We start from the raw sequence: 55266 nt of genomic DNA, 5'->3' as shown, positions 1-55266 counted from the left end.
TTGGCGGGGGACCCAAACGAGGGGGGCAACCACCCCCCCCCTCTCCTCCTTGAAGAATGACCTCCCCCCCTTGCCCCTGCAGGTGGGCCCCGAATCCCCGCCCCCACCCCGGCCCCGGTTCCCGGCGCGGGAACCGGACGACCTCAGGAGAGCAGACACCCCATGCAGTTCGGCATCTTCACCGTCGGGGACGTGACCCCCGACCCCGTCAACGGCCGCACTCCGACCGAACACGAGCGCATCAAGGCGATGGTCGCCCTCGCGCTCAAGGCCGAGGAGGTCGGTCTGGACGTCTTCGCGACCGGCGAGCACCACAACCCGCCGTTCGTCCCCTCGTCGCCGACCACCCTGCTCGGCCACATCGCGGCCCGCACCGAGAAACTGATCCTGTCCACGTCCACGACGCTGATCACCACCAACGACCCGGTGAAGATCGCCGAGGACTACGCGACGCTCCAGCACCTGGCCGACGGCCGGGTCGACCTCATGCTGGGGCGCGGCAACACCGGCCCCGTCTACCCGTGGTTCGGGCAGGACATCCGCCAGGGCATCCACCTCGCCAAGGAGAACTACGCCCTGCTGCGCCGGCTGTGGCGCGAGGACGTCGTGGACTGGGAGGGCACGTTCCGTACGCCGCTCCAGGCCTTCACCTCGACACCGCGGCCCCTGGACGGCGTCGCGCCCTTCGTCTGGCACGGATCGATCAGGTCCCCCGAGATCGCGGAGCAGGCCGCCTTCTACGGCGACGGCTTCTTCCACAACAACATCTTCTGGCCGGCGGACCACACCAGGCGGATGGTGCAGCTCTACCGGCGCCGGTTCGCGCACCACGGCCACGGCCGCCCGGAGGACGCGATCGTCGGCCTGGGCGGACAGGTCTTCATGCGGAAGAACTCCCAGGACGCCGTACGGGAGTTCCGTCCCTACTTCGACAACGCGCCGGTGTACGGCCACGGCCCGTCGCTGGAGGACTTCACCGAGCAGACCCCGCTGACGGTGGGCTCTCCCCAGCAGGTCATCGAGCGGACTCTGTCCTTCCGGGAGACCGTCGGCGATTACCAGCGCCAGCTCTTCCTGATGGACCACGCAGGCCTGCCCCTGAAGACCGTCCTCGAACAGCTCGACCTCCTCGGCGAAGAGGTCGTGCCCGTGCTGCGGAGGGAATTCGCCAAGGGGCGTCCGGCCGACGTGCCGGCAGCCCCCACGCACGCGTCCCTCCGTGCCGTCCCGGAGGTGTCCGCCGCATGAAGCTGAGCGTCGTCTCCGCAGGGCTGAGCACTCCCTCCTCCACCCGTCTGCTCGCCGACCGGCTGGCCGAGTCGGCCCGCGACGAACTCGCCGCCCGGGGGCACACGGCGTCGGCCGAGACCGTGGAACTGCGCGCACTCGCCGGCGACATCGCCAACCACCTCGTGACCGGCTTTCCGCCGCCGGGATCGAGCGCCGCGATCGACGCGGTGACGGCCGCCGACGGCCTGATCGTCGTGACTCCCGTGTTCGCGGCTTCCTACAGCGGTCTCTTCAAGTCCTTCTTCGACGTGATCGACCCGGACGCCCTCACCGGGAAGCCGGTCCTGATCGCGGCGACCGGCGGCACCGCCCGCCACTCGCTGGTCCTGGAGCACGCCCTACGGCCGCTCTTCGCCCATCTCCGCGCCGTCGTCGTCCCCACCGCCGTGTACGCGGCCTCCGAGGACTGGGGCTCGGGGGGAGACGGGCACACCGACGGCCTGCCCGGCCGCGTCCGCCGGGCGGGCGCCGAACTCGCCGCGCTCATGGCGGCGCGCCCGGTCGGTGAAGAGGCCGGTGAAGAGACCGAGGACGACGTCACGGTCCTCGAACGGCAACTCGCCGACCTGCGCTTCGACTGAGACGGGCCGTGGGCCGGGCGGTGGAGGGGCGATGCACGTGGTTCGTACTGTTGCGCCGTATGAGCGTGAACCGAGTGACGACCAGGACCGTGCCCGAGGAGCTCGACGGCATACCGGCGCCCCTGCGCGGCAGGGACGCCGAACTGGCCTTCATCGAGGCGCGGCTCGACGCGCTCGACCGGGGCGAAGGCGGGATCGTCCGCGTCGGGGGCCCCGCCGGCATCGGCAGGTCCAGGATCCTCGCGGAGGCATCGGCGGCCGCACGGCGGCGCGGGACGAGGGTCTTCGAGGGGGCGGCGGACCCCGAGGAGCACGTCGTGCCGCTCGGCCCGTTCCTCGACGGAGTGCTCGCCGGCAAGGGGCCGCTGTCGGGCGTCGTCCGTCTCCGGGACCTCGCCACCACACCCGGCCAGCGGTTCTGGCTGCTCCAGGAACTGGGCGACCGCCTGCGGGAGACCGTGCGCAACGGCCCCCTGCTCGTCGTCCTCGACGACCTCCAGTGGTGCGACGACCTGACCCTCCTCACCTTTCACACCCTCGCGGCCGGACTCTCGTCGCACGCCATCCTGTGGCTGGCCGCCGTACGCGGCGGCAGTGTGCCGCCGGGAGTGCGTACGACTCTGGACAGGATCCGGCAGGCGGGCGCACACGAGCTGGTACTGGGACCGCTGGGGGACCGGGCGACCGCACAGCTCACCGAGGACGTCCTGGGTGCCGCGCCCGACCCGGACGTCCTGAGCGTCGCCCGGCGCGCCGAGGGGGTGCCACAGCTGCTGGTCGAACTGCTCGGCTCACTGCGGGAGGACGGAGCGGTGACGATCGAGAACGGCAAGGCCGGACTGTCCGCCAGGCCTCCGGCCCCACGGGTGCTTCCCTCCGTTGTGCGCCGCCTCGGCCAGCTGTCGGACGAAGCCCGGGAACTGGTGCGGACGGCGGCCGGCGTGGGCGGTCCGGTCACCGTCGGACAACTCGCCGGACTGCTCGGCAGGCCCCCGGCGGCGCTCATCACGACAGTGCAGGAATCCCTCGACGCCGATCTGCTCGCCGAGAGCGGCGATCGCCTCGCCTTCCGCCACGAGCTGGTCCGCGAGGCGGTGGGAGGCGGTCTCCCCCTGCCGCTTCACACCGCCGAGCCGCCCCCGGGGAGCGTGGCCTCCTTCGTCGAGCGGCCCGGGCACGCGGCGGGAACAACGGGCCGGGACGCCGCCGAGGCCGACCGGCTGCGCACCGAAGCCGCGGAACTCGCGTCCACCGCCCCCGCACTTGCAGCGGAGCGCAGCCTCAAGGCGCTGGAGCTCACCTCCGCGGACGCTCCGGAGCGGCCCCGGGTCGTCGCCGAGACGATTTCGCTGCTCTGGCAGACGGGCCGTGCCGCCCCAGCGCGTGAGCTGGGGGCCGCCGCCCTGGCGGCCGGTGGTCTCGCACCCGAGGACGAGGCCCTCGTACGCCTTGCCCTGGCACGCCTCGCCGTACAGTTCGACTTCTCCGAGGCGGTCCGCCAGGCCCGCGCCGGGGCGGAACTGCCCGGGACGTCCGCCACCGTGAGGGGGCGGCTGCTCGCCATGCTCGCCGTCGGCCTGTCGATGTCGGGCGAGCACGCCGCGGCCGAGCAGGTCGCCGCGGAGGCGTGGGAGACCGCGGCGGAAGCCGGGGACCGCACCGCCGAAGCCACGCTGACGACGGTCCGCTCGGCCGTCGGCTTCCACCGCATGGACCTGACCGAGGCGTTCCGGCAGGCCGAGCGGTCCGCCGCGCTGGCCGACGCCCTGGGCGTCAGTACCTCGCTGTGGGTGCCGGAGGCCCTGTGGCACGTACTCCTGTCGAACACCACCGGACGCACCGCGGAGGCACTCGCCACCGCGGACGAGGGCATCCGGATCACCAGGGAGCAGGGCCGCACGGCCGCCACCCGCATGTGGCTCATGACCCGCACCCGCGTCCTGCTGGAAACCGGACGGCTGTCGGACGCGCGGGCCGACGCCGAAGCCGCGTCCCCGGTGACCGGCGATCTTGGCCCGGGCAACCTCGCCGACGTCACGCTCCGGTACGCGATGCTGCGCGTCGCCCTCCACACCGACGACCGGCGGACCGCGGAAGCGTACGCGGCGGAGGCCAGGCGCATGCGCAGCGACGGCGCACCCGTCGTCCGGCACTTCGGTTCCTGGATGCTGGCCCTGCTGGCCGACTTCGAAGGCCGGCCCGACCGCGCCATGGCCGAACTCGACCAGGTGATGATGTCGCCCGCCGCGGACAGGCCCGCCTACGCCGGCCTGATCGACCCCGCCGACGCCCCGGTGCTCGTCCGCATGGCGTTGCGCGCGGGCAGGCACGAACGGGCCGCGCAGGCGGTCGCCCTGGCCGAGAAGCGAGCCGTGCTCAATCCAGGCCTCACGTTCTTCGCCGCCACCGCCGCGCACGCCCGGGGGCTCCTCGACAACGACCTCGGCCATCTCGTACGTGCCGTCCGGCTGTACGAGGGCTGCCCGCGGGTGCTGGCCCGGGCGTCGGCGCTGGAGGACGCCGGACGCAAACTCGCGGCCACCCGCAGGTCCGAGGCGGTGCCGTACCTCGAGGCGGCCCTCGCGCTCTACACGCGGTCCGGTGCCGAGCGGGACGTCGCACGCGTCCGCCGGCGCCTGCGGGCCGCAGGCGTCCGCCGCCGGCCCTCTGCGGCCGGACTCTCCGACGCGTGGCCCGAGTTGACGGCCGCGGAGCTACGGGTGGTACGGCTCGTCGCCCGGGGGCTGACCAACCAGCAGGTGGCCGACTGCCTCTCCCGCTCACCGCACACGGTGAGTTCGCAGCTGCGCCGGGCCTTCACCAAGCTGGACGTCACCTCGCGCCCCGAGCTGACCCGGCTGGTCAAGCACCGTGACATCGGAGAGTAGTTGCTTCGTATCGCATGCGGGTGTCGCGGCAATGGACGATTCATGCGATGTGCCGACGTCGTCGTTTCCTCAGACTGATCAAGAACCGCGGAATGCAGAGATCCGCGGGGAACAGTTGATCGAGAGAGGAACCGCGCATGACCGTAAGGCTCCAGCGAGCCCGCCCCGGCAGCCCCGAGCTCCAGGCACTCGTCGACGAGCTCGCGGAGGGGCTCGGACGGTCCGTCGCCGTCGACGACCCGCTGGTCCGCATGGTCTGCACGAGCCGCCACTTCGGGGACGAGGACCCGGTGCGCATCGGCACCCTGTTGCAGGGCCGCGCCGACAACGCGGCCATCCGCTACGTCCTCGCCCAGGGCGTCACCCAGTGGTCCAGGCCCGGATTCATCGACGGCCGTGACGATCTCGGACTGCTTTCCCGTTACGTCGTGCCGCTGCGCGAGCGCGGGCATCTCCTCGGGCTGCTCATGGTGGTCGTGCCCGAGAAGACGCTGGGGGAGGAGGAGACCGCTGCCATCGCCCGGGCCGCGGACGCCATGGCCTCCCAGATGTACGCGGAGCGCCTCGCGGCCGACACCCGGACGACCGACGAGCAGGACCTGGCCCTCGCGCTCGTCGGCGCCGACGCCGCCGCACGCGGTACCGCGCGCCGGCGCGGCAAGGAACTCGGACTGCTCGGGGCGGCGGAGCACGTCCTGGTCACCGTCGTCCAGCTGAGCTGCGCCACGGAGCTCGTACGGCAGTCCGGGGCCGCCCTGTGGGCGGCGCTGGAGGGGCTCCGGCAGACGCGCTCCGCCCAGGGCCTCATCGCTGTCGACAAGGAGCGGGCGATGCTGCTCCAGCTACGCGACCGGCCGCCGGGCCCGGACGAGGTCGCCGTCCAGTCCGCTCGCATCCTCGACGAACTCCGCACCTTCCTGGACCTCTCCGCGAACCCCGTGATCGGCGTCGGCGGCCGGCACGTCGGCCTGGACGACGCGCGGACGTCGTACGAGCAGGCGCTCGTGGCGGCCCGCGCGGCACGCCGACTGCCCTCCCTGAAGGGCATCGGTGACTGGGAGCTGCTCGGGGAACTCGCCGTGCTGCTCCAGCTTCCCGAGCACGCCCTGAACGCGTACCTGGTCCCCAAGCCGCTCCGGACCCTGAGCGAGGCCCATGGCGGCGACCGTCTGCGGGACACCCTGCGCCGCTTCCTCGAACACGGGGGATCGATTCCCAGGACCGCGGACACGCTGGGCATCCACCGCACCTCGCTCTACTACCGCCTGCGCCAGATCCAGGAGATCACCGGGCTCGACCTCGACGACGGCGCCCACCGGCTCACTCTGCACCTCGGCCTCAGGATCGGCGAACTGCTCGCCCCGGGCGGCGACGGGGCTGCCTGAGCGCCGACTCGCTTCGACAAAGCGAGGAGGATCCACGGCCCGATTCCTACAGCTCGCGGTGGTGCGGGCCGCGGGCCCCATTCGATGATGTCCGGGACGGCGGGATCGATGTACCGCCTCCGACCAGGGGAGAGGTCATGAAGGAACTGATCACGACGGACGGCGCACGTCTCGCGTACCAGGACACCGGCGGCGAGGGCGTCCCGTTGGTGATGCTGCACGGCTGGGGGCAGACACAGGCGATGTTCCGCCACCAGATCGAAGGGCTGGCGCCCGGTCGCCGCGTCGTCACCGTCGACCTCCGCGGCCACGGGAAGTCCGGCAAACCGCGTCACGGCTACCGCATCGCCCGGCTCTCCCACGACGTGCTCGAACTCGTCGACCATCTCGGGCTGGCCCGTTTCGACGCACTGGGCTGGTCCATGGGCGTGTCGGTGTGGTGGAGCTTCATCGACCGGTACGGGACCGGACGGATCCGGCGCTTCGTCGCCGTGGACCAGCCCGCGGCGGTCGCCGCCGTGCCGTGGATGACCGAGCGGGAACAGCGCGAATCCGGCGCCATCTTCGATGTGTCGGGGCTGTTGTACCTGGGCGCGGCACTCGCGGGGCCGGAGGGCGACACGGTCCTCGCCGACTTCGTGCGCGGCATGTTCTCCGGCGACCCCGACCCCGAGATGCTCGCCTTCGTCGCCGGGGAGATCACGTCGACACCCGCCTACGCGGGCGTACCGCTGCTCTTCGACCACTGCGCGCAGGACTGGCGCGACGTACTTCCCCGGATCGATGTGCCGACCCTGGTGATCGGCTGTGAGGGAAGCCATGTGCACCCCGATTCGCAGCGCTTCGTCGCCGAGCGGATACCCGGCGCACGCCTGCACGTCTTCGCCTCCGAGGTGGCGAGCTCGCACTTCCCCTTCCTGGAGAACCCGTCGGCCTTCAACGCCGTGGTGGAGAAGTTCCTGGCCGAGGAGCCGGCGAACAGGGCGTGAATCCGCCCTCCGCCCGCACGCACCTACGGTTAGGAATCCCCATGACTCTCACCTTGATGTCACGTGCGCCCGAACGCGCGCCCCGGCAGGCGTCCGATCCGACCCCGCATCCCTCCCGCCCGGGGTGGCTGGTCCAGATGCTTTCCGGGATGCCGGACACGAACGACCGGAACCACGTCTACCTCGGCGTCCATGTCCGTGGGCCCGTCACCGTCGTCCACGAGCGCGCCACGACCCTGCTGGAGCCGAACGACCTGGTCTTCTGCGACCCGGCACGGCAGGACCAGCTGAGGTTCGGCGAAGACTGCGAGATGATCTTCTTCCGGGTGCCCCGCTGCTATCTGGGCGTCACGGAACCGGAACTGGACCGGGTGCTCGGCGTACCCGTACGTGGCGGGGAGGGGCTCGGGGCGCTGGCGTCCGACTTCCTGACCGCGCTCGCCGCCAAGGCGGAGTTCCGCCGGTCCACCATCGGGGACCGGCGTGCCCGGACAGCCGTGCACCTCCTCTCCGTCCTGGTCATGGAGCTCCTCGCGACGGACACGACGGACGCGGCCGACGACGCGTCCGGGGCCGGCAACGAGATGCTGTCCCGTATCCACGCCCACATCGAGGAACATCTGAGGGACCCGGACCTCTCACCGGAGTCGATCGCACGAGCCCACCACATCTCCGTCCGGTATCTGCAGAAGCTCTTCCAGAACGACGGCAGCACGGTGAGCCAGTGGGTGCGGCAGCGCAGGCTCGAATCCTGCCGGTTCGAGCTGGGCCGCCCCACCCGGAGGATCACCATGTCCGCGGTGGCACACCGCTGGGGCTTCAGCAGCCCCTCGCACTTCAGCCGCACGTTCCGCGGGGCCTACGGCATGAGCCCCAGCGAATGGCAGACGCTGGCGGCCTCGGCCTTCGCCCCGATGACCGACGACGCCGCCCAGGACGAGCGAAGGCGGGGAGAACTCGCATGACCCACCCCACCGTCGTCCTCGTGCACGGTGCCTTCGCCGATGCGACAGGCTGGATTGGCGTCATCTCGGAACTGCGGCGCAGCGGTATCCCGGTGCTCGCTCCGTCGAACCCGCTCCGGGGGCTGACGTCGGATGCCGCCTACCTCGTCTCCGTCCTGGCGCAGGTCGAGGGTCCGGCCGTACTGGTCGGCCACTCGTACGGCGGTGCGCTGATCACCGTGGCCGGCGCCGCGGAGAACGTCGTGGGGCTCGTCTACGTGGCCGCCTACGTGCCCCACGAGGGCGAGAGCCTCGGCCAGCTCCACGGGCGCTTCCCCGGGTCCCCGCCGACGGGCAACCTGAAGGAGTGGACGTACCCGCTCCTCGACGGCGACTTCGCGGTCGAGGTCACCATCGAGGAGGCCGCCTATCCCTCCCTCTTCGCCGCGGACCTGCCCGAGGATGTCGCCGGCGTCCTGGCGGCGGCCCAACGCCCGCTCGCCACAGCCGCGTTCACCGATTGCGCGGCCGCGGCGGCATGGCGGACGAAACCGTCCTGGGCGCTGGTGGCCGGGGCGGACCGCATGCTCAGCCCCGAGGTCCAGCGCTTCGGCGCCGCACGGGCCGGAGCCGTCGTCGTCGAGCTCCCGGACGCCTCCCACGCCGTCGTCCTGTCCGAGCCGGCCCGGGTCGCCGACCTGATCAGAGACGCCGTACGGGCGGCGAGCCGGCCGGAGCCGGCCGGGAAGGGCGGCCCGGCCCGCGCGTCGGGTGATCCCCGCCCCCAGGGGCGACGGCGTGGTCCGCTCGGCTAGGGTGTGGCGCCGTACTCGGCGGATCACCCGCCCGACGAGAGGGGACCGGGGCTCATGGACGCGGATCACGTGAGGCTGGTCGAAGCGGCGCAGCGGGGGGACCGGCGGGCGCGCGAAGAGCTCTTCTCCGCGTATCTGCCGTTGTTGTACAACATCGTCGGACGGTCGCTGAACGGGCATGCCGACGTGGACGACGTCGTCCAGGAGACGCTGCTGCGTGCGGTACGCGACCTGCCCGCGCTGCGGGCCCCGGAGAGCTTCCGGTCGTGGCTGGTGTCGATCACGCTGCGGCAGATCAACACGTACTGGCAGCGGCAGCGCACACTCGCCGGCCGGACCACGGTCGTCGACGAGGCGCTTCTGGTGCCGGACGCCGCCGCCCCGCTGGAGGAGACGACGATCCTGCGGCTGCGCATGTCGGACGAGCGCGGCCAGGCGGTCGAAGCCGGCCGTTGGCTCGACGCGGAACACCGGGTGCTCCTTTCGCTGTGGTGGCAGGAGTGCGCCGGGCTGCTCAGCCGTCAGGACATCGCCGACGCGACAGGGGCCGGCGTCTCCCACACCGGGGTCCGCCTGCAGCGCATGCGCGAGCAGCTGGAACTGTGCCGCACTCTCGTCGCCGCGCTGGCGGCCGAACCGCGCTGTCCGGGGCTGGATGCGACCGTTTCCGGGTGGGACGGTGCGCGAACCTCCGTGTGGCGCAAGCGGATCGCCCGGCACACGCGTGACTGCGCGATATGTACGGCAACGGCCGTCGAGCGGGTTCCGGCCGAGTTGCTGCTGGCCGGCCTCACGCCGCTGGCCGTGCCGGCGGCACTCGTCGGGGCGCTGATCGCCAAGGGCCTGCTGTCGGGTACGACGGTGACGACGGCGGTGACCGCGAGCGCCACGGGCGCGACAGCAGGGGGTGGCGCTGTGCTGGGCAAGTTCTCCGCGCTGACCGCCCATCCGGTCGCGGCCCTCGCCACCGGTGCGGTGCTCGTCACCGGGACCGCCACGTACGTCGCCTGGCCCGAACCGGAGCACCGGGTGCCCCGCGCCGTCGCCGCGCCGACGGCCGGTGCGGCCTCCCCGGCCCGGCCGGCCACCCCCGCCGCGTCGGCCACGCCGTCGCCGTCGGGTCCGGCCGTGGTTCCGCTGGGCGCGCGGTCCCTCGAATCCGTGGACCGGCCCGGCCAGTTCCTCACGTACGACGGCGACTTCGCGACGCTCAGCAGCGTCGCGGCCACCTTCACCGTCCGCAAAGGGCTCGCGGACAGCCGGTGCGTCACCTTCCGGACGGCCGACGGCCGGTATCTGCGCCACCACTACCTGCGGCTGCGACTGAGCCCCGACGACGGCAGCCGGCTGTTCCGGGAGGACGCCACCTTCTGCCCGCGCTCCGGGACGGTCGACGGATCGGTGACCCTGCACGCGCACAACTACCCGGGCTCCGTGCTGCGCCCCCGCGACGGATCGATCCGCCTCGACGGCTCCAACGGCAGGCGCACCTTCACCGGCCAGGCCTCTTTCGTCGTCCGCGCGCCGCTGACGTGACGGCAGAGATCCGCTGACTTCGCAACCCGGCCCCGCATTACGGTTTTCTGCCGCGAGATTCGTCACCGCGCGGGCGCGCACATTTTTCGTTACGCCGGCCCGCCTTCCCCAGCCTCCTCTTCAGGGGTGCCCCTTCACGGGCGTCCCCCGCTGATCTGTCCCCTGAAGAAGGCCACTCCCCATGACCAGACACACCGCAGAACCCCGCAAGGGCCTGCACCGGCTCCGTCGGCCCCGCAGGACGCTGATGATCGGCCTGACAGCCTCGGCGCTGGTGGCCGGTGTCGCGACGCTGCTCCCCAGCTCCGCCGGGGCCGTGGGCCTGGAGGCCGAGGCGTCCTCGTCGGGCCGGTACTTCGGCACGGCGATAGCCGCGGGGCGGCTGGGCGACTCGGCGTACACGTCGATCGCCGACCGGGAGTTCAACATGATCACCCCGGAGAACGAGATGAAGTGGGACGCGGTCGAGCCGTCCCGCGGCACCTTCCGGTTCGCGGCCGCCGACAAGATCGTCGACCGGGCCGTGGAGCGCGGCCAGCGGCTGCGCGGCCACACCACGGTGTGGCACTCGCAGCTGCCGGCTTGGGTGGAAGCGATCAGCGACCCGAACACGCTGCGCAGCGTCACGAACCACCACATCAAGACCACGATGGGCCGCTACAAGGGCAAGATCTACGCCTGGGACGTCGTCAACGAGGCCTTCCAGGACGGCGGCAGCGGTGCGCTGCGCGAGTCGGTGTTCAAGAAGGTGCTCGGCAGCGGCTTCATCGAGGAGGCGTTCCGTACCGCCCGCGCGGCCGACCCGGCCGCGAAGCTCTGCTACAACGACTACAACATCGAGGACTGGTCCGCCGCCAAGACCCAGGGCGTGTACCGCCTGGTCAAGGACTTCACGGCGCGCGGCGTCCCCATCGACTGCGTCGGCTTCCAGAGCCACTTCGGGGCGGGCGGCCCGCCGGCCAGCTTCAAGCAGACCCTCGACAGCTTCGCCGCCCTCGGCGTCGACGTGCAGATCACCGAGCTGGACATCGCCCAGGCGTCTCCCACGCACTACGCGAGCGCGGTCAACGCCTGTCTCGGTGTGAAGCGCTGCACCGGCATCACGGTGTGGGGCGTCCGCGACAGCGACTCGTGGCGCGCGGACGAGAAACCGCTGCTCTTCGACGCGGCCGGCAGGCCGAAGCCCGCGTACGAGGCCGTCAAGAAGGCGTTCGGCGCAGGGTCGGGCGCGACCCCGGCCGGTCCGGGCACCACCCCGGCCGGCCCGGGCACGACCCCGGCCGGCCCGGGCGACCGCACCGGACAGATCAAGGGCGTGGCCTCCGGCCGCTGCCTCGACGTCCCCGGCTCCTCGACGGCCAACGGCACCCAAGTACAGCTGAAGGACTGCGACGGGCAGCCCCGCCAGAGCTGGACGCGCACCGCCGCCAAGCAGTTGAAGGTGTTCGGCAACAAGTGCCTGGACGGTAAGGCGAAGGGCACGGCGAACGGCACCGAGGCGGTCATCTGGGACTGCAACGGCGGCACGAACCAGCAGTGGAACGTCAACGCCAACGGTTCGATCTCCGGCGTCCGCTCAGGCAAGTGCCTGGACGCGATCGGCGCGGGCACCGCCAACGGCACCAGGATCCAGCTGCACACCTGCGCCGGCGTCGACAACCAGAAGTGGACCGCCCCCTCCGTGTCGGCCGGTGGCACGTGCGCCCTGCCGTCCACGTACAAGTGGAGCTCGACCGGCGCCCTCGCGCAGCCCGCGAACGGCTGGGCCTCGCTGAAGGACTTCACCCACGTCACGTACAACGGCAAGCACCTCGTCTACGGGTCGATGTCGACGGGCAATTCGTACGGCTCGATGGCGTTCGCTCCGTTCGGTGACTGGTCCGGGATGGGGAGGGCCCCGCAGACGAAGATGAACCAGAACGCGGTCGCGCCCACCCTCTTCTACTTCGCGCCGAAGAAGATCTGGGTGCTGACCTACCAGTGGGGGGCCTCGCCCTTCAGCTACCGGACCTCGGCCGACCCGACGAACCCCAACGGCTGGTCCGCGCCGCAGCCCCTGTTCACCGGCAAGCTGCCCGCCCCCGGGACCGGTCCGATCGACCAGACGCTGATCGGCGACGACACGCACATGCACCTCTTCTTCGCCGGCGACAACGGCAAGATCTACCGGGCGTCCATGCCGATCGGGAACTTCCCCGGCAACTTCGGCTCGTCGTACACGACGGTCATGAGCGACACGGTCAAGAACCTCTTCGAGGCACCGCAGGTCTACAAGGTCCAGGGCCAGAACCAGTACCTGATGATCGTCGAGGCGCGGGGCGCCGGCGAGAAGCGGTACTTCCGCTCCTTCACCGCGACCAGCCTGACGGGTACGTGGACCCCGCAGGCCGCCACCGAGTCCAACCCCTTCGCGGGCAAGGCCAACAGCGGTGCGACCTGGACCGACGACATCAGCCACGGTGACCTGATCCGCGCCAACCCGGACCAGACCATGACCGTCGACCCGTGCAACCTCCAGCTGCTTTACCAGGGCAAGGACCCGAAGTCGGACGCCCCCTACGACGCGCTGCCGTACCGGCCGGGCGTGCTGACCCTGCAGCGCTGAGCCGTTCCGCAGGCAGCCATTCCGCAGACAGCTTTTTCGCAGACAGCTATTCGCAAGGAGCACAACCCCCATGAACACCCCTCCCCCCACCCCCGCGGTCTCCCGGCGGCGCGGTCAGCACCGTCGCCGCCGGGGCGCCTTCGCCCTGCTGCTCGCGGTGCCCGCCGCGGCCGTGCCGTACCTGCTCCTCACGCAGGACGACTCCGAGGCCGCCAAGGCCCCCACTTCCGCGGCAACACCGTACAAGTGGAAGAACGCGCAGACCGTCGGCGGCGGTTACGTCCCGGGCCTCGTCTTCAACCAGAGCGAGCGGGGTCTGCTGTACGCCCGCACCGACATGGGCGGCGCGTACCGCTGGGACGCCCGCGCCGAGAAGTGGATCCCGCTGACCGACTGGCTCGGCGAGAAGGACTGGAACCTGCTCGGTATCGACTCCCTCGCCACCGACCCCGTCGACCCCGACCGGCTTTACCTCGGCGCGGGCACGTACACCAACGACTGGGCGGGCAACGGCGCGATCCTCCGCTCCACCGACCGCGGCCGCACCTTCCAGCGCACCGAGCTGCCCTTCAAGATCGGCGGCAACGAGGACGGCCGCGGCGCCGGCGAACGCCTCGTCGTCGACCCGTCGAATCACTCGAACCTGCTTCTCGGCTCCCGCAAGAACGGGCTGTGGCGGTCCACCGACCACGGTGCGACCTGGCATCGGGTCGAGTCCTTCCCGGTCAAGGACGGGGCGGGCAGCGGCGGGGGCATCTCGTTCGTGACGTACGGGCCCAAGGGCAGCAACACCGTGTACGTCGGGGTCGCCGACAGGTCCACGTCCCTGTACCGGTCGGCCGACGGCGGTGCCACGTGGCAGCCGGTGGCCGGGCAGCCGACCGGCCAACTGCCGCAGCACGGTGTCGTCACGGCCGACGGCACGCTGTATGTGACGTACACCGACAACCTCGGGCCCAACGGCGTCACCGGCGGCTCGGTCCGCAAGTACACGCCGAGCGGCGGGGGTTGGAAGGACGTGTCCCCGTCGCGGGGCTCGTACGGCTTCTCGGGGCTCGCGGTCGACCCGCGCAGGCCGTCCACGGTGATGGTCACGACGCTGGGCCGCTGGTACCCCGAGGACGAGATCTACCGCACCACGGACGGCGGTTCGACCTGGAAGACCCTCGCGGACAAGTCCGTACGGAACGCCTCCGGAGCGCCGTACGTCGGCACCCACACCGGTCACTGGATGACGGCCCTCGCGATCGACCCGTTCGACTCCGGGCACGTGCTGTACGGCACCGGCAACGGGATCTGGCGGAGCAAGGACGCCGACGCGGCCAAGAGCCACTGGACCGCAGGGGCCAGGGGACTTGAGGAGACGGCGATCCTCGACGCCATCGCTCCGCCCGGCGGCGCCGCCGTCCTGACCGCCATGGGTGACCAGGGCGGATTCCGCCACACGGACCTGACGCGGGTGCCGTCCGGGCGGATGAAGAACCCGCTGATGAGCAACAGCACCGACATCGACTACGCCGCGTCGAAGCCGTCGGTGATGGCCCGGGTCGGTACGGGCGGAAAGCAGGACGGCGCCTACTCCACCGACGGCGGCGCCACCTGGCGGGGCTTCGCCTCCGAACCGGTGGCCGGCGCCCACAGCGGCCGTATCGCCCTCGCGGCGGACGGCTCCACACTGGTGTGGACCCAGACCGGGCAGTCCCCCCACCGCTCGACGGACAAGGGGGCGACCTGGTCGAAGGTGAAGGGGCTCGGCACGGGGGCAGAGGTCGTCGCCGACCGCTCCTCCGCCCGCACCTTCTACTCCCTGACCGGCGGCACCCTCTACGCGAGCACCGACGGCGGCGCGACCTTCACCGCCCGCGCGAGTGGCCTGCCCGCCGACGGCCGCCTCAAGGCCGTACCGGGCCGAGCCGGCGATCTGTGGATCGCGGGCGGCGGCAAGGGGCTGTTCCACTCCACGGACGGCGGCCGCAGGTTCACCGGGCTCACCTCGGTGACGTCCGCCTCGGCGGTCGGCTTCGGCAAGGCGGCGCCGCGCGCCTCGTACCAGTCGCTGTACCTCATCGGCACGGTCAAGGGCGTCACCGGAGTCTTCCGCTCCACCGACAAGGGCGCCACCTGGACCCGCGTCAACGACAAGGCCCACCAGTGGGGCGCCATCGGAAGCCAGGGCGTCATCACCGGCGACCCCGACACCTACGGCCGCGTCTACGTGGGCACCAACGGCCGCGGCCTCCAGTACGGCGACCCGTCCTGACCCCCGTACACCACCCGTGACAGCGGGCCGCACTCCTGGCCGGGGCGACAACACGGCCAGGAGGGCGGCCCGCTGTGGCCGTAGGGGCTACTGGGAGAACGAGAAGTACAGGGTGCGGCCGTAGTCGCCCTTCGCCGTGGTGGGGGCGCCGCTGGGGCCGAGGTCGGCCGGCGGGTCGAACTTGGTGCCGATCGCCGGTATGGCGTCGAGGAAGGAGAGGTCTCCCTTCGGGAAGGGCGGCGCGGTGTGGCGGGGGTCGGGTCCGAAGCGCGGTGTGAAGAGACGCAGGTAGAGGCCCTCGTTCTCGGAGACGACCGTGATGCGTCCGGCGGCGCTGTGCACGGATGCCCAGCGGACGTCCGCGTGGTAGCCCTTGAACTCCGGGTACTCCCAGCCGTCGGCACCGGTCGCGGTGTCGTTGTACTGCTTCGTCCAGACGTCCGGCGCGGTACCGAGCAGCCGGTTCTTCCACACCCTGTGCGGTCCGTGGCCGAGCCATGTCACGCCGCTCACCTGCGATTCGGGGTGGTCGAAGCCGACGCCGAAGAAGTCGTGCTCGCCGGTGAGGTGATAGCGGTAGTCCAACTGAAGCCACCCGCTGGGGTGCAGGCGCCACCGGACGTGGCGCAGGACGCCGGAGTACTCGGCCCGCACCGTGTAGCCGTTGCCGTCACGCCCGTGCGTCAGACGGACCAGGTCGGCCGTTCCGGTGGTGGGCAGCGGGCCGCGGGACAGCGCGAAGTCCTTCCCCCGGTGGGTGACGCCGGCCAGCATGCCCGTCGTGGCGTCGATCCTGACCGTGGTGTCGCGGGAGGCGAGGGTGAGCGTGCCGTCCGCGAGGGATCCGCGTACGGCTGGTCCGGGGCCCGTCCGTACCAGTCGTCGGGCCTGGTCGGCGGCCGAGGTGATGGTCCAGGTCCAGCGGCGGATCTCGCGCCCGTCGGCGTCCTTGATGGTGAGCGCGAGGGCGTCGGCGCGTCGCCAGCCGTACGGCAGGGGCAGCCGCAGCACTCCTCGCGCGCCGGGTCCGATGTCCGGGGCGGCAGCGGTGCCTTGGGCGCGGACCGTATGGCCGTCCCGTCGCTGCGCCGGGGTGTGGAAGTCCAACAGCTGCCAAGTGAAGCGGCAGGTACGGGCGTTGGTGAAGGCGTAGTGGTTGGTAAGGCCGATCCGCCCGTCGAAGTCCTGCGGCAGGCCGGAGGCGAACCGCTGCGGCTCGGTGAGTTGTACGGGAGACCAGATGTCCTTGATCGTGTAGAAGCTGGCCTCCTTCTCGCGGAAGGGGCCGAGGATGCCGTCGGGTGCGGCATTGCCCGCCACGTCGATGGCGCCGCCGAGGTCGTCGCGCACGATGCCCTCGTCGAGCAGTGCCCACAGGAAACCTCCGGCGGAGAGCTTTTCACGGCCCATCAGCTTCCAGTAGTCGTCGAGCCCCGCGCCGGCGCCGCCGTCGTAGAGGCCGTGGAGGAACTCGGTGGGCATGAAGACGTCGCGCCGCTCCTGGAGGATGCGGCGCGTGCTCTCGTACGTCTCGTAATGGTCGGTGTCGATGCCGCCGAAGTTCGCCCAAGGGTGGAGAACGGTGCGCCGCTGGGGGTCGTGGCGGGCGTAGTCGCCGTCGAGGGCGGTGTTCCAGCCGCCTTCGTTGCCGTTGCACCAGAACAGGATCGAAGGGTGGTTGACGTCACGGGTGACCATGGAGGCGACGAGGGGTCTGCCCGCCTCCTCGTCGTAGGACTTCTGCCAGCCGGCCAGTTCGTCGAGGACGTACATCCCGAGTTCGTCGGCGAGGTCGAGGAAGTGCGTGTCCGGCGGGTAGTGGGACATCCGGACCGCGTTCATGTTCATCTCCTGCATCAGGAGGATGTCCTTGCGGCTGATGCGCGCGCTGGTCGCCCGGCCGGAGGTGGGCCAGATGGTGTGCCGGTTGGCTCCCTTGAGGAGGATCTTGACGCCGTTGACGTACACGCCGTCGCCGGGGCGGACCTCGACGGTGCGGAAGCCGAATCTCTCGTCGACGCGGTGGACGATGCGCTCGTCGCCCGTGCGGAGCGCGACCTCGACGCGGTAGAGATGCGGGGTTTCCGCCGTCCACCGGCGGGGCGATTCGACGGCGGTCCCGAGGGTCACCGTCGTGTCGCCGGGAGCGACGGCCGCGGTGAACGGGGCGCCGACCGGGCGCCCGGAGAGGTCGGTGACCCGGGCGGTGAGACGGTCGGCCGAGCCGGGACCCGACAGATGGGCGTCGATCCGCAGCGTGCCGTCGGCGCGGGCGTCGACGGCGATGCGCTCGATGTGCTGGAGCGGGAACGCCTCCAGGTGGACGGGGCGGTAGATGCCGCCGAAGTTCCAGTAGTCCCCGAGGCGTTCGGCCCGGTTGACGGAGTCGTCGGAGGACTCCTTGCTGACGGTCACCTCCAGGAGGTTGTCCTGGCCCGGGCGCAGTTTTCCGGTCACTTCGTGCCGGAACCGGTAGAAGCCGCCGCGGTGGGCGGGGCCGGCCGGCTTTCCGTTGATCCACGCCTCGGTGTCGGTCATCGCCCCTTCGAAGACGAGGAAGACGCGTCTGTCATCCCAGTTGGCGGGCGGCGTGAAGGTGTGCCGGTAGCGGCCCTTCTCCTCCGGGCGCAGATTCCACCCGTAGTTGTACGTGCCGTATCCGTGGAACTCCCAGTTGGACGGCACCGGGATGCTGCCCCAACTGCCGCTGCGGCGCCCGCTGGTGCACAGGAATTCCCAGTCGACCGGGTGGTCGGCGTCCTCTCCGGACAGATACAGGCGCTCGGTGCGCGCGGAAGCGTCCGCTGCGTCGGCCGCCCCGGCCTCGGCGGCCCGGGCCGAGCCCGCGGTAACACCTCCGGCGGCAGCCGCGCCCAAGGCGCCCAGGACCAGAACACCACGACGTGACAGTTGCATGACATCTCCAACCTTGAGGGGACCAGCAGGGAGGCTCCACCCGGCCCCGGGCGGGCGGTCGTATCAGCCGAGGCGCCACCGCTGGTTGCTGCCGCCGTTGCAGTCCCACAGCTGGACCAGGGTGCCACGGGCGGTGGAGCCACCGGTCACATCCAGGCACAGGCCTGACCGGACGTTGGTGAGGGTGCCGTTGGAGTTGACGTTCCACTGCTGGTGGGTGCCGCCGTTGCAGTCCCACAGCGAGACCTTGGCGCCGGCCGTGGTGCCGGTCGCGTCGAGGCACTTCGTGCCGCCGTAGACGGTGAGCTGCCTCGTTGATGTCCCGGTCCAGGTCTGGTTGGCGCCGCCGTTGCAGTCCCAGATCTGCGTCTGGACTCCGTTGGCCCCCGAAGAGCCGGGCACGTCAAGGCACTTGCCCGAACCCGTGGCAAGGACCGGACCCGTGGTGGCCTGGCCGGAGCCGTCGAGTCCGAAGAAGGCGATGGCCCGGGCCGCCATGCCGCTTTCGGGCAGGGAGTGCCCGACACCCTGGAAGCTGTTCGCCTCGACTGGTGCCTGCGTGTCGGCGGAGCCGTAGCGGGTGCGGGTCCAGTTGGACTGCGGGGAGTCGGTGAAGACCGGGGTCTGGCTCAACCCGAGCACATGGGTCCATTGCTTGATCGATTCACCGAAGTTCGCGTAGTACAGCGCGTCGTCCTCGGTGCCGTGCCACAGCTGCATCCGCGGCCGGGCTCCGGTGTAGCCCGGGTAGGCGTTCCGGACGAGGTCGCCCCACTCCTGCGGGGTCTTGCTGATCTTTCCGGTGGCGCATTCGCTGTTCCAGCCGGAGCCGTCGGTGGTGGCGAAGCAGCCGAACGGTACGCCCGAGAACGCCGCACCGGCCTTGAACAGGTCGGGGTAGGCGCCGAGCATGACATTGGTCGTCATCGCGCCGGACGAGGCGCCGGTGACGTAGACCCGGCCGGCGTCGGCGTTCATGTTCCGCACGGTGTACCGGACCATCTGGGCGATGCTCGTGGGGTCACTGCCCCCGTCATGCTTGAGGGCCTGGGGCGAGGAGACGTCGAAGCACTGCCCGCTGACGTTCGCGTCCGGGTAGACGACGATGAATCCGTGCTGGTCGGCCAGGCGGGCGAATTCCGTGTGGGAGTAGAAGGTGGGACCCGTGCCGGTGCAGTAGTGCACGGCCACCACCACCGCCGGGCGGGCCGGAGCGCTGTCGGGCTTGTAGACGTACATCCGCAGGTTTCCGGGGTTGCTGCCGAAGCCGGTCACCTCGGTCAGTGATGCGGCCGACGCGGTGGTGGCCGAGGCGCCGGTCAGTACGAGCGCCACGATCAGCGACGAGATCGCCGTCAGCTGGGCTGCCAGTACATCCGTGACGCTTCTCTTTCTGGGCTTCCGGGACATGACGGTGTCCTACCTTTCAAGGCTGTCGGCCAGGGTCTGCGGTGACGGTGCCGCCGGCTCCGCGAAGTCCAGGGGCGGGGTGCCGCCGAAGGGCGGCTTGTCGTACGTCTTCGGCGCCTTGCGGAAGTCCGTATGCCGGCCCACTCCCTCCACGGTCCGCCGTTCGCGGACGTCTGCCTGTTACGGGAGCGTGGTCCACTTCTGGTTGTTCCGGCCGTTGCAGGTCCACAGGATGACCGGTGTCCCGTTGGCGGTCGAGGCGCCGTTTACGTCGAGGCACAGCCCGGCGTGGACGTTGCGGATCGACCCGTCGGAGCCGACGGTCCACTTCTGGTTGTTCTGGCCGTTGCAGGGCCAGATGACGACCGGCGTTCCGTTGGTGGTGCCCTGGTCCGCGGCGTCCAGGCACTTGTCGCCGTAGACGCGGATCTCGCCGCCGGCCCAGGTCGTCCACAGCTGGTTGGCGGCCGTGTGGCAGTCCCAGATCAGTGCCTTGGCTCCGGCAGCGGTGGCGGCACGGTCCACGTCGAGGCAGCGGCCGGATCCGGTGCCGCGCAGGCGCGCGGTGGTGGAGGCCAGAGGGCCACCGCCGGTCACCTTGAAGACGGCGACTCCGTGCGCGGGGACACTGGCAGAAATCTGCCCGGAGGTGGTCGACGTGCCGCCGGTCCACAGATCGGTGAGGGTGAACGAGCCGCCGGACAGGCCGACTTGTGCGGCCGTGGTGGTGACGGTCGCGGTGGAGCCGCCCCGGTTGAACAGGCCGACCGCGACGGAGCCGTCGGACAGGGGCTTCGCGAACACCTCGATGGCGCCGTCGTCGCGGACCCGGCGTCCGCCCGCGCCCAGCGAGTCCTGGTTGACCGCGAGCAGGCGCGGGTTGCGCAGGATGGCGCTCACGTCGGCGGACATGGTGCGGATGTCGTTGCCGGCCATGAGCGGGGCACTCATGAGTGCCCACAGGGCGAAGTGGGAGCGGGACTCGGTCAGCGTCAGACCGGGGCGGCCGACGACCAGCATGTCGGGGTCGTTCCAGTGGCCCGGTCCCGACTGCGCGGCGAGCGGGGCGGTGACGTCCAGGACGTTGCCGACGCCCATCGGGTAGCTGTTGGTGTTGTTGTTCTGCCAGATGTCGAGCAGGTCCTCGGTCGTCCGCCACAGGTCGGCGACCTCGCCCCAGTCGTACTTGTCGCCAGTGGGGGAGTGGAAGCTGTTGGGGTTGATGCTGTAGACGATCGGGCGGCCGGTGGCGCGCAGGGCGTCACGCATGAGGCTGAACTGTGCGATCTGTTCGCCAAGGGTGCCGCTGCCGGAGCACCAGTCGTACTTGAGGTAGTCCACGCCCCAGGAGGCGAACGTGGCGGCGTCCTGCCGCTCGTGGCCCTTGCTGCCCGTGGAGCCGGGGTAGGTGCCGACGCCCTGGGCGCACGTCTTCTCGTTGGGGGCCTGGTAGATGCCGAACTTCAGGCCCTTGCCGTGGATGTAGTCACCGAGCGCCTTCATGCCGCTGGGGAACTTCGTGGGGTTGGCCCGCAGGTTCCCGGCCGCGTCACGCTGCGGGTCGAACCAGCAGTCGTCGACCACCACGTACTGGTACCCGGCGGCCCGCATGCCGGAGGACACCATCGTGTCGGCGGCCTGGCGGACCTGCGCCTCGGTGATCGAGCACCCGAAGCTGTTCCAGCTGTTCCACCCCAGCGGCGGGGTGAGCGCCGGGCTGCCGGGTGCGGCCTCGGCGGCCGTGCCCCCGGAGGCGGTGGCGGTGGCGGTGAGCGTCAGTGCGGTGGCTGCGAGCAGACGCAGTAGTCGTCTGTGTAAGGGAGCCATGGGATGTCCTTCCCGGGAGGCAGAGCGGAAGCTGCTCTGCCTCCTCCAAGGGCCGAGGTCACGGGCTGGTGATCAGGTGTGTGCGGTCAGCGCCGCAGGGTGAGCAGGGCCGGTCGGTAGGGGAGCAGCAGGTAGTCCATGCCGTCCGACGAGGGGGACCTGCCCTGGTAGAGGAACTGCAGGTTGCAGGGGTCGATGGTCTTGGTCTGGTCGGGGTTGGCGCGGACCAGGTCGCCGTGGCTGATGTCGTTGGTCCAGGTGGCGCCGCTGTTGGCCTTGCCCGCGAAGGGGCGGGACTCGGTGCCGGCCTGCTCGGCCCACGTACCGTTCAGGCTGGTGGCGGTGAAGGAGCGGAAGTAGCGTCCGTTCGAGCCCATCGCTTCAACGATCATGAGGTACTGGTTCTTTCCCTGGACCTTGTAGACCTCTGGGGCCTCGAACAGCCGCTCCTTCGTGTCGCTCATGACCGTCGTGTAGGACGAGCCGAAGCTGCTCGGGAAGTTCCCGAGCGGCATGGTCGCCCTGAAGATGCCGCCCTCGTCGTTGGCGAAGAACAGGTACATGTTCTGATCGTCGGCGATCAGGGTCGGGTCGATCGGGCCGCCTACGGGGAGGCTGCCCGTGAACAGGGCCTGCGGCGCGGACCAGCCGGCGGGGTTGGCCGGGTCGGTGGAGGTGCGGTAGGTGAAGGCCCAGCCGGTGTCCCACCCGTTCGCGACCATGACCCAGATGTTCTTGTTCGCCAGATAGAACAGGTGGGGCGCGATGGGAGCCCCGCTCACCGGGGTCTGCGGGGCCGTCGCCATGTCCGACCAGTTGGTGAAGGGACGGAACCCCGTCGCGCGCCACCCGGATGCGCTCGCGGTGGTCGCGTAGACGAGGTTCTGGCCGTTGTACTTCACGGCGGTGAAGTCCTTCAACGAGGCGGCCCCGTGCGCCGGTTCGGCCAGCGGGCCGGTCGAGGTCCACCGGTACGTCGACGGAAGGTCACACGTGTTCGGTGTCCCGGACAGGCCGGCCCACTTCTGGTTGTTTCCGCCGGTGCAGTTCCAGAGCTGCACCGCCGTGCCGTTGGCCGTGGCGCCGCCGCTGACGTCCAGGCACAGTCCGGACTGCACGCCGACGATCGTGCCGTCGGCGTTCGCCCGCCACTGCTGGTTCGGGCCGCCGTTGCAGGTGTGGATCTGCACCCGGGTTCCGGCCGTGGTCGCGTGGCCCGGGACGTCCAGGCACTTGTCGCCGTACACGGTCAGCAGGCTGCTGTCCGTCAGTGTCCACTGCTGGTTGGTCCCGCCGTGGCAGTCCCAGATCTGCAGCTTGGTGCCGTCGGTCCGGGCGGCACCCGGTACGTCGAGGCACCGGTCGGAACCGGCACCGCGCACGGCGGTGGTGGTGGCCGCCTGCGCCTGAGTCGGCTGGGCGACGAGCGTCGCCGCGGCCGCGACCAGGGCCGCGAGCGCCACGGACAGATGTCCGCGGTGGAAACGTGGTCTGCGCATGGGGACCTCGTATGTCCTTTTCTTTCCTTGGGCGGGCGAGTGTTCGTGATGTCGGACGGTGGTCGAAGCGTCGAGCGTGCGGAGGGAGGGTGAGCGAGCAGGACCTCTGTCCGCGGCGGACCTCAGTTCCGCACGATGCGCCAGCGGTTGTCGGCCGAGCCGTCGTCCGCGTCCTGGACCGCGAACGCGCCGACGGCGGTGGCGTTGCCCGCGATCGCCAGCAGCTTGCCGCTGTGCTCGTTGCGGATCTTGTAGGTGCCGTCTCCCTGGTCGAGCAGCGTCCACCGGTGGTCGGCGGTGCCGTTGTCCGCCCATTGCAGAACCGGGGCGCCGTCCGCCGTGGACCTGCCCTGGATGCCGAGTACCTTGCCGCTGTGTTCGTTGCGGAAGCGGACCGCGGTGCCGTCGGTGATCATGTGCCAGTCGTGGTCGGCGGTGCCGTTGTCGTACCACTGCAGGGCGCGGCCGCCGTCGGCCGTGGACATGTTCTCGACGCCAAGGAGGAGACCGCTGCCCACGTTGGCGAGCCGGACGCTGCCGACGGCATTCCAGTAGACGGTGTAGTTGTGGCCGTGGGCGTCGTGGAACGGGCCCAGGTTGACGGTGGAGCCGTTGGCGGTGGCGGTGAAGGCGAGCGAACTGCTGCTGGTCCGCGTGATCGAGGCCGTGTTCAGCGACGGCAGGGAACTGAGCGGGGTGTCACCGTAGTTGCCGGACAGGACGACAGGGCCGTACGTGATCGCGGAGACGTTCCTGTTGTCGTTGGCCGCGCGCATGACGATCCGCATGGGCAGGCGGACGGTGACCGTGTCGCCGGAGGCCCAGGCGCGGCTCAGGGTGGCGTAGCTGCCGGGGTCGGTGGCGACGGGCTGCCTGACGCCGTTGACGCTGATGGTGGCGCCGCTGGTCCAGCTCGGGATGCGGATGCGCATGGCCCAGGTGCCGCTGACGTTGCCGGTGACCCGCAAGGTGGTGGTGTCGCTCGCGGGGTATGCCGTGGTCTGGGTGACGGTGATGCCGCGCTCGGTCCAGTTCAGTACCGACGGCACGAACAGGTTCACGATCAGCGTGTTGTCACGGTGGAAGTAGAGGGAGTCCATCAGCCTGGTGTGCATCTCCAGGCCGGTGCCCTGGCAGCACCAGAAGCTGTCGTAGTCGGTGCTCCAGGTGCCGCCGCCCCACGCCGGGCCCACACCGCGCCGGCCGCCCGGGTTGAGGGGGGTGAAGTAGGTGACGTGGCCGTGGGCGTCGGCCGGGTTCTGCTGGCCGGTCATCTGGTTGAGCCACGCCCGCTCGTAGTAGTCGAACAGTGCGGCCCGGTCGGGGTCCAGCGTGAACAGTTCCCGGGTGAGGAGCAGCATGTTGAAGGTGTTGCAGCTCTCGCACGTGTCGTTGTTCAGGTAGCCGGCGATGGCGCCCGGGGCGCGGAAGTGCTCCGCCTGGCTGTTGCCGCCGATGGCGTACGAGTGCGCGTCGACGGTGAAGTTCCAGGCGTTGACGGCGATGTCGCGGTAGCGAGCCGTACCGGTGGCCTGGTACTCGCGGGCGGCCCCGATCCACTTGGGAACCTGCGTGTTGGCGTGCAGTCCGCCGAGCTTGTCCTGCTTGGCGGCGAGCGGGTCGAACACCGCGGCGTGGTCGAACCGCTGGGCGACGGTGAGCCACCGCGTATCGCCGGTCTGCAGGTGGAGATCGGTCAGCACGGCGTTCATCCCGCCGAACTCGGTCCCCAGCATGGCCTGCATCTGCTGGCCGCTCAGCCTGCCGGTGCGCCAGTCGACCCATCCGGCCAGGGCGAGCAGCACGTCCCGAGCCTGTGTACTGCCGATGAGGCGCCATACGTCCAGCAGGCCGGCGAGGGTCTTGTGGAGGGTGTAGTACGGCACATTGCCGTTGTTCAGGGTGCGCTGTTCGAGAGCGGTGAAGTCGGACTCGGGGTAGCCGGAGAGGTACCCGGGGTGGAAACCGGCGGCGCTGTTGTTGGCCTGGCACTTGGCCAACTCCGCGACCATGTACGTGGCCTTGTCCCGGCAGGCGGTGTCCCCCGTCACGGCGTACAACTGCGCCCACGCCGTGAGGAAGTGCCCCTGGACGTGGGTGCGGAAGGGGAAGGTCGGCGCGTCCCAACCGCCGGTGGCTGCGGCGCCGTTGGTGGACAGCCGGTGGTTGGCCCGGAAGTTGTACAGCAGCCGGTCGACATCGACGAACCGCAGATAGTTCCCCGTACGGTTCTGGTTGTCCAGCCACCGGCTCGCGGTGAGCCGGACCCGGCCGAGCGCGAAGGGCCGCGCCACCACCCCTGTGCCGCCCCTTGCGGGAGGAACGGCCGCCTGCGCGGACGTACCGCCGATGAAGGACCCCGCGGCAGAGGCCGCGACCGTGGCCCCGGCCATCTGCAGAAGTCGCCGTCTGCTGACGAAGGAAGACATCTTGCACCTTTCGATGAAAGTACGTGCTTGCCTGGTCGTTGACACCTGGCGAGACTTCCGCCTCCGCCCCTCAGGGCGTCTGACCGGCGACGCGATGGAAGGTCCGTCGCCGGTGGGAACTGCCGACGCGGTGGTACTGGATCAGCGCGACACCGTCGGCGGTCATCTGCACGACCGCCGCACCGCCGCACCGCCGACCGACGAAGCCCTCGTCGGGCGTGTTGGAGTGACATCGCCGACCGCGGCAAATCGGCCGAGCTGTTGTCCGGTGATGTCTGAGAACCGCCCCTCAGGGAAGTCGTCGCGCGGACGGGCGGCTTTCCCGCGAGAAACACCGCTTGGGCCTCCAGGGCGCCGAAGTCCGGTGTTCAGACACAGAAGTTGGGGAAATTCTCGCGCTCGGAAAGCGCGCGGTTCGGGCATGGGGGGTGGGTTCCTTCCGGAGACGGGACCGCTCTCGCACCGCAGATGGCCGATATTTCGAACGTAGGTCGAATTACCGGACACGATCGGCGCCGAACTTAAAGGGGTTCCCGTACGGAAGTCAACGTGTGTGACAGAGCGGATGCTTCGATATCCGTGCGGCGTGAAATGCATCGAACGCTACTCGTCAGGAATATTGACGGAACTGCGGCCCGAACTTATCTTCTGCTCGAAGCTCCGCACGCTGTTCGCTATTTCGAACAATCGCATCCCTCGTCACGGTGATCAACCCGGCGGACTGGCCGAGTCCGGAGGAAGAGTTGAACAGAGCCGTAAGAAAGCTGCTCGCCCTGCTGGGCCCGCTGCTGCTGGTCCTGCCGGGCGTCGCCGTCCTTGCGGGCACCGCCTCCGCCGACACCCCGCCGGCCGGGCTGATCCGGGACCCCAGCATCTTTAGGCACACCAACGGCTACTACTACCTCACCTACACCACCGACTGGACGGGGAACACCATCGGTTTCGCCCGGAGCGCGGACCGGGTGAACTGGACGTTCCTGTACGGCCACACGATCCCGATCAGCGGGCTGACCCGTACCTGGGCGCCTGAGTGGTTCATCGACACCGACGGCAGCGTCAACGTCATCGTGTCCCTGACAGTGGCGAGCACCGCCACCCACTTCGCCGCCTCCACCCTCACCGGCCCCTACACCCTGCGTAGGACGGGCGACTGGGCCGGGTTCGGCGACTGGGTCGAGGGCCCGGCCCTGGTCCCGCTCGACAACGGCGGCTGGCGCATCTACTACGACGGCTACCGCGCCGGGAAGTACTGGTACAGCGACAGTTACGACAACTTCGCCACTTGGACGGCGCCCACCGAAGTGCCCGGGCTGTCCGGCTCCATCCGCCACGCCACCGTGCTGAAGGAGACAGTTCCCGGCGGTGTCACCCTGCCCACCAACACCACCAGGTCGCTGCGGTCGGCCAACTACCCCGACCGGTACGCCGTGGTCCGCCCCGACAGCCTCGGCTCCACCGACCCGGTGAGCACCTCCAGCAGCACCGCCGTCAAACGGAGCGCCACCTTCACGGTGGTCAGCCCCTGGGCGACACCTTTCCGATGACGCATCACGTGGAGTGTGTGGCGAGCCTCGAACCGGCCGCGAAGGGCGCCTGAGCTGCCGCGCCTTGAGCCACCGGGACGGCCGCATGCACCGCCCGGCGGGTTCCGGGCGGTGGAGCATTTGGCCCCCGGGCAAGGAGCCGCCGGGGCTCTCCCGCAGTGCTCAGTGCGCGCTTTCGACGTGGTCGTTCTCCAGACCCGACGCGCACAGCTCCGCCCAGAACTCGTCGCAGGCGAATGCGGCCAGTTGGTCGCTGACGTCCGACAGGGGGCGGTGTCCCAGTTCCGCGGTGAAGCGGAGTCCCTGGCCTCCGGGTGCTGGGGCGAGTTGGCCGACGGTGTTGTGGGCGATCGTGTTGTGTCCCCAGGCGACCAGCGCTTCCTGTCTCGATTCGTGCCGGTAGAGCCACTCGTCCTCCCGCGACGCGTCCAGGACGGACAGGAGGGTGTCTTTGAACGCCTCGTGGTAGACGGCCTGGTACGAACCTCCGACCGCGCGGACCAGCGGGATGAGCGAGGACAGGCAGAACACCAGGAACAGGTTGGGGACGAGGAGACCGCTGCGCAGTGCCTCGATGACCGAGGGGCGGTCGAGGGGGACGGACGCGCCGTGGCGGGTCGACTGCAAGCGGCCTTCCTCCAGTCGCAGCGGACGTACCCTTCCGTCGATGTTCAGCCAGAACAGGTCGGTGGCGTTGGGGACGAAGCGTCGTATCGGGGTGTGATCCAACGCTCGGAGTTTGTCGATCAGTTGGTTGATTCGTCCGTCTTCGAAGAGCCGGGCGAGAAGTGAGTCCGAGGTGAGGGTGTCGATCAGGAGGCCGGTGAAGAACCGCTCGTCGACGGCGATGGTGCGTACCCCGTAGGAGCGGTGGAAGCGGTCGAACAGCTGCCGGTTGAAGGCGCTGATGTGGTCGCGTGGGGTACGGCGTACCCCTGCCTCCTCACCGACGTCGAGGGGGAGTCCTGTCGTACGGGACAGGAGCGCCAGTCTCTCGGTGAACTCGCGGTGCAGGAGCACCGGTTCGTCGAAAGTGAGCACGCTCTTCTTGGAGAGCTTGCTGCGGGAGACCTCGAACGCGCGCGTGGGCTCCCCGTCGATGCGCAGCCAGGCGGGCCCGCGCCGGGCGCGCTCCTCCAGCGTGACCGTGGCGCAGTTGAACATGACGTTCAGCGGACTGCCCACGGCCACGTTTCCCAGGAGGGAGAAGGCCAGGGTCGACAAGTAGTCGTCGTCGAGCGCGAATCGGTGGTGCGGTCCCGTCTGGATCACGGGGGGCCAGGCGGTCGGAGCCGGTGCACCGTGTTCGACAGCCGTCCTGCCCACCGCTTGCCGGAACAGGGACAGGGCCTGCGTGGAAAGCGGGTTGGAGGGCTGTGTGCCGCCCGAGTAGACCCGTCGGGCGTAGTCCGCCAGTGGCTGGGTGCCGTCGTCGATGAGCGCGAAGGTGCTCGGACACGTACGCGTGGCCCGCCGGAGCAGGACGTCGCTGTCGATGCGCATGCCTACCCCCTGGCGTCCGACACGAGTGCCGCCCGGTGCCCGCGGGCGAAGAGCCGGCCGGGATCGTAGGCGGAGCCCAGGCGCCGTACCGTGTCCGCGACGGCCCCGTCCGTGTACGTCTTGCGCATCCCGGGCTCCGAGGCCGCGGAGTAGTTCGAGTACGACTTCGCCCCGCCCTGCGCACGCAGGACTCCGGACCACTTCCTGGCCCACTCGACATGTGCCTCGTCACCGTCGTGATCCGGCCACCTCGCCGACAGGAGCACCCCCATGTGGGAGTTGCGCAGGGGATAGGCCGAACCGTCGGCGTGCCGGCGCAGGGTGCTGGGGTTGAAGTACTCGATCAGGGCGGAGCACTTGGCGCTCGGCGCGTCGCGCAGGGCGTCGACCAGCAGCTCGGGGTCGACCTCGAAGTGTTCGAAGTGGACGGACTTCCAGTAGCCGCGCAGCGGCGGCAGGAACGCCGGGTCGAAGTGGGACTGCCACTGCGGGTAGTCACGCTCGACGACGTCCGACCAGTCACCGCCGATCTCGTCGCGGATCCGGGAGAGTTCGTCCTCCCCGCCTTCCGTGCAGCACAGGTCCACGGACAGCTCGGGCACTCCGCCGGCGTGGACCAGGGCCGGGGCCAGGGTGACCGCGACGGGGTTGCTCCGGGTGAGCAGCCCCTGTAGCCGGCGCAGCACCTCGGCGGCCCGGTCCAGGGGGAAGCGTACGGATCCCGCCGTGAGGCGCGGCAGCGGAACCGACCGGTACCGCAGCTCCAGGATGATCCCGAACGCCCCGACACCACCGCCGCGCAGCGCGAAGAAGAGGTCGCCGTGCCGTTCCCGCGAGACGTCCAGGACCCGTCCGTCCGCCAGCAGAATCCGGGCGCCCAGCAGGTAGTCGCAGGTCAGCCCGTGGCTCGCCACGAGCCAGCCGATGCCGCCGCCCAATGTGAGCCCGGTGATCCCGGTGTCGCTCACGGTGCCGGCGGGCAGGCACCGGCCGTACTGCGCGAGGTACGTGTCGATGTCGCCGAGCCGGGCGCCGGGGCGGACCGTGACGATGTCCGTCCCCTGGTCGAGAGCCACGTCCCTGAAGACGGAGAAGTCGAGCACCAGGCCGCCGTCGACGGTGGAGAAGCCGCCGATGTGATGACCGCCGCCCCGCACCGCGACAGGAATGCCGAGACCGGCCGCGACCGTGACGGCCTTGTGCAGCACCGCCTCGTCCAGGGTCCTCAGGAGGGCCGCGGGCCGGTCGTCGTGCATGCGGTTGTACACGAGCCGCGCCTCGTCGTACTCGGGTGAGGAGGGCAGGACGAGGCTGCCTTCGGCGGCGAAGGAGCGCAGCTGCTCGGCGAGTTCCTGTTCCTTGGACCCGGTCATGCGGCGTCCTCCCGGACCGTGCCCCGGATCACGTCGAGCAGGTTGTCCACCGCCGCGCTCTCCATACGGGCCCAGGACTTCGCCGAGGACGCGGCGATGTGGCTCGTGACGAACAGCGAGCCGCCGTGGAACCGGAGCAGACCGCGGATGTCGTCCGGCACGCTCGGTACGGGCTCCTCGTAGTAGCCGTCCAGGGCGGCCGCGGTGAGTGCCCCCGTCTCCAGGGCGTGGCGCAGCGCCTCGGGGTCGATCACCCTGGGGTCCGCCGTGCTCACGAGGTAGCGCGGGGCGGGCCCCGCGGCGAGGAGCGCGCCGTCGACGAGCCCCGTGGTCTCGTCCGTCAGCGCGCAGCAGACGAACACGGTCGTGCTCCGGGCGAAGAGCTCGGCGACGTCGACGTACGTCAGCCCGAGATCCTGCTCCGCCTGCGGTTTACGCGTACGGGAGTGGTACAGGACGTCACAGGAGAAGCCGCGGACGAGCTTCTCGGCGAGCGCCGTCCCCGACGCCCCGAGGCCGAGGATGCCCACGGTGGCACCGGTCAGCTCGGTGGACGTACGTGCGGGGAGTCCACGGTCGCAGAGATCGGGGAACTGCCTGCGCATGACTCCCACGGCCTGCCCCAGGGCGAACTCCGCCACCGCGACACCGTTGACACCCGGTGTGGTCAGGACGGCCACCCCGCGCTCGCGTGCCGCGTCGAGGTCGACGAAGGAGCCGGCGCCCGTGCCCATGAAGGAGACGCACCTGAGGTGCGGTGCGGCTTCCAGGACCGTACGGGAGAGCCGCTCGTCGCCGCCCAGGAGGTAGTGGTCGGCATCGGAGACGCGCTTGAGCAGCTCGTCCTCGGTGGGGAGCGCGTCGATGTGGTCGACGGTGATGCCCTGCTGCGTGCAGTAGTCCGCCAGCTTCTCCGGTACGGACCGGCCCGAGACGACGACCTTCATCAGCGCACCGCCTTGGCGAAGTAGCCGGCGAGGATCGCCACGCCGCGTTCGAACTCTCCGCGCGGCTTCATCAGGCTCACCCGGATGTTGCGGATGCTGGCCTCGGCGTCCGGGCTGTGCCAGAAGAACCCGCGACCGGGCAGGACACCCACGCCGAGCGCGCGCAGCTCCTCAAGAGCCTCGTGGTCGGTGCGGCCCACCGGCACGGTGGACAGCCACTCGACACTGATCCGGCTGGACAGCGCCACGGGCTGGACGAGCGATTCGCCCAGCGCCCGGCGCAGATACGCCCGGCGTTCGGCGACCACGGCGTGCACGGTCTCGTCGAGCCCGGTGACGCGCGCCTGGTCGAAGAAGTCGCCGATGACCTTCAGGGTGAACTTGGAGACGCAGAGGTAGATCTCGTTGTAGATCTCGTGCAGCAGCGCGCTGTGGTCGTCCGAGCAGGCCATCAGGCTGGCCTTCATGTCCTGCGTGGGGAACACCTTCCCGGTGTCCTCGAAGACGATGTACGAGGCGCCGAGGTCCTGCAGTACGCGGTAGGAGTCGAAGGTCTGGGGATAGAACAGCCGGAAACTCGCGTCGATGATGACGGTGACGCCCCGCTCCGCGCAGGAACTCACCACGGCGGTGAACTCGTCCTTCGTCAGATTGGTGCCCGTCGGGTTGTTGGGGTTCACCAGGAACAGCACGTCGGTGTCCGCGAGCCTGGCCGCCAGCCGCTCCGGGTCCGTGATCTCCGACTCGGCTATGGGCTGCGGAGCGATGCCCCGGCGCTGGAGGATCAGCGCGAGGTTGTCGAACGTCGGGTGGGTCAGCAGCACGCGCTTGCGGGTCAGCTTCAGGTACGCGGCGACCAGGTCGATCGAGTTGGAGGCGGTGGGCAGGATCATGTGCCGTGCGGCGTCGAGCACTCCGCTGGAGCCGATGAGCGACGAGAACCGCTCTACGTAGCGGCGCTCGGACTCGGGGATCGACTCGGCCTCCGACTTGCGCCACAGGTCGTCGAGCCGGTCGACGATCCCCTCCTGTCCGGCGGTCAGTCCGTGGTACGCGTGGCCGTCCGCGAGGTTGGCTTCGGTGAGGAAGCCGATCTGCTCGTAGTCCGTCAGTGTCTTCATGGGTTTTGCTCCTTCGGTGTACGGATGTGGGGTCGCGCGGTGCAGGGCATGAGGGCGCGCGCGAGCGCCCGTTCGGTGACGGTGGTGTGGGTCTGGGCGTGGGTGTGGGGGTGGTGATCGGCGCCCGAGAAGGCGCTGGTTCTGCCGGGGCCGCGCGCCGGAGGTCCGGAGCCAGGCCCGGGGGTCCGGAGTCAGGCCCGGGGGTCCGGCGGGGTCAGCCCCAGAGGTCCGGGGTCAGCCCCAGAGGTCGCCGGCGGGCCGTGACACGGCTCCGCGGTCCCAGGTCATGGCGTGCGCGATGTCCTCGCGCAGCAGCGTCGGGCCGTCGATGTCGGCGATGCGGGTGCGGTGGGCGAGCCACCAGGCAGGCGCCGCGGACAGGGAGGTGCCCATCATGCAGCCGACCATGGTGGGCAGTTCGAGAGCGTCCGCCACCGCGCAGATCTGCAGGGCCGCCGTGAGCCCTCCGCATTTGTCGAGCTTGATGTTGACCATGTCGTAGAGCCGTGCGCAGGCCGCGAGTTCGCCCAGGTGACGGAAGCTCTCGTCCGCGCAGAGGCGTACGCCCGAAGCGCGCTCCGGCAAGGACGCGAGGGCGTCGTCCCCGCCGCGCGGCATGGGCTGTTCGAGGACGCCGACTCCGTGCCGGGACAGGGCGGGCAGCCACCGGTCGAGGTCCTGCGAGGTCAGGCTGCCGTTCGCGTCCACGATCACTTCCGCGTCCGGCGCGACGGACCTCATCCGGTCCAGGACATCGAGACCGGTGGCCCGGTCGATCTTGAGTTTGACGCAGGGATGGCCGGCGATCTCGGAGAACGACTGCCCGCCCTCCTCGCCCGTCCCGATGCCGACCGTCTGGGCGGACTCGACGGTGGGAGCCGCGTCGATGCGGAGCAACGTGCCTGCGGACACGCCCTGTTGCTTGCACTCCAGGTCGATGAGGGCGCAGTCCACGGCGTTCCGCGCGGGCCCGGGCTGCATGGCATCGAGCAGGGCGAAGCGGTCGAGTCCCGCTTCGATCAGCGACCGCTGCCGTTCGAGGTCGTCGAGCACCCTGTCCTTGGTCCAGCCGGACACGGAGTACGGGTTGCACTCGCCCCGCCCCACCGCCGCACCCTCGCCGATCGACACCGTCACTGTGGTGACGTCGTGGTGTTCTTCGCCGGCGATGCGGAACGGCACACGCAGCAGGTGGTTGTCCGCCGTGATCAGGAGTTTCCTCATCCGATCCCGCCCGGTGCCCCGGGAGCGGACCCGGCCCATGCGCCTTCGGCGAAGATGAGGCGCCGCTTGCCGGAGACGAAGGTGCCGAAGGTTTCGACCTCCCGTACGGCCACGTGCATGTCCACGTTCCGGAAGAGGGCGGCCAGCCCCCCGGTGAACTCGTCGACGAGTGCGTTGCCCGCGTGGCCCCTCGCCGGATTCAGCAGTTGCAGCCGCAGCTCGATGCGGTCCGGTGCGACCTGGACGATCTGGTACTGGAGGACGTTCGACTTCTCGGAGACCAGCGTCCGGTCGCAGAGGGCCAGCACGGCGTCGGCGGACACCGCGTGGTGAGGGCCGTCCCGCAGGCTCTCGTCCTCGCGTCCGCGGAAGTCGGAGATCGTCCGGAAACCCGATCCGCACGCGCAGCCGGCGTCCGCCGTCGCAAGACGGACGATGTCGCCCTGGTCGTACCGGATGAACGGCATGCACCCATTGCCGAAGGAGGTGCCGACCAGCCGTCCGAATCCTGCCTCGTCGGTCCCGGCGACCTCGAAGTAGGCGCTGTCCTCGACCAGGTGGTAGCGCCGCTCCCGGCACTCGTGCGCGATGAGGGACAGCTCCTCGGAGGAGTACTCGTCGAGCACGGGGACGCCGAAGACCTGGGAGTACTTCACGCGCTCTTCACGAGTGCTGCGCTCCGAGTTGGTGCCCACGGCTTCGATGCCGAGGGCGCCGAGGTCGACGTTCTCCTCCGCCAGCCGCTGCAGGTAGGAGGGGAGTGCCAGCAACAGCGAAGGCCGTAGCTGGGCGAGATGCTTGACGAGAAGGTCGGTGGGGCTGTCCAGCGAGACGGAGACGAAGGGGTACGCCCCCGACAGCGACGTGAACCGTTCGGCCACGAAGTAGACCGCGTACCGCCAGTCGTCCGGTACCAGTGCGCGGCCGAGCATCAATTCGCAGTGCCGCATGTACAGCATCGTCCGGTAGTCGACGCTGGCATTGTCCTGATAGATCGTCAGGTTCAGTCCGCTCGACCCGGAGGTGCGGGCGGAGTGCAGCGTCCGCGTACCGGAGTTCTGCGCTATCTGCGCGCCGACGCCGGCCTCGACGAACATCTTCTTGTTGACGACGGGCAGTTGTTCGAAGTCGGACCAGGTGACGAGGTCACCCGGCTCGAACCCCACTCCTGAGTAGAGCTCGCGGTAGAAGGGGACCGCGGCGTACGCCGCGTCCACCAGCGAGCGGACCCGTTCGAGCTGCCAGGCGTCGCGTTGCTGCGGATCCAGTGCGACCCGCTCTCGGAGCCGGTGCTTGTCCTGTTCCCACTTCCGCCTGAGCCGCAGTTGCGACTGAGGGGTCTCTGGCACGAGACGGTCGCTGCGAAGGACGTACGGGGACATCAGGCTGTCCCGTACCGCCTCGCTCTCGACATCGCGGATGCCGGGTTCTGTTTCTTTCATTGCAAGGAAACCGCCTTGACGTTGTTTTTGATTCGCCTGATGTGCTGTTCGGTCCTGGCGAAACTGAATACCGATACGCCACAGACGCCGATGATCATGCCGAGCCACAGGCCGTAGAAACCCAGTGAAGTGAATTCGCCCAGGGCGAGGCCCGAGCCGAGGCCGACGCCCCAGTAGCAAACGCCCACGACGATGGTGGGAAGACGTGTGTCCTGAAGCCCCACCAGATAGCCCATCGACATGGTCATGAGCGTGTCGATGACGAAATAGGTGGTCACGAAGAAGAGCAGCTTTCGCAGCATCGTGTCCGCGTCGGCGTCTTCGATCCCGAAGACCGTGTGTGAGAGGAAATCCGCGGACGCGAATATCAGGACGGAGACGCCGACGGAATAGACGAGTCCGATCAGCATCAGCGCCGACCGCAGGGCGCGCAGCGCACGCCAGTCGTGATCCTCCCGGGCCCATGCGGCGACTGTTGTCGCAGCGCCCGAGAATCCCAGTGCGAAGACCACGATCAGCGTTTCCAGCCGCAGCCCGATGGCGTGGACCGCTGTCGCGTCCGTGCCGAAGCGCGCCACGAAGAAGGCGAGCACCGGCAGGAATCCCTCGCCGAGCAGCACCCGTACACCGATCCAGGAACCGACACGGAGCAGGTCGAGCAGCATCGCGGGACTCGGTGCCCAGCGCGTCTTCCGCAGGGCGAGGTCCGTGAACGAGCCCCGGAACAGCATCACCGTGATGGTCACCACGATGAACACGCGGACGAGACTGCTGGCCAGACCCGCACCGAAGACACCCCAGGCGGGCACGGGGCCCAGGCCGAAGGTCATCGCGTATCCGAGTGCCAGATTGACCGGGACGGCCCACAGCATGACCCAGGTGGCCGGCTTCGGCCTGCCGACTCCGGTGAGCAGCGAGCGGGTGTTGACGTAGAGCAGGAAGAACGGCAGGCCCAGGGCGGCGCCGGTGTTGTAGTCCTGGGCGATCCGGGCCGCTGTTCCGTCCTGCCCGATCAGTTCCAGGAGGGAGCGGGTGTTGAGGAGTACGGCGACACCGACGATGCCGGTGAGCACCGCCATCCACGAGCCCTGCGCGTACCAGGTGCGCAGGCTGCCCGTATCTCCCGCGCGGTAGCTGGAGGCCAGTTTCGCGGTCACGGCCGTCACCACACCGAGGCCGAGGAGCATCGTCATGCTGAAGACGCTCAGGGCGAGCGTGACGCCCGCCAGCTCATCGGGGCCGATCCGTGCGACGAGGGCCGCGTCGGTGAAGGAGATGGCCAGCTGAGCCACGTACCCGATGGCCAGAGGCAGCCCGAGGGGCAGCACTCTGCGGACCATTCCTCCGACGGAACCAGGTATGTGCACCTCCTGGTTCACGGGTTGCGCCCGTCCCGCGCCGCCTCGGTGTTGACGGGCGGAGCCTCGGAGCCGGTGGGCGGCGTGAGCCGGTGCAACGCGACACCCGAGGCGTTCTCGAAGTACTCCACCGTGCGGTTGGCCGCTGCCGTGAAGTCCTCGATGGTCTCCGCCGGAACGACGGCGAAACCCAGCCTGACGAAGAAGTCGTCCGGCGCCGTCAGGACCCGCTTGCCGGCCGAGCACTCGACGAAACCCTCACCGAGTGCCGCCTCGACAGCGGCTGGAGAGAAGTCCTCGCGCACCACCCCCGCCCCCGTGGGCACGAAGAAGACGATTCCGATCCCGCTCTGCTCCGTCGTCGGATAGTCGACGGTGCGGCCGAGAAATTCAAGCAGAGTGCTCCTTCCCGACATGCGCCGATGGAGATAGGGAATCTTGTCGCCGGCCAGCCGGGCCCCGATCTCGATCGGTGTCAGGATTCCGTTGTCGTCCATGAACTCCAGGTGGAGCGGGGCGGAATCGATCCCGGTCGCCGTGGCCGCGGTGTCGAAAAGCTGCTGGTACGCGACCGGAAGGCCGGACCGCCGTGAGCAGTAGTGCCCCAGCTCTTCGAAGAAGGGCGGGCGGGTCTTGAACTTGAAGGTGAGCCCGGACGCCGTCGCGCGGCCGTCGCGGACATAGCCCTCGATGCTGTATTCCCGCCCCTGCACCACCCCTTCGAGAATGTAGGTGCTCGCGTTCACGTTGTTCGAGCGGGCAAAGTACGTGCGGAGCCCCGCGGCGTCTTCGATCCGTTCGACCCCGATGCTGGAATAACCTTCCTCGGGCTTGACGATCGCCGGGAAGGCGACGTCCTGCTCCATGAGTTCCTCAGGGGTCCCGAGCAGATTCCAGGGTGTGTGGAGACCCGCGTCGCTGAATTGCCGACGGATCGCGTACTTGCTGCGCACTCCGTTGATCAGGCCGGGATCGATGAACGATACGGACAGCTCGCGGAAGAAATCGGCGGCCCAGGCGAGCAGGGTTTCGATGTAACAGATGCCCTGGAGGAAGGAAACGCCTTCGACCTCGGAGGCTATCCGCCGCGCCTCTGCCACCGGGTCGGCGGAGAAGTCGACCGAGACGATTCTGCTGACGAGCCTCTTCTCCTCCGGGTCCAGGGGGTCGTCGTCGCAGAGCCACACGTCGAAGTTCGCGTCGTGCAACTCCTCGATGCTGTATCCGCGGTATGCCCGGTAGCCCTTTCCCAGGACCAGGACGGCCGAATCGGTAGGCAAGATGGTGCACCTCTCTCAGGTGGGTGTTCTCCGGCGTGCCACGCGTGGCACGCCGGTGGGCGCACTACGGAGGGCGTTGGGGGCGATCGCTTCGGAGCGATTCCGACGCGTGGTGCCTCGTCCGACGATTGGCACCTCTGGCGAGAACAGGGTGACCGGAGGGCCGACTGGCCCTGGCAGATAGGGGCAGCCCTTCGGTGGCTTGCCGAAAAACTAGATCCATTGACAACTCTTGTCAATGGATTGCCAAGACGGTTGCTGTGGCCTACCTTCAGTCACGCCCCGCCGGCCGCATCGCGGTACGGCGGCGTTCACCACATCGCGGCGCCGCACCGGCGGCTCCGCTCCACACGCAAGGAGCACACACGTGAAGATCTGGACTCGAATCTCGCTGCTCGCGGCCGGTAGCTGCGCCGCACTCGCGCTCCTGGCCTCCGTCGCCCCGAACCCGGTCGACGCAGTGGAAATCACCGCGTCCCAGGCGGACAGCTACCCCAACCAGAACATCGAGTGGCCGTAGGCGAGGGGGTGCGATCCCGCCATGCGAAACTCATTTTGACTGGATTGGCATTGGCTTGACAATGTGTTCACGTAAGGAGTGACGTACGCGCCTAGGACGGGGAGCATGCTCGAACAGCCGATGTTTGGCCGCCGACTACGACAGTTGCGGCGACAGCAGGGAAAGGCCCAGTCCGAGCTGGCGGGTCCCGGCATGTCTGCCGCGTACCTGTCCCGGCTGGAGTCCGGGAGGCGTCCGCCGACCGAGCGGGCCGTGGCGATCCTGGCCGAACGGCTGAAGGTGCCCATCGAGGCGTTCGGGGTCAACAAGCCTGCCGGTCTGGTGGACGTCCTGGCCACGGCACAGGTCTCCACGGGCCCTGATCCCGAGCTGCGCGCGCAGTTGACGGCCGCGCTGACCGCATCCCCGAACGCGGATCCGGGGCTGCGGTGGCAAGGGCATTCCCAACTGGCCGCTCTGCTCGCCAATGAGGGCGACCGGGACGCCGAGCGGTCACACCTGGAATCACTGGTGGCGCTCAGCGACGAGCTGGGCCACGCGGCGCTGCAGGTGCACTCCCGGCTCCGCCTCGCGCGCAACCTGCGCAGCCAGGGCGACTTGGCCGAGGCGCGCGACGTGGCGAGGGACGGGCTGGAGCTCGGCCGCACGTCAGCCCTGACCGGCCCCGACGTCATTCGCTGCAAGCTGCTGCTCAGTTCGGCCACCGCCGAGCTCGGCGACCTGGCGGAGGCCGTCCGGCTGTCCGAGGAGATCCGCCAGGATCTCGACGGGCGCCGAGGCCCGCTGGTGGCCGAAGGCCTGTGGACCGCGGCGACACTGGCCAGCCGCAAGGGCATGACGGAACGCTCGTCCCTGCTCATGCGAGAGGCGATGGAGGCCCTGGACAGTCGCGAGGACCTGCTGCTCTGGATGCGCCTGCGGCTCGCCGCCGCCGCGCTGGCACTGCGGGCCGCGCCCCAGGACCTGACGCACGCGGAGCAGTACCTCACCGACGTGCGCCCGGCTCTCGACCTCGTGGGCAGCGACCTCCACCAGCGGGAGTACGGCTTCCTGCGCGCGCAACTCGCCTACGGATCCGGCGAGATCGACGACGCGGCCACGTACTGCGAGGCTGCCTGGGAAGGGCGCGACCAGTTCACCTTCCGTGACCGGGTACGCCTGGAACTGATCCGCGAGCAGATCCGCGGCAAGCGGTCCGGCACGTGGAATCAGACGCGTCTCACGGAGCTGGCGGTGGAGGCGCAGGAACGCGGCATCCTCGACCTGGCCACGGAGATCTGGCGAGCGCTCGCGGAAACCCGCACCTGACGCGCCGCGTTCAGGAAAGGTCCCACGAGAAAGGTCCCACCAGAAAGGTCCCACGAGCAGTTTTCCGGAGGGCGGGTTTTGCTCACACCGAGGCTACGAGCTTCAGGTCTGCGATGTCCTCAAGGGAAACTCCCATGTGTTCGTGGAGGAAGCGCACGATGGTCCAGTGGGGGAGTGCGTCCTCGTCGAACGGGCCGAATTCCTGGCAGTAGAGGGGGATCCAGCGCAGGGCCTCCTCCAGTGCCTGTTCGCGGCTCGGGTCTTCCTGGTAGTCCTCGTACGCGATGCTGCGGTGCTCGATGAAGAACCGGCCGGGCAGGCGCTCTTCGCACAGTGCGCGGTATTCGCGGGTCTGCAGAATGAGGTAGTGCCAGATTTCGTCGATCTCCTGCTCGACCGGGAGGAAGAGGCCGCCGAGCTGATCCCGGTGCCGGGAGACGAGGTAGAGGTAGCGGAGGCATTCGGTGACCTGGCGTTCCACGAACTCCCTTGAAGCGGTGGGTGTCCGGTCGTGGGAATACCGTACGACCTCGGCGTGCAGTGCTTCCCCGAGGAGGTGTTTGAGGTCGTCGGGGGAGATCTTCGGGGTGGTGGTCATGTCATCCTGCTCCGGTTCCTGCGTGGGCGGTCAGGGGGCTTCGGTGGAGAGCCAGGCGTACTTTCCCGAGCGGCCGATGGGGAGGTGGGTGCGGTGTTCGAGCCTGCAGAGCCGGCCGGTCAGTTCTTCGGTGTTCTGCCGTAGTACCGATTCCTCCGCGGGGTCCAGCGGCGCGCCGGTGAATGTGGTGTAGCGCAGGGTGGCCTCCGCGTCGCCGTCGAGGTGCAGACGGTGGAGGAAGATCCCGGAGGAGGCGTCGCCGATCCGCCGGTCGAGGTCGCCCTGGGCCACGGGGCCGGCGGGTGTGCTCAGCAACTCCTTCTCCCTGCCGCAGAATTGGGTGATCGCGTCCGGGTCCGGTGTGCCGTTCAGGGTGCGTACGCAGTCGCCCGACCGGTAGCGGACCAGGGGCATGTAGGGGTTGCGCACGCTGGTGACGACGAGCTGGTGGATCGTGCTTCCGGGGGCCACCGGGTGGAGTTCGACGCTCATCCCGTCGAGGTGCGGGTGGTACGCGCCGTCGCGGTCGCTGAAGTAGAGATAGCCCAGCTCCGTACTGCCGAACAGGTCGATGACGGGACAGTCGAAGTGGCGGGCCAGGAAGCGCCGTACGTTCACCGGCGTGTACTCGTAGGCGTGAATGATGCTGGCGGGGGGCGGGAAGGCGTCCCACAGGTCCCAGTCCTTCGCCTTCTGCACCAGATGCGCCAAGTGGTAGCCGGAGCAGTCGAGATGGTACGAGCCCTCCGGGTGTCCGCCGCGCACCCGGTCGATCTCGCCGAGCATGCGCAGTACCTCCTCGCGGTCCCAATGTGCCGGGTCCAGGGTGAGGTTCAGGTAGCAGGTGCGTTCGTCGAGCCGGCGGTCGTCCAGGGTGGGTACGGGGGCGGGCTCGACGCCGCGACGGGCGGCGTTGACCCGTGCCACGTGTTCCGTCGCGAGCACCGTGGTGAGGGAGACGCGGTTGCAGCCCGACTCCCAGGTCCCGGCGATGTCGGGGTGGGTCCGCCACAACTCGTAGTAGGAGCGCAGCAGGAAGTACGGCGGCCGGATGATCTGCATCCTGGCGTGGTTGGTGCCGGTGGACAGCACGTATTCCGCCTCGCCCGATTCCAGCGCCGCCGCCAGCCGGGGGGTCATCCAGTTGTCGGGGAAGCCGCGCGCGATCTCCGGCTTGTCCAGCAGAGGGAAGTGGCCCTTCGCCAGGGACTCCTGATAGATCGGAATGTCGCGGATATGGTCGATGACCTCGGCGGTCGGCTGGCCCTTCATTAATTCCTTCTCATGATGCGCATAGCTGAAGAAATATGGGTCATGCGGGGAGGCGGGGCCGGAGCGTCCGGGAACGTACTGCGAGAGGATGAGGAAGCTCTCACGTAATTGTTCCCGGACGTCCGGCCAGCGCGGGCTATGGCCCGTCAGGAGATCAGGAGATACAGCCGGATTTCGGCGTCGCGCTGATGCAACCGCTCTTGGGTGCGGCGCTGATGCAGCCGCTCTTCGCCGCCTGCTGGGCCGAGTTGGCGGCGACCCAATTCTGCCAGACGTTGTCCTGCGCCATCTTCTTGATGAGCTGCTCCATCGAGTCCTCCAGTGATAGTGCGGAAGGGACACTCGTGCCGGGCCGGTAATGAATGGATTGCTCCGTGGCCCGTTCGGCGAATTTAGGAGAAGGGCGGACCGACTGTCAACGAATGGCAAAGAGAACCCATGAGAAGCAGCCCCGGACGGGCCGAATTTGGCGTGAATCCGACGGCGGTCCCCTCCATGGTTCGCGTGCAGTCGGCGGGGGCTTCTGTCCGCGAGCGCGCCACGGTCTTTCCCAGCGGCGGCGCCACCGCCGTGCGGTCGATGGAACCGCAGGTCAGGGTCGTTGTCAGTGGCTCGACCTAGAGTGAAAACGTCACTTGGGGAGCCTCGTAGAAGGAGCACACGCGTGTCCGCAAACAAGATCCAGCACAAGGTGAATCACGTCGCGCTGGTAGTGGACTGTTCGGGTTCCATGCGTCCGCACCAGAGCCAACTCATCCGTGTGGTAGACGAGTTCGTGGCGGGACTGAAGGCCGAGTCGGACAGCCTCGGGCACGAGACCCGGATCAGTCTCTACTCCTTCGACCACCAGGTGGAGAACCTGGTCTGGGACATGGACGTGAAGCACCTGCCGTCCATGCGCGGGCTGTACAAGGTCAACAACGGGGCCACGGCGCTCATCGAGGCCTCGCTGAAGTCGCTGGACGACCTCGGGCACATCTGGGAGGAGTACGGCGAGCACAGCTTCCTCCAGATCGTGGTGACGGACGGCGAGGAGAACGCCTCCGGCGGCGACCGGCGGCACGACGGGGACATGAAGATCCTCGGCCCCTGGCTCGACCGGATCGCGGCGAAGATGGGCGGGCTCCCCGCGCACTGGACCTCCGCGATCCTCGTACCGAACTCCCTGGCCAAGCGCACTGCCCAGAACTACGGCTTCCAGGCCGGCAACATCGCCATCTGGGACGCGGATTCCCAGGAGGGCGTCGAGGAGGCGATCGGCACCGTGCGCGCCGCCGCCACCAGCTTCCTGCGCGGCCGTGAGCAGGGAGTGCGGGGCACGAAGAACCTGTTCGCCGTCGGGCAGGACATCTCCGTCGACGAGGTACGGGCGAACCTCGAACCGATTCCGGCCGACAAGTACCGGCTGCTGAAGGTCGACAAGGAGTCCGAGATCCGGCCCTTCGTCGACTCGCACCCGGGCGTTTCGTACCAACGCGGCGCCTGCTACTACCAGTTGGGCGCCCGCGCCCAGGTTCAGGCGAACAAGGAGGTCATCGTGGTCGAGAAGGACACCGACCGCGCTTACACCGGGGACGCCGCGCGCAGCCTCCTGTTCGGTACGGGAATCCAGGGGACCGTCTCCGTGAAGGCGGGCAACAACCCCAAGCTGGAGGTGTACGTGCAGAGCCGCTCGGTGAACCGGAAGCTCAAGCCGAAGACCCGGCTGCTCATCATGCTCTGAGTCTCCGTGCGCTGAGTCCTCCGTGGTCAGCGGGAGCGCTCCGCCAGGGTCAGCAGGAGGTGGGCGGACTCCGGGCGCAGGAAGTCGGAGTGGGCGCCCGCCGGAGCGAGACGGGTGCGGCGGCTGCCCCGGTAGTAGTGGTCCGCGTTGATGTTGACGACACGGTGGTCCAGTACGTGCTGGGGGTACGTGGCCGCCGTGTCCAGCAGCCCCGTCGAGAACTGCGCCACGGGGGCGGCGCCCGCTCCCGAGTGGCCGATGCCGGGTTCGCCCTCGGCGCGCAGGTGCCAGAAACCGGTTGCCCGGTCCCAGCGGGAGTGGGTCAGGACCAGCGGGCCCCTGAGAGGCGCACCGGGGTGTTCGGGGGTGGGGAAGAGCGTGGTGAAGTGGCGGGCCAGGGCGTCGCGCGGGGCCGCCATCTGGAAGATGAGCGCGCTGTCGACCGTGAACGGGCGGCGGGGGTCGTGCGGTTGGCTCCAGCTGAGCACCGGAGGGCGCTCGGCCGCCCGTTGCACGGCCTCGCAGAGGAAGCGGCCGCCGAAGGAATGGCCGACCAGATGGAGGTACGTGCCCTTGCGGTTGGCCAGTACGGCGGAGCCGCGCGGGTTCGCCCGCTCCGCGTCCAGATAGCCGAGCAAGTGCCCGATGACGTACGGGGCATGACCCGCGCCCTCGGCACTCATCGCGTGCGCCCTGTCCCGGATCAGCCGGTAGCCCCCGAGGGTGGGGCGGCTGGAGGAGGGCCAGCGCACCACGACGGTCCACGGCCGGTAGCCGTTCGCCAGACCCGGGTAGCGGGCCGGGTGCTCCGTCCACAGCCGTACGGACTCGGCGAGCAGCCTGGCCGCCGTACGGGTCGCGGTCGGCGGCGGTGTCCGCCAGCCGTGCACGTACACGTGGATGTCCGTCGCCCAGTCGGGGATCCGCAGCCGCTTGGCGAGGTGCTCGGCGATGCGGCTCACGGGGACGGGTGCGCCCTCCGGGGTGCGCAGCCGGCCCTGTTCGTCCAGGTCGATCACCGACGGTTCCGGGACGGTGTGCAGCGGTGCGTGGCTGGTCAATCGGTCAACTCCTCCTGGAGGAACGGGAATTCGGGCGCGTCCTTGTCGAGCTTGAGGCGGCTGTGCAGTCCGCCGTGCAAGGAGTAGGTGAGGGCGAGCGGGTTGTGGAACTTCTCGGCGAAGGTCCTCACCAGGGACTGGCTGATCTCTCCGGCGGTCCGGTCGCCCTCCAGGTACCGCTCGATGAAGCAGTGCGCGTACTCCGAGGCGAAGATCTCCGGTATCTCGATCTGCGGGCCCAGCACCCCGCAGGCACCGAGGTCTATCAGGGCGGCGCCGATGTGTTCGACGTGCGGGCCGTCCGAATCCTGGCCGGTGTGGCAGGCGTTGAGCAGGACGAACGGGCTGAAGTGCTGGGGAGTGTCCTTCATGTGGCGCCGCTGGCGGTACAGCTTGGCGCTGTCGATCAGGCCCGCGTCGGACAGCTGGATGACCAGGCGGCGGTCCGGGTTCCCCTCCTCCAGGAACCTGCCGTGGCACCAGAAGTACATCAGGTCCTCGTGCACGACCGGTTCGCTGAGCGACTGCAGGAGCTCCGTCGCCCTGGTGCGGACCTTCAGGACCGAGTGATGGGCGAGGAGTTCGCGTATCTCCGCCGCCCGGCCCACCCCGTCGAGGGTGACGTCGGTGTTCAGGCTGGTCACCGGCCGCCTTCGCCGTCCCCGCTCCAGCTGCTTCGCGTAGTACCGGGTGGGCGCGGTCTGCTCGACCTGGTGGCGGTGACCGAGGAAGGCGCTCCACGGGTCGGCGAAGAGGGACGGGTCCACGGCGAGCATGGGCCAGGGCATGGGGAGGTCCGTGTCGAAGCTGATCCGCAGGTCCTGGTGGTCGGCCAGATACCCGAGGACCACCTCGCGGAGCCGGCCCAGCACGGAGCCGCTTCCGTCGAGCATGACGTCCAGAACGTCGTACCCCTCCTCCGCGAGGTCCTTCAGGAGGGGCTCGACGAGTACCCAGTGGCGGGTCAGGTCGGACTCCTCCGACAGGGGGTGGTCGCCGATCCGCCCCTGGTCCGGACTGTCGATGGTGTGGTCGACGACCAGCCGCTTCCACTCGGCGCGCAGCGTGCCCGCCTTGCCGCGCAGCTTCTGCGGAGTGGCCTCCAGCGGGGCGTCGGTCCAGGGGTTCCCGTCATGGATCCACGACGCGCAGACGATGACGTTCAGCCGGTCGGGTGCCGAGTGGCGCAGGATGATCCGCAGGTCGCGGTCGCCGACGGGCCGTGCAGGGGGGTCCGTGAATCCGCACGAGTGGTCCTGCACCACCGTGACGGGGAGCTCCTGTTCCATCTGAGTCAGCCGCTCCCCTGCTCCTGCACATCGTCGGGCCCGGTGGGGTCCGACACCTGCACGGACGTCTCCAGGTCCTGAAGGGGCAGCCCGGACGCGTGGTCGTAAAGGGTGAAACGGAGCTTGTGCGCCCCGGGTTCCCGAGGGGTGAAGGAGAAGACGGCGCCCGGTCCGCCCGGGGTGTGGCTCGCCGCGGCCGGGGAGACCGTCGCGTCGCTGCGGCACTCCGGTACCACCTGGACGAGGGCCAGCCCGACGGGCGGGACGTCGTCCTGCCGCTCCAGCCGCACCTCGACGGAAGACGTCCGGCCGACGACTGCGGCCCGGTCGTCCAGGAGCGTCAGCCTCGGCCGCCAGGCCGGCCGTGCGGTGCGCAGCCGCCGGCGCAGTTCCCCGGTCGCCGGGTGGTCCGGGCCGTACGCCCGTTCCCAGCGGCTCAGCAGGTCGCTCTGCCACTCGGGGCGGGCGGGCCCGTCGGACTCCAGCCGGGTGAGAACGAGCGCGACGTGGCTCTCCAGGGTGTCGGGGTGGTCGGCACCCAGCACCCGCGACCGCGCCGCGTGCACCGCCCGCAGCAGCAGGACGGCGTCCGAGGGGCGCCCGGAGCAGGCGAGCGTACGGGCGAGCGCGACGGGCACACTGGGCAGCCGCTCACCGAAGCGGTACGCGAAGAACTCGACCCGGCGCCCCAGCTGGACGGCGTCCGCCGCATCGGCCAGGGACTCCGGAGCGAGGTCCTCGGACCCGTGGCCCAGCGGCGAGTCCAGTACGGCCGCCCGCCGGTGGATCCGTACGAGACCCTCGATGTCCGTCGGCCAGTCGGGGCCGGTCCGCAGCCGGTGCACGGCGACGAGCAGCTCTTCGAGCACCGCGCGCGCCTCGTCGGGTTCGCCCGACCGGACGAGGACGTGGCCCAGCACCGCCCTCGGGTCCCAGGTACGGCGGTGGTCCGCGCCGAAGAGGCGTACGGCGTCCGCCACCGTCCGCCGGGCCAGCGGCACGGCGCGTGCCGTCGCCCCCGAATCGGCGAGGACCCACGCCAGGTGGCTCCGGACCTCGACCGTCCACGGGTGTTCGTCCGGCAGCACCGACTCGCACCGCTTGAGCAGCTCCTCCAGTACGGAAGTCGCCGACGGCAGGTCGCCGGTCTCCCGGACGGCGGACGCCAGGCCCGCCCGGCAGGTCAGCGACCAGATGTGGTCCGGGCCCCTGACCCGGTCGCTGTCGGCGACCAGAGCGATGAACTCCTCGACGGAGTGCCGCCGCCGGCCCGCCCGGAGCAGCGCCTGCGCCCGGTCCCGGCGCGCCACCAGCGTCGAGTGGTGGTCCGCTCCCAGGACGCGGCCGGTGTCCGCGACGAGCTCTTCCAGGAGCCGCAGCGTCCGTTCGAGGTCGCCGAGGTACGCGCAGGCGGTGGCCAGCCGGTCACGGGCGCGGAGCGTACGCGGGTGGTCCGGGCCGAGGACCCGGGTGTGGTCGGCCACCGAACGCTCCGCCGCGTGCACCGCCTGCCGGGCCGTGGATTCCCCCAGCAGGGCCCAGACGACGTCGTCGCGCACCTCAAGGGTGTCGGTGTGGTCCGCTCCCAGGCGCTGTTCCTGTTCGGCCAGCAGACCGAGGAGTTCGCGCAGGGCTCCCGCACGGTCACCGGCGAGTTCCCGCGTCCGGGCGTGCGCGGCGCGTTCGACCAGCGTGCCGGGATGACGTAAACCCAGGGCACGGGTCCGGTCCGCCACCAGTTCCCCGGCCGAGTTGAGGGCCTGTTCGTAGTCCTCCGCCTCCTTGAGGGCGGACACGAGCATGGACCGGTTGTCCAGCGTGGCCACGTGTGCGCCGCCCTGGAGCCTGACGTGGTCCTCGTGCAGCGACCGTAGCCCGGCGATCGCGCGGCCGGTCCGGCCGGAGCACACCCACACGTAGAGCAGCCAGGAGCGCGCGTTCAGCGTGTCCGGGTGGTCCTGGCCGCGGACCCGCACGAAATCCTCCACCAGCCGCTCGGCCGACTCCTCCGCGAGCACGAGGTCGCCCGCGGCGGTGCGGCCCGCGACGATGCTGAGCCGGACGTCGAGCACCTCCGGATGGTCCGCGCCGTCGTGCGCGGACTGCGTCTCCAGGAGGGATGTCAGGGTGGCCAGGGACTCCGCGTGCAGTCCGGCCGCCCGCTGGACCCGCCCCAGCTCCAGCCGGGTCCGCAGGGTGCGCCGGTGGGTCGGTCCCCAGATCCGGGCCCAGGCCGCGGCCGTCTCCTCGTACAGCTCGATGGCCCGCCGGTGGTTCTGCGCGTCGGAATGCGTGTCCGCCAGGTTCTCCTGTACGAGCAGGGTGGGCGGTGCCGTGTTCCCGAGCAGCCGGCGGCGCAGCTGAAGCAGCCGGGAGAACTCCGCGACGGCCCTGTCGTGTTCGTCCGCGCCCAGGAAGGCGAGCGCCAGGCCGTTGCGGGCGTCGAGGGTGTCGGGGGCCTCGGCGCCGAGCAGCCGGGTCCGTACGTCGATCAGCTGCTCGTACTCCTCGATTGCCTGCTCGTACCGGCCCGCCGACCGCAGTACCCAGGCGCGCAGGAAGCGGGTGTGGAGGGTGGAGGGGTGCCGGGGGCCCTGGACCCGGGCGCGGTCGGCGACGAGGGATTCCAGCAGGCCGAGCGACCGGTCGTACTGGGCGGCCGCCTGGAGCGCCACCCCGAGCGACTCGCGGACGTGCAGGGTCCTCGGGTGGTCGGGACCGTGCACGCGCGCGTGGACCTCGACCAGTTCCCCGTACGCGCGAAGGGCGTCCGCATGGCGCTTCTCCGCGGCGAACAGCCACGCCAGCGAGCGGCGGACGGACAGGATGCGGGGGTGGTCGGTGCGGAGGAACTCCTCCATGTCGGAGACGAGTTCGGTCAGCTCCCGGACCGCCCGCGCGTGCTGGCCCGCGTCCTGGCGGGTGAACGCGAGGACTTCGCGGGTGCCCAGCACGTGCGGATGCTCGGGGCCGAGCAACTCGACCCGGTCGGCCAGGACTTCGGTGTAGAGGTCGATGGCGGCCCGGAACTCCGAGGAGGCGCGCAGGGTGTTCGCCAGGCCCGCGCGGGCGTTCAGGGTCGCCGGGTGCTCCCGGCCCTGCGCCCGGGTCCGGTCGGTCACCAGGCTCCTGCGTTCCTCGCGCGCCCGGCCGAGGTCACCGGACAGTTGCAGGGCGTACGCCAGGGCCGCCCGCGAGTGCAGCGTGTCCTGGTGGAACTTGCCCCGCACCCGCCGGTAGGCGGCGGCCACCTTCTCGTAGCAGTCGACCGAGCGGGGGTGGTCGCCCCGCATCCGGTGCACCCCGGCGATGTCGTCCCGGTAGTCCAGCGTCGAGGGATGGTCCGGGCCCTGGGCCCGCGCACTGTCCTTGGCGAGCGACTCGAAGGAGGGCAGCGCCATGTCAGGGCCATCGGCGTCGATCACCGCGTACGCGAGGTCCTGCCTGCTGCGCAGGGTGTCCGGGTGATCGGCGCCCTGCACCCGGGCCCTGGCCCCGGCCACCTCCGTGTAGATCCCGACCGCGCTGCGCGGATCGCCCGCCGCGAGGTGGGCGGAGGCGAGCCAGCCCCGGGCGGTGAGCGTGTCGGGGTGCTCGGGGCCCAGCAGGGAACCGCGGACCTCCACCGCCTGCTCGTACAGGCGCAGGGCCGTGGTGTGGTCACCGGCCCAGCGGTAGGCGTAGGCCAGGTTGGTGCGGCTGGAGAGGGTGTCCTTGTGCTGGGGGCCCAGCACCCGGGCACGGTCCGCGACGACCGCCTCGAACTCCCGGACCGCGTCGACGTGGCGGCCCGCCGTCTGCAGGGCGTACGCCAGGTCGTTGCGGCTGCGCAGGGTGTCCTCGTGGTCCCTGACCTGGACGCGCCGCCGGATGGTGACGACCTTCTCCAGTTCGGTGACCGCGCGCATCACCTCGCCCGCCTTGCGGTAGGCGTACGCGAGCCGTTCGCGGCTGGCCAGCGTCTCGGGCGCCTCGGGCCCGGAGACCGTGCTGCGGTCGAGGAAGAGGTCCTTGCACAGCACAATGGCGGTGGCCGGGTCCCCGGCCTTGGCGTGGAGTTCGGCGAGCCGGTCGCGGTGGCCCAGGGTGCTCTCGTCGTCGAGCCCCAGCAGCAGGGTGGCGCAGTCGACGACCCGCTCCATCAGCGGGATGGCCAGCACGTGCTGTTCGCGGGCGACCAGTTCCTCGGCGCCCTGCCGGTACATGGCCACCAGGGCGGAGTCCGGCTCGGCGTCCTGCGCGGTGCCGGTGTCCGCCATCGCCTGAATGTGCGTCAGATACGGGCGTACGCCGTCGGGGGCCGCGCCGACGGCGGCGGCGAGCGCCCGCTCCGCGCGCCCCCGGGCGTCCGGCACCTGCGTCGCCGCGGCCTCGCGCAGCGTCCGCTGGAGCAGCCGGTGCAGGGCGATGCCGTCGGGGCCGAGGGAGACCAAGTGGTAGCTGCGCAGCGCCTCCAGAGCCGCTTCGCTCTCCTCGGCCCTGCCATTGAGGTGGCGGAGCACGTCGAGCGGCAGTGCCTCAGGGGCGTACCAGGCGAGGCTGTGGAGCATGGTGACGGCCGAGGGGTGCCTGGTCCTGATCGCCTCCAGGCTGGTGCGGCAGATCCTGGCGACGGCCCGGGCCGCCGCGCTGTCCCCGCCGAAACCGGCCTTCACCTTGTCGGTCAGCTTCGTCCGGTAGGCGGCGAACCCGGTCCTGGTCTCCCGCAGATAGGCGCGCGCCTGGGCCAGGGCCAGCGGCAGGTAGCCCAGGTCGTCCGCGAGCAGTTCCGCCTGTTCGCGGTCGGCGGGGGAGTGCGCCGGGTCAAAGCCGCCCTGCCCCGTGCCCGGTGCGCACAGCAGGTCCACTGCGGCCTCGTGGCTGAGCACGTCGAGGCTGATCAGCTCGGCGCCCTCGGGCCACCCCGTACGGCACCGGCTGGTGACCAACTGGTGCCCCCTGGACAGCAGTCGGCCGAGGAACGGGGTGAGGTGCTCGGGCCGCTCCACGTTGTCGTAGACGAGCAACCAGCCGGGGTGCGCCTCCAGCCAGGCCAGCGCCCACTCGGTGCGCTCCATCGGGGTGGCCGGGCCCGCCCACTCCGGGTACAGCAGGAGTGTGAGATCGGCCAGGCCGGAGGCGATCTGCGCCTCGCTCTCGGAGTTGATCCACCAGACGAGGGCGTAGTCCTCGCGGCGGTCGTACGCGTAGTGCAGTGCCAGCGCCGTCTTGCCGATGCCGCCGAGCCCGCTCACCGTGGCCGCCGACCGCTGTGTGATGACCCCGCCGCCACCGGCCAGCGAGGCCGCCAGCCGGGCGAGGGCCTCGGCGCGACCTACGAAGGGCTGCCGGGAGCGGGCGGGCAGGTTGTTGTCCCATGTGTCCGGCGGCGGGATCCGGACCGCGGCGGCCTTCGCCTCGGCGGACAGCACCGTGGTGTGCCGTTCGGCATGGGGGTCGCTGCCGGGGCGCGAACTGTCGGCGTCCTGGCCGAGAAGTGCCGGGTCGCTCCGGACGATGTCGGCCGCCGCGGCACGCGACTGCTCAGTGATGATCATTGCTCCCCCAGGCTGCTGACCACCTCGTACCCCGCCCACCGCACTGCCGGACGGACTGTCACGGGGCGGCCGGTGTCGAGGATGTCTCCACACCCGTGGAACGGGGGGAAGGTCACTGTAGAGAGGTACCCGCCGGGTGTCACGCTCCTGGGCCGCGGGCAGGGGCGAACCGGCCATCGCTGTCACGTTTTTGGGCTGCCGACGGAGGCGAATCGGTCACCGCGCCGTCGTCCTCGGTGCTGGCTAGGGCGTGTCTTTCGGATCAGGTCGGCTTGGGTGCACAGCCCTGCGACCCAGGCCTGGTCCGAAAGACACGCCCTAGGGTGCGGGGGTGACCTTCGAGTTGACCCTGCTGTCCGGTGCCGCCTTTCGCGGACGGGAAATCACCGCGCCCCGGCTGCGCGGGCTGCTGGCCCTGCTCGCCGGGGACATGCGCGGCGGATGCGGTGTCGGGCGACTGGTGGAGGGGCTGTGGCCGCAGGAGCGGCCGGAGCGGCCGGGCAAGTCGGTCCAGGTGCTGGTTTCGCGGGTGCGTTCCTTGTACGGGGCCGAGCTGGTGAGGAGTACACCGACCGGGTACCGGCTGGGACTTGAGGAGGAACAGGTCGACTCCTCCGCACTGCTGCTGCGGGCGGCGGCGGGCACGGAACTGGCCCGGCGAGGTGACCACCGGGCCGCGCTCGCGGAGGCCGAGGCGGGGCTGGGGATCTGGGACGGGGAGGTCGGTGCCGGGGAGGGTGACGAGCGGTACGAACCCGTGCTGGCGCTGCGGGCGGCCCGGGTGGGGAGCCGGCGGGCCCTGGTGCGCGTGCGGGCGCTCGCGCTGGCTCGGACGGGGCGGCCCGGGGAGGCGCTGGAGCCGCTGACGGAGCTGGCTGCCGAGTCGCCCCGGGACGAGGAAGTACTGACGGAGCTGCTGCGGTGCGAGGCCGCGGCGGTGGGCCCGGCCGCCGCGTTGCGGCGCTTCGAGGGCTACCGGCAGGGTGTGCGGGACGAGCTCGGCGTCGGCCCCGGTGACGAACTTCGGCGCACGTACGAGGAGTTGCTGAGGTCCGATGTGCCGGTGGTCCGGCACCGGGTGCCGCACGAGCCCAATCCGCTGGTCGGCAGGAGCGCCGATGTCGCCGCCGTGAGCGGGCTGCTGCGCGAGGGGCGGGTCGTGAGCGTCGTCGGGGCCGGTGGGCTCGGCAAGACCCGCCTGGCCCACGCCGTCGGCCGGGACGCCGCGCAGCGGGTGGTGCACGTGGTGGCGCTCGCTGGTGTGCGCGAGGACGCGGACGTGGTGGGGGAGGTGGCGTCGGCCGTCGGCGTCGGCGGGGGCAGGCACTTCGCCGGGGGCGGCGGGGGCGGCGATCTCGTCGATGCGGTGGTGGGGGAGCTCGGGGCCGGTCCCGTACTGCTGGTGCTGGACAACTGTGAGCAGGTCGTGGCCGGTGTCGCCGGACTCGTGCACGCACTGGTGGCGCGGTCCGAGGAGTTGCGGGTGCTGGCCACCAGCCGGGCGCCCCTGGGGTTGACCTCCGAAGTGGTGTACGCACTGCCGGAGTTGGGGCTCGACGCGTGCGTGGAGCTGTTCGGGCAGCGGGCCAGGGCGGTCCGGCCGGGGGTGCTGCTGCCCGCAGGGGAAGTGGCTGCGCTGTGCGCGCAGTTGGACGGACTGCCGCTGGCCGTCGAGCTGGCCGCCGCCCGGGTGCGGGTGCTGTCCGTGGGGGAGATCGGGCAGCGGCTGCGGGACCGGTTCGCGCTGCTGCGGGGCGGGGCGCTCGATGCCCCGGAGCGGCACCGGACCCTGCACGCCGTCGTGGAGTGGAGCTGGAACCTGGTGGACTCCGGCGGGCGGGAGGCGTTGCGTGCGCTGTCCGTGTTCCCCGGCGGGTTCACCGAGGAAGCTGCGGGGCGGCTGCTCGGGCACGGCGGCCGGAGGAGTGGTGATGTGCTCCCGCTGTTGGAGCAGTTGGCCGGTCAGTCCCTGGTGAAGGTGGGGGAAGGGGCCGGTGGGGTGCGGTTCCACATGCTGGAGACCGTACGGGAGTTCAGTGCGGCGCGGCGGGCGGAGGTGGGCGAGGAGGAGGCGGTGGTGGACGGATTCCTTCGCTGGGCACGGGAGTTCGGTCACCGGTATCACGAAGTGCTGTTCAGGGACGACCCGTTGGCCTCGTCGGTGCGGATCCGGGCCGAGCAGGACAATCTCGTACGGGCCCTGAGGTACGCGCTCGTACGGGGCGACGGGCCGACCACCGCCGCCGTCACGGCCGTACTCGCCGCGCTCTGGGTCACCAACTCCCACCACACCCGGCTCGCCGCCCTCGCGGAGGAGACGGGCGGGCCGCTGTCGCACTTCCGGCCGGGTGCCGGGGAGGCTGATTCTGCCGAGAATGCCGAGAGCGTGGAGGTGGCTCGGAGCGCGGCCGCGCTGTGCGCTGCGGGGCTCTTCATGAGCCACGGCCCCGGCGCCGTACGTCAGTTGGTCACGCTGCGCCGCCTCCCGGCTGCCGCGCCGGACACCTTCCCGCGCGCCCTGGCCACCGTACTGGCGGCCACTCCCGAGGTGCGTCCGCCGGACTACTCGCGGCTGCGCGAGCTGTGCGCGTCCGGCGAGCCGCTGGTGGCGGGCCTCGCCGAGTGCGTCGCCGGATACGTGTGGGAGTACGAGAACGACGTGGAACGGGCCCTGGACTCCGCCCGCCGGATGCTCGACGCGCTCGGGTCCCTGCGCAACCCGGCCGCACAGATGCTGTGCCACGGCCGGATCAGCGAGCTGTGCCTCCAGACCGAACGCGGCGCCGAGGCGTACCACCACCTGCGTGCCGCGCTCCGCACGCTGGAGCGGTTCGAGGACTCCGCGGACGCCTTCGGGGTGCGGTGGGCGCTGGTGCTCGCGTGCGTACAGCGCGGGGACGTCGAAGAGGCCGAGTACTGGCTGGAGTTGGCGGCCAGGGACCGGCAGCCGGAGGAGGCGGGGGAGATCTTCTTCACCCCCGACCTGGCGGCGCGGGCGGAGATCGCGCTGGCCCGTGGCCGTACCGAGGAGGGGCTCGGTCTGTGGCGGCAGGCCGTGGAACGGATGACGGAGGGGCGCCCGCCGGAGTCCGCGGAGGAGTCCGTGGACCCGTGGTCGCTGAACGTGCGGGCGGCGGCGCTGGCCGTGCACGCACAGCACCGCCGCCTCGCGGAGACCGGTCCACTGGCCGCACAACTGACGTACAGCCTGCGGAAGTTGCTGGGCGAGGGGCCCGGTGAGTTCGCCCCCGTGATGCTGCCTGTGTGCGGCACCGTGCTGTTGGCGCTCGGGCTGGCCCGGCTCGGTGCGGGGGATGCCTCGGCGGTACGGATGGTGGCGCTGGCGGAACGGATGCGGGTGCTGCGGGAGTTCCCCGCACTGTCCGCCGCCCGGGCCCGGCGGGCGGTCGAGGGCGCCGACGGGGCGGCGTACGCCGACGCGGTGTCGGAGTACGCCGCCCTGGGGAGCGAGGAGTTGCGGGCGGCGGCGCTGCGGGAGCTGAGCGCTCCTGGTCGCGCGTGAAGGTCAGCCCTTCGGCTCCCGGTCGAACAGGGACTTCGACCACAGATAGCCGAGCGTCGTCAGGACCAGGCACCAGCCGAAGGCAAGCCACCCCTGGTTCCCGATCCCGCTGCCCAGCAGCAGCCCGCGCAGGGTCTCGATGGCGGGGGAGAAGGGCTGGTACTCGGCGAACCAGCGGAACCAGTCCGGCATGGAGTCCACCGGTACGAACGCACTGGACAGGAACGGCAGCATCATCAGCGGCGTCCCGTTGTTGCCCGCCCCCTCGGGCGTCGGGCTGGCCAGACCGACACCGACGGCCGTCCAGGTCAGCGCCAGACTCATCAGCGTCAGCAGACCGAGGGCCGCGAACCACTCCAGCACGGTCGCGTTCGGCCGGAACCCGATCGCCAGCCCCAGGCACAGGACCGCCACCAGGGCCATCAGCGTCTTCAGCACGCTGCCGACGACATGGCCGATGAGGATGGCGGGGCGGGAGATCGCCATGGTGCGGAAGCGGGTGAAGATGCCCAGGCTCGTGTCGACGCTGACCGAGACCGCGGTGCCGACGGCGGTCCCGCCGAGGGCCATCAGCAGGATGCCGGGGACGAGGTACGCAATGTAGTCGGCGCGGTCCGCACCGCTGCCCGCGATGCCGACGCTCATCACGTCACCCAGCACGTACACGAAGAGCAGCAGCAGGACGATCGGCGTCAGGAGGACGTTGAGGGTGAGGGAGGGGTAGCGCAGCGCGTGCAGCAGGTTGCGGCGCAGCATGGTGGAGGAGTCGCGCAGGGTGAGGGACAGGGGGCTCATCGGGCGTTCTCCTCGACGGCGGATACGGGCGTGCTCAGGTTGCTTGAAGTGCTTGGAGTGGTGGTGTCCGTGCCCGCGTCGCCGGTCAGGGCGAAGAACACGTCGTCCAGGTCCGGGGTGTGCACGGTCAGTTCGTCGGCCTCGACGCCCGACTCGTGGAGCCGGTCGAGCAGCTCGCGCAGTTCGCGCTGGCTGCCGCCGCTGGGCACGCTCAGCGCGAGCGAGTCGGCGTCCCCGGTGGCCCGGGGGAGTGCCGCGGCGGCGTGCTCGTACACCTGCGGTGCGGTGAAGCGGAGCCGTACGTGGCCGCCGAGGACGCGGCGCTTGAGCTCGTCGGGGGTGCCCTGGGCGACGATCCGGCCGCCGTGGAGTACCGCGATCCGGTCGGCCAGGCGGTCGGCCTCCTCCAGGTGCTGGGTGGTGAGGAAGACGGTGACGCCCCCGGCGACCAGGTCCTCGATGATGCTCCAGGTG

The 55266-nt window shown here is 70.3% G+C and carries 36 protein-coding genes and 1 pseudogene (1 of these 37 only partly in view); 15 read left to right on the top strand and 22 right to left on the bottom strand.

What is annotated here, in order from left to right; all coding sequences use genetic code 11:
* Positions 1-162: 162 nt before the first annotated feature.
* The 10 genes from ACZ5PB_RS04475 (at position 163) to ACZ5PB_RS04430 (ending at position 15293) form a co-directional block, all read left to right on the top strand.
* Positions 163-1248, top strand: a complete 1086-nt coding sequence (locus tag ACZ5PB_RS04475) for an LLM class flavin-dependent oxidoreductase (RefSeq protein ID WP_468687683.1) — start codon at positions 163-165, stop codon at positions 1246-1248.
* Positions 1245-1871, top strand: a complete 627-nt coding sequence (locus tag ACZ5PB_RS04470) for an FMN reductase (RefSeq protein WP_468687681.1) — start codon at positions 1245-1247, stop codon at positions 1869-1871. Before ACZ5PB_RS04475 ends, ACZ5PB_RS04470 begins: the two co-directional genes overlap by 4 nt.
* Positions 1872-1930: 59 nt before the next feature.
* On the top strand, positions 1931-4759 hold the full coding sequence (locus ACZ5PB_RS04465; protein ID WP_468687679.1) for a helix-turn-helix transcriptional regulator: 2829 nt from the start codon (positions 1931-1933) through the stop codon (positions 4757-4759).
* 137 nt (positions 4760-4896) lie between these two features.
* Entirely contained in the window at positions 4897-6144 is a 1248-nt protein-coding gene (locus ACZ5PB_RS04460; protein ID WP_468687677.1) for a PucR family transcriptional regulator, read from the top strand.
* Between the two features lie 137 nt (positions 6145-6281).
* On the top strand, positions 6282-7133 hold the full coding sequence (locus tag ACZ5PB_RS04455) for an alpha/beta fold hydrolase (RefSeq protein ID WP_468687675.1): 852 nt from the start codon (positions 6282-6284) through the stop codon (positions 7131-7133).
* A 149-nt stretch (positions 7134-7282) separates the two neighbouring features.
* Positions 7283-8098 (top strand): helix-turn-helix domain-containing protein, encoded by an 816-nt coding sequence (locus ACZ5PB_RS04450; RefSeq protein ID WP_468687673.1) that lies wholly within the window; start codon positions 7283-7285, stop codon positions 8096-8098.
* The gene (locus ACZ5PB_RS04445; protein WP_468687672.1) at positions 8095-8892 is read left to right on the top strand and encodes an alpha/beta fold hydrolase; all 798 of its coding nucleotides are present in this window, start codon (positions 8095-8097) and stop codon (positions 8890-8892) included. The genes ACZ5PB_RS04450 and ACZ5PB_RS04445 overlap by 4 nt, the downstream gene beginning before the upstream one ends.
* Before the next feature lie 54 nt (positions 8893-8946).
* Positions 8947-10428: a sigma-70 family RNA polymerase sigma factor gene (locus ACZ5PB_RS04440; RefSeq protein WP_468687670.1), complete on the top strand. Its 1482-nt coding sequence runs from the start codon at positions 8947-8949 to the stop codon at positions 10426-10428.
* Between the two features lie 181 nt (positions 10429-10609).
* A complete protein-coding gene (locus ACZ5PB_RS04435) occupies positions 10610-13033 on the top strand; it encodes a non-reducing end alpha-L-arabinofuranosidase family hydrolase (RefSeq protein WP_468687668.1) in 2424 nt (807 codons plus the stop codon).
* A 70-nt stretch (positions 13034-13103) separates the two neighbouring features.
* Positions 13104-15293 carry a WD40/YVTN/BNR-like repeat-containing protein gene (locus ACZ5PB_RS04430; protein WP_468687667.1) on the top strand — a complete coding sequence of 730 codons (2190 nt, stop codon included), beginning with the start codon at positions 13104-13106 and terminating at the stop codon, positions 15291-15293.
* A gap of 87 nt (positions 15294-15380) precedes the next feature.
* Here ACZ5PB_RS04430 and ACZ5PB_RS04425 read toward each other — a convergent pair whose 3' ends face one another.
* The 6 genes from ACZ5PB_RS04425 to ACZ5PB_RS04400 form a co-directional block, all read right to left on the bottom strand.
* Entirely contained in the window at positions 15381-18209 is a 2829-nt protein-coding gene (locus ACZ5PB_RS04425) for a glycoside hydrolase family 2 TIM barrel-domain containing protein (RefSeq protein WP_468687666.1), read from the bottom strand.
* Between the two features lie 63 nt (positions 18210-18272).
* Positions 18273-19619: an extracellular catalytic domain type 1 short-chain-length polyhydroxyalkanoate depolymerase gene (locus ACZ5PB_RS04420; RefSeq protein WP_468687664.1), complete on the bottom strand. Its 1347-nt coding sequence runs from the start codon at positions 19617-19619 to the stop codon at positions 18273-18275.
* Between the two features lie 9 nt (positions 19620-19628).
* Complete coding sequence (locus ACZ5PB_RS04415) at positions 19629-19763, bottom strand: hypothetical protein (RefSeq protein ID WP_468687662.1); 135 nt, start codon at positions 19761-19763, stop codon at positions 19629-19631.
* A gap of 36 nt (positions 19764-19799) precedes the next feature.
* A complete protein-coding gene (locus ACZ5PB_RS04410) occupies positions 19800-21446 on the bottom strand; it encodes a glycoside hydrolase family 27 protein (RefSeq protein WP_468687661.1) in 1647 nt (548 codons plus the stop codon).
* An 86-nt stretch (positions 21447-21532) separates the two neighbouring features.
* Positions 21533-22945 carry a non-reducing end alpha-L-arabinofuranosidase family hydrolase gene (locus ACZ5PB_RS04405; protein WP_468687660.1) on the bottom strand — a complete coding sequence of 471 codons (1413 nt, stop codon included), beginning with the start codon at positions 22943-22945 and terminating at the stop codon, positions 21533-21535.
* A 122-nt stretch (positions 22946-23067) separates the two neighbouring features.
* A complete protein-coding gene (locus ACZ5PB_RS04400) occupies positions 23068-25374 on the bottom strand; it encodes a beta-L-arabinofuranosidase domain-containing protein (RefSeq protein WP_468687659.1) in 2307 nt (768 codons plus the stop codon).
* An 833-nt stretch (positions 25375-26207) separates the two neighbouring features.
* Between ACZ5PB_RS04400 and ACZ5PB_RS04395 the strand changes: the two are divergent.
* Positions 26208-26891 (top strand): annotated as a pseudogene (locus ACZ5PB_RS04395) (glycoside hydrolase family protein); the annotation flags it as partial.
* Between the two features lie 189 nt (positions 26892-27080).
* On the opposite strand, the gene ACZ5PB_RS04390 reads toward ACZ5PB_RS04395, so the two are convergent.
* The 8 genes from ACZ5PB_RS04390 to ACZ5PB_RS04355 all read right to left on the bottom strand — a co-directional run bounded on the left by ACZ5PB_RS04390 (position 27081) and on the right by ACZ5PB_RS04355 (position 37166).
* The gene (locus tag ACZ5PB_RS04390; protein WP_468687657.1) at positions 27081-28421 is read right to left on the bottom strand and encodes a hypothetical protein; all 1341 of its coding nucleotides are present in this window, start codon (positions 28419-28421) and stop codon (positions 27081-27083) included.
* A gap of 2 nt (positions 28422-28423) precedes the next feature.
* Positions 28424-29794 (bottom strand): FAD-binding oxidoreductase, encoded by a 1371-nt coding sequence (locus tag ACZ5PB_RS04385; protein WP_468687655.1) that lies wholly within the window; start codon positions 29792-29794, stop codon positions 28424-28426.
* The gene (locus ACZ5PB_RS04380; RefSeq protein ID WP_468687654.1) at positions 29791-30741 is read right to left on the bottom strand and encodes a D-isomer specific 2-hydroxyacid dehydrogenase family protein; all 951 of its coding nucleotides are present in this window, start codon (positions 30739-30741) and stop codon (positions 29791-29793) included. The genes ACZ5PB_RS04385 and ACZ5PB_RS04380 overlap by 4 nt, the downstream gene beginning before the upstream one ends.
* The gene (locus ACZ5PB_RS04375) at positions 30741-31862 is read right to left on the bottom strand and encodes a pyridoxal phosphate-dependent aminotransferase (protein WP_468687651.1); all 1122 of its coding nucleotides are present in this window, start codon (positions 31860-31862) and stop codon (positions 30741-30743) included. The genes ACZ5PB_RS04380 and ACZ5PB_RS04375 overlap by 1 nt, the downstream gene beginning before the upstream one ends.
* Positions 31863-32096: 234 nt before the next feature.
* Positions 32097-33086: a dipeptide epimerase gene (locus ACZ5PB_RS04370; protein ID WP_468687649.1), complete on the bottom strand. Its 990-nt coding sequence runs from the start codon at positions 33084-33086 to the stop codon at positions 32097-32099.
* Positions 33083-34528, bottom strand: a complete 1446-nt coding sequence (locus ACZ5PB_RS04365; protein WP_468687647.1) for a phenylacetate--CoA ligase family protein — start codon at positions 34526-34528, stop codon at positions 33083-33085. Before ACZ5PB_RS04365 ends, ACZ5PB_RS04370 begins: the two co-directional genes overlap by 4 nt.
* Positions 34525-35868: an MATE family efflux transporter gene (locus tag ACZ5PB_RS04360; protein ID WP_468687646.1), complete on the bottom strand. Its 1344-nt coding sequence runs from the start codon at positions 35866-35868 to the stop codon at positions 34525-34527. The genes ACZ5PB_RS04365 and ACZ5PB_RS04360 overlap by 4 nt, the downstream gene beginning before the upstream one ends.
* A 35-nt stretch (positions 35869-35903) precedes the next feature.
* Positions 35904-37166 (bottom strand): ATP-grasp domain-containing protein, encoded by a 1263-nt coding sequence (locus ACZ5PB_RS04355; protein WP_468687645.1) that lies wholly within the window; start codon positions 37164-37166, stop codon positions 35904-35906.
* Between the two features lie 367 nt (positions 37167-37533).
* Between ACZ5PB_RS04355 and ACZ5PB_RS04350 the strand changes: the two genes are divergently transcribed.
* Both ACZ5PB_RS04350 and ACZ5PB_RS04345 read left to right on the top strand, forming a co-directional pair.
* On the top strand, positions 37534-37686 hold the full coding sequence (locus tag ACZ5PB_RS04350) for a hypothetical protein (protein WP_468687644.1): 153 nt from the start codon (positions 37534-37536) through the stop codon (positions 37684-37686).
* Positions 37687-37791: 105 nt separating this feature from the next.
* Positions 37792-38994: a helix-turn-helix domain-containing protein gene (locus tag ACZ5PB_RS04345; protein ID WP_468687642.1), complete on the top strand. Its 1203-nt coding sequence runs from the start codon at positions 37792-37794 to the stop codon at positions 38992-38994.
* Positions 38995-39076: 82 nt separating this feature from the next.
* Here the strand turns inward: ACZ5PB_RS04345 and ACZ5PB_RS04340 are convergent, their stop codons facing one another.
* The 3 genes from ACZ5PB_RS04340 to ACZ5PB_RS04330 form a co-directional block, all read right to left on the bottom strand.
* Positions 39077-39592: a glycine-rich domain-containing protein gene (locus ACZ5PB_RS04340; protein ID WP_468687641.1), complete on the bottom strand. Its 516-nt coding sequence runs from the start codon at positions 39590-39592 to the stop codon at positions 39077-39079.
* 30 nt (positions 39593-39622) lie between these two features.
* Entirely contained in the window at positions 39623-40864 is a 1242-nt protein-coding gene (locus ACZ5PB_RS04335; RefSeq protein WP_468687639.1) for a hypothetical protein, read from the bottom strand.
* Positions 40865-41018: 154 nt separating this feature from the next.
* Positions 41019-41174 (bottom strand): hypothetical protein, encoded by a 156-nt coding sequence (locus tag ACZ5PB_RS04330; protein ID WP_468687638.1) that lies wholly within the window; start codon positions 41172-41174, stop codon positions 41019-41021.
* Between the two features lie 354 nt (positions 41175-41528).
* Here ACZ5PB_RS04330 and ACZ5PB_RS04325 point away from each other — a divergent pair, with 354 nt between their 5' ends.
* Complete coding sequence (locus tag ACZ5PB_RS04325) at positions 41529-42587, top strand: vWA domain-containing protein (RefSeq protein ID WP_468687637.1); 1059 nt, start codon at positions 41529-41531, stop codon at positions 42585-42587.
* A gap of 26 nt (positions 42588-42613) precedes the next feature.
* On the opposite strand, the gene ACZ5PB_RS04320 is transcribed toward ACZ5PB_RS04325, so the two are convergent.
* The 3 genes from ACZ5PB_RS04320 to fxsT are packed head-to-tail and all read right to left on the bottom strand — an operon-like array spanning position 42614 to position 50474.
* Positions 42614-43648 (bottom strand): hypothetical protein, encoded by a 1035-nt coding sequence (locus tag ACZ5PB_RS04320; protein ID WP_468687636.1) that lies wholly within the window; start codon positions 43646-43648, stop codon positions 42614-42616.
* Positions 43645-44937, bottom strand: a complete 1293-nt coding sequence (locus ACZ5PB_RS04315; RefSeq protein ID WP_468687634.1) for a CHAT domain-containing protein — start codon at positions 44935-44937, stop codon at positions 43645-43647. The genes ACZ5PB_RS04320 and ACZ5PB_RS04315 overlap by 4 nt, the downstream gene beginning before the upstream one ends.
* Positions 44938-44942: 5 nt before the next feature.
* Complete coding sequence (gene fxsT, locus ACZ5PB_RS04310; RefSeq protein ID WP_468687633.1) at positions 44943-50474, bottom strand: FxSxx-COOH system tetratricopeptide repeat protein; 5532 nt, start codon at positions 50472-50474, stop codon at positions 44943-44945.
* Between the two features lie 331 nt (positions 50475-50805).
* Here fxsT and ACZ5PB_RS04305 point away from each other — a divergent pair, with 331 nt between their 5' ends.
* Complete coding sequence (locus tag ACZ5PB_RS04305; RefSeq protein ID WP_468687631.1) at positions 50806-53997, top strand: ATP-binding protein; 3192 nt, start codon at positions 50806-50808, stop codon at positions 53995-53997.
* A gap of 3 nt (positions 53998-54000) precedes the next feature.
* Here ACZ5PB_RS04305 and ACZ5PB_RS04300 read toward each other — a convergent pair whose 3' ends face one another.
* Positions 54001-54792: an ABC transporter permease gene (locus ACZ5PB_RS04300; RefSeq protein WP_468687630.1), complete on the bottom strand. Its 792-nt coding sequence runs from the start codon at positions 54790-54792 to the stop codon at positions 54001-54003.
* Positions 54789-55266: the 3' portion of an ATP-binding cassette domain-containing protein gene (locus ACZ5PB_RS04295; RefSeq protein ID WP_468687629.1), read on the bottom strand. The gene runs 533 nt beyond the window's last position; only the last 478 of its 1011 coding nucleotides appear in the window; the start codon falls outside the window, past its right edge; the stop codon is at positions 54789-54791. The genes ACZ5PB_RS04300 and ACZ5PB_RS04295 overlap by 4 nt, the downstream gene beginning before the upstream one ends.

This window comes from Streptomyces sp. NPDC032721 (assembly GCF_055579625.1).
The sequence above is the reverse complement of the archived record's forward strand: the minus strand, read 5'-3'. Positions and strand labels throughout refer to the sequence as shown.

Excerpts from the sequence above, each read along its gene's own strand:
- ACZ5PB_RS04475 (WP_468687683.1), top strand. The coding sequence starts at position 163 with ATGCAGTTCGGCATCTTCACCGTCGGGGACGTGACCCCCGACCCCGTC.
- ACZ5PB_RS04470 (WP_468687681.1), top strand. The coding sequence starts at position 1,245 with ATGAAGCTGAGCGTCGTCTCCGCAGGGCTGAGCACTCCCTCCTCCACC.
- ACZ5PB_RS04465 (WP_468687679.1), top strand. The coding sequence starts at position 1,931 with ATGAGCGTGAACCGAGTGACGACCAGGACCGTGCCCGAGGAGCTCGAC.
- ACZ5PB_RS04460 (WP_468687677.1), top strand. The coding sequence starts at position 4,897 with ATGACCGTAAGGCTCCAGCGAGCCCGCCCCGGCAGCCCCGAGCTCCAG.
- ACZ5PB_RS04455 (WP_468687675.1), top strand. The coding sequence starts at position 6,282 with ATGAAGGAACTGATCACGACGGACGGCGCACGTCTCGCGTACCAGGAC.
- ACZ5PB_RS04450 (WP_468687673.1), top strand. The coding sequence starts at position 7,283 with ATGCCGGACACGAACGACCGGAACCACGTCTACCTCGGCGTCCATGTC.
- ACZ5PB_RS04445 (WP_468687672.1), top strand. The coding sequence starts at position 8,095 with ATGACCCACCCCACCGTCGTCCTCGTGCACGGTGCCTTCGCCGATGCG.
- ACZ5PB_RS04440 (WP_468687670.1), top strand. The coding sequence starts at position 8,947 with ATGGACGCGGATCACGTGAGGCTGGTCGAAGCGGCGCAGCGGGGGGAC.
- ACZ5PB_RS04435 (WP_468687668.1), top strand. The coding sequence starts at position 10,610 with ATGACCAGACACACCGCAGAACCCCGCAAGGGCCTGCACCGGCTCCGT.
- ACZ5PB_RS04430 (WP_468687667.1), top strand. The coding sequence starts at position 13,104 with ATGAACACCCCTCCCCCCACCCCCGCGGTCTCCCGGCGGCGCGGTCAG.
- ACZ5PB_RS04425 (WP_468687666.1), bottom strand. The coding sequence starts at position 18,209 with ATGCAACTGTCACGTCGTGGTGTTCTGGTCCTGGGCGCCTTGGGCGCG.
- ACZ5PB_RS04420 (WP_468687664.1), bottom strand. The coding sequence starts at position 19,619 with ATGTCCCGGAAGCCCAGAAAGAGAAGCGTCACGGATGTACTGGCAGCC.
- ACZ5PB_RS04410 (WP_468687661.1), bottom strand. The coding sequence starts at position 21,446 with ATGGCTCCCTTACACAGACGACTACTGCGTCTGCTCGCAGCCACCGCA.
- ACZ5PB_RS04405 (WP_468687660.1), bottom strand. The coding sequence starts at position 22,945 with ATGCGCAGACCACGTTTCCACCGCGGACATCTGTCCGTGGCGCTCGCG.
- ACZ5PB_RS04400 (WP_468687659.1), bottom strand. The coding sequence starts at position 25,374 with ATGTCTTCCTTCGTCAGCAGACGGCGACTTCTGCAGATGGCCGGGGCC.
- ACZ5PB_RS04390 (WP_468687657.1), bottom strand. The coding sequence starts at position 28,421 with ATGCGCATCGACAGCGACGTCCTGCTCCGGCGGGCCACGCGTACGTGT.
- ACZ5PB_RS04385 (WP_468687655.1), bottom strand. The coding sequence starts at position 29,794 with ATGACCGGGTCCAAGGAACAGGAACTCGCCGAGCAGCTGCGCTCCTTC.
- ACZ5PB_RS04380 (WP_468687654.1), bottom strand. The coding sequence starts at position 30,741 with ATGAAGGTCGTCGTCTCGGGCCGGTCCGTACCGGAGAAGCTGGCGGAC.
- ACZ5PB_RS04375 (WP_468687651.1), bottom strand. The coding sequence starts at position 31,862 with ATGAAGACACTGACGGACTACGAGCAGATCGGCTTCCTCACCGAAGCC.
- ACZ5PB_RS04370 (WP_468687649.1), bottom strand. The coding sequence starts at position 33,086 with ATGAGGAAACTCCTGATCACGGCGGACAACCACCTGCTGCGTGTGCCG.
- ACZ5PB_RS04365 (WP_468687647.1), bottom strand. The coding sequence starts at position 34,528 with ATGAAAGAAACAGAACCCGGCATCCGCGATGTCGAGAGCGAGGCGGTA.
- ACZ5PB_RS04360 (WP_468687646.1), bottom strand. The coding sequence starts at position 35,868 with ATGGTCCGCAGAGTGCTGCCCCTCGGGCTGCCTCTGGCCATCGGGTAC.
- ACZ5PB_RS04345 (WP_468687642.1), top strand. The coding sequence starts at position 37,792 with ATGCTCGAACAGCCGATGTTTGGCCGCCGACTACGACAGTTGCGGCGA.
- ACZ5PB_RS04340 (WP_468687641.1), bottom strand. The coding sequence starts at position 39,592 with ATGACCACCACCCCGAAGATCTCCCCCGACGACCTCAAACACCTCCTC.
- ACZ5PB_RS04335 (WP_468687639.1), bottom strand. The coding sequence starts at position 40,864 with ATGAAGGGCCAGCCGACCGCCGAGGTCATCGACCATATCCGCGACATT.
- ACZ5PB_RS04330 (WP_468687638.1), bottom strand. The coding sequence starts at position 41,174 with ATGGAGCAGCTCATCAAGAAGATGGCGCAGGACAACGTCTGGCAGAAT.
- ACZ5PB_RS04315 (WP_468687634.1), bottom strand. The coding sequence starts at position 44,937 with ATGGAACAGGAGCTCCCCGTCACGGTGGTGCAGGACCACTCGTGCGGA.
- fxsT (WP_468687633.1), bottom strand. The coding sequence starts at position 50,474 with ATGATCATCACTGAGCAGTCGCGTGCCGCGGCGGCCGACATCGTCCGG.
- ACZ5PB_RS04300 (WP_468687630.1), bottom strand. The coding sequence starts at position 54,792 with ATGAGCCCCCTGTCCCTCACCCTGCGCGACTCCTCCACCATGCTGCGC.